Here is a 56,112-nt window from a genome sequence, read left to right on the forward strand (position 1 = left end):
TGCGTTGATCCTGATGAACATGATCCCGGTGCTGATCGTAGCCGTGCTGGTGGCGCTGGGACTGAAATTCATCCCGGAAAAAATGATCAACGGCTTCCAGATCTTCGCCAAGTTCCTGGTAGCGCTGATCACCCTCGGTCTGGCTGCGGCAGTCATCAAGTTCCTGCTCGGCTGGGAGCTGATCCCAGGTCTTGATCCTATTTTCATGGCGCCAGGCGACAAGCCGGGTGAAGTGATGCGCGCCATCGAAGTTATCGGTTCTATCTCCTGTGTGCTGCTGGGTGCCTACCCGATGGTGCTGCTGCTGACCCGCTGGTTTGAAAAACCGCTGATGAGCGTCGGCAACCTGTTAAAAGTCAATAACATTGCGGCTGCGGGTATGGTGGCAACGCTTGCCAATAACATCCCAATGTTCGGCATGATGAAAAACATGGATACCCGCGGCAAAGTGATCAACTGCGCCTTTGCGGTTTCCGCGGCCTTCGCTCTGGGTGACCACTTAGGTTTCGCCGCTGCCAACATGAACGCCATGATCTTCCCGATGATTGTCGGCAAGCTGATCGGCGGCGTGACGGCGATTGGCGTGGCTATGCTGTTAGTACCGAAAGACGAAGATGTTCCGGCACCAGCAGAAACCAATCCGGAGGCGCAATCGTGAATACTCGCCAGCTACTCAGCGTCGGTATCGATATCGGCACCACCACCACTCAGGTGATCTTCTCGCGCCTTGAGCTGGTTAACCGTGCGGCAGTGTCGCAGGTGCCGCGCTACGAATTCATCAAACGCGAAATTAGCTGGCAAAGCCCGGTGTTCTTTACCCCCGTTGATAAGCAGGGCGGGTTGAAAGAGGCCGAACTGAAAGCACTGATCCTCGCCCAGTATCAGGCGGCGGGCATTGCGCCGGAAACGGTTGATTCCGGCGCGATCATCATTACCGGGGAAAGTGCCAAAACGCGCAACGCGCGCCCGGCGGTGATGGCGCTCTCCCAGTCGCTGGGGGATTTCGTGGTTGCCAGCGCCGGTCCGCATCTGGAATCGGTGATTGCTGGTCACGGTGCGGGGGCACAAACCCTGTCCGAGCAGAAGTTGTGCCGCGTACTGAATATCGACATCGGCGGCGGTACGTCGAACTACGTTCTGTTCGATGCCGGAAAAGTCAGCGGATCGGCCTGTCTGAACGTCGGCGGACGGCTACTGGAAACGGACGGTCAGGGGCGCGTGGTGCATGCGCATCAGCCGGGACAAATGATTGTGGATGACGTATTTGGTCCAGGCACTGATGCCCGAACCCTCAATGCGGCGCAGCTTGTTCAGGTGGCCCGACGGATGGCGGCGCTGATTGTGGAGGTGATTGACGGCACGTTATCACCGCTGGCACAGGCGCTGATGCAAACCGCTCTGTTACCGGCGGGCGTGAAGCCGGAAGTGATTACGTTGTCCGGCGGGGTGGGCGAGTGCTACCGCAACCAACCTGCCGATCCGTTCTGTTTTTCCGACATTGGGCCGCTGTTAGCGACGGCGCTGCATGAACATCCGCGCCTGCGTGAGATGAACGTGCAGTTCCCGGCGCAAACCGTGCGCGCCACAGTGATTGGCGCCGGTGCGCATACGCTGTCGCTTTCGGGCAGCACTATCTGGCTGGAAGGTGTGGCGCTTCCGCTGCGCAATCTGCCGGTGGCGATTCCGGTTGATGAGGCTGATCTGGTGGCCGCCTGGCAACAGGCACTAATGCAGCTCGATCTGGACCCGCAAACGGACGCCTACGTGTTGGCGCTGCCCGCTTCTCTGCCGGTGCGCTACGCCGCGCTGTTAACGGTGATTGATGCGTTGCTGGCCTTTGTCGCGCGCTATCCGAATCCGCATCCCCTGCTGGTGGTAGCCGAGCAGGATTTTGGTAAAGCCCTGGGCATGCTGTTACGCCCACAGTTACAGCAACACCCGCTGGCGGTCATCGATGAGGTGGTTGTCCGGGCGGGGGACTATATCGACATTGGTACGCCTCTTTTTGGCGGATCGGTTGTGCCGGTGACGGTGAAATCACTCGCATTTCCTTCCTGAGGGAACGACTTATGAAACTAAAGACCACATTGTTCGGCAATGTTTATCAGTTTAAGGATGTTAAAGAGGTGCTGGCAAAAGCCAACGAACTGCGTTCGGGGGATGTGCTGGCAGGTGTCGCTGCAACCAGTTCGCAAGAGCGCGTGGCGGCTAAGCAGGTATTGTCGGAAATGACGGTAGCGGATATCCGTAATAACCCGGTGATTTCCTATGAAGAGGACTGCGTGACGCGTCTGATTCAGGATGACGTCAACGAAACGGCCTATAACCGCATCAAAAACTGGAGTATCAGCGAGCTGCGCGAGTACGTGCTGAGCGATGAAACCTCTGTTGATGACATTGCGTTTACGCGTAAAGGGTTAACGTCGGAAGTGGTCGCTGCGGTAGCAAAAATCTGCTCTAACGCGGACCTGATCTATGGCGGTAAGAAAATGCCGGTGATCAAAAAGGCTAACACCACCATAGGTCTACCGGGCACCTTTAGCTGCCGTTTGCAGCCGAACGATACCCGTGACGATGTACAGAGTATTGCGGCGCAAATCTATGAAGGACTGTCTTTCGGTGCGGGCGATGCGGTGATCGGTGTCAACCCGGTCACGGATGACGTGGAAAACTTAAGCCGTGTGCTCGATACCGTGTATGGCGTTATCGACAAGTTCAATATTCCGACCCAGGGCTGCGTACTGGCGCACGTCACCACCCAGATTGAAGCGATTCGTCGCGGTGCGCCGGGCGGGCTGATTTTCCAGAGTATCTGCGGTAGCGAAAAAGGCTTAAAAGAGTTTGGCGTTGAGCTGGCCATGCTGGATGAAGCGCGTGCAGTGGGTGCTGAATTCAACCGTATCGCCGGGGAAAACTGCCTGTACTTTGAAACCGGGCAAGGGTCTGCGCTCTCCGCTGGCGCTAACTTTGGTGCCGATCAGGTGACGATGGAAGCGCGTAACTACGGGCTGGCGCGTCACTACGATCCGTTCCTGGTGAACACCGTGGTGGGCTTTATCGGGCCGGAATATCTCTACAACGACCGTCAGATTATTCGCGCTGGCTTAGAAGATCACTTCATGGGCAAACTGAGCGGCATCTCAATGGGCTGCGACTGCTGTTACACCAACCATGCTGATGCTGACCAGAACCTCAATGAAAACCTGATGATTCTGCTCGCCACCGCTGGCTGCAACTACATCATGGGCATGCCGCTCGGTGACGACATCATGCTCAACTACCAGACCACCGCCTTCCACGACACCGCGACCGTGCGCCAGTTGCTGAACCTGCGCCCGTCGCCGGAGTTTGAACGCTGGCTGGAAACCATGGGCATTATGGCAAACGGTCGCCTGACCAAACGGGCGGGCGATCCGTCACTGTTCTTCTGATGACGCGGGGATGACACACGATGGATCAAAAACAGATTGAAGAAATTGTACGCAGCGTAATGGCGTCAATGGGAGAGCCGCAGGTTCAAGCGCCATCAGCGGAAGTGAAATGCAGCACTACGCAGTGCGCTGCGCCGACCGGTGAAAGCTGTGCGATGGACTTAGGTTCAGCCGAAGCGAAAGCGTGGATTGGCGTTGAGAATCCGCATCGCGCAGAGGTATTGACCGAACTGCGCCGTAGCACCGCTGCGCGTGTATGTACCGGCCGTGCCGGTCCACGTCCGCGTACCCAGGCGCTGCTGCGCTTCCTGGCTGACCACTCGCGTTCGAAAGATACGGTATTGAAAGAAGTGCCGGAAGAGTGGGTAAAAGCCCAGGGACTACTGGAAGTGCGCTCGGAAATCAGCGACAAAAACTTGTATCTGACGCGCCCGGACATGGGACGTCGTCTGAGTGCGGAAGCCATTGAAGCACTGAAATCACAGTGTGTAATGAATCCGGATGTGCAGGTGATTATTTCTGATGGTCTGTCTACTGACGCCATCACCGCCAACTACGAAGAGATCCTGCCGCCGTTGTTGTCGGGCTTAAAACAGGCCGGATTGAAGGTCGGGACGCCGTTCTTTGTTCGCTATGGGCGCGTGAAAATTGAAGATCAGATCGGCGAACTGCTGGGTGCAAAAGCGGTGATCCTGCTGGTTGGTGAGCGTCCGGGCCTCGGCCAGTCGGAAAGTCTTTCTTGCTACGCCGTCTATTCGCCGCGTGTGGCAACCACCGTTGAGGCTGACCGTACCTGCATCTCGAACATTCACCAGGGCGGTACGCCACCGGTTGAAGCGGCGGCGGTGATTGTGGATTTGGCCAAGCGCATGCTGGAGCAAAAAGCATCCGGCATCAATATGACCCGTTAAGGAGGCATCATGCCAGCATTAGATTTGATTAGACCTTCAGTCACCGCGATGCGTGTGATTGCCTCGGTAAATGACGGTTTTGCCCGCGAACTTAAATTGCCGCCACATATACGTAGCCTCGGACTCATCACAGCAGACTCTGATGACGTGGCGTATATTGCCGCAGATGAAGCGACAAAACAGGCGATGGTGGAAGTGGTTTATGGCCGCTCGCTGTATGCCGGTGCGGCGCACAGTCCCTCTCCAACCTCGGGCGAAGTGCTGATTATGCTCGGTGGACCAAACCCGGCCGAAGTTCGCGCGGGTCTGGACGCGATGGTCGCCAATATTGAAAGCGGTGCGGCATTCCAGTGGGCGAATGACGCAGAAGATACCGCCTTCCTGGCGCATGTGGTTTCGCGTACCGGTTCGTATCTTTCCGCGACCGCGGGATGCCGACTGGGCGATCCGATGGCGTATCTGGTAGCACCGCCGCTGGAAGCGACATTTGGTATTGATGCCGCGCTGAAATCTGCCGATGTACAACTGGTAACCTATGTACCACCGCCGTCAGAAACCAACTATTCAGCAGCGTTTTTGACCGGTAGCCAGGCCGCTTGTAAAGCCGCATGTAACGCCTTTGCCGATGCCGTTCTGGATATTGCCCGTAATCCAATCCAGCGCGCGTAAGAGAGGTAGTGATGATCAATGCACTGGGATTACTGGAAGTGGATGGCATGGTGGCTGCCGTGGACGCGGCCGATGCCATGCTGAAAGCCGCGAATGTGCGCCTGCTTAGCCACGAAGTGCTCGATCCTGGTCGGCTGACGCTGGTGGTGGAAGGCGATCTGGCGGCATGCCGAGCAGCGCTGGATGCTGGCAGTGCAGCTGCAGCGCGTACAGGCCGTGTTATCAGCCGTAAGGAAATAGGCCGGCCGGACGATGACACCCAGTGGCTGATCGGCGGTTTTAAGCGCCAGCCGAAGAAACCAGAACCGAAGAAACCAGAGCAGAAGCCTGAAGTGAAGTCAGATGTGGCCCCAGAGAAGACACAGGAAGCACCTGTGTCATCTGAATCCTCTGATGAATTGCTGGCGCTGTTAACATCGGCCCGTCAAGGAATGACGGCAGGGGAAGTGGCTGCCCACTTTGGCTGGTCACTTGATGAAGCCAGAAATGCGCTGGAACAGCTCTTTTCTGACGGAGCGTTGCGTAAACGCAGTAGTCGCTATCGCTTAAAAAATTAACCTGTCGGAGGGCCGGGGGCTTCGTTGAAGCTTCCGGCTTAAAAGATCATGAAAAAGAACCGTACTGCAAACTTGCACCATCTTTATCATGAAGTATTACCCGAAGACGTTAAATTGACGCCGAAAGTGGAAGTGGACAACGTTCATCAACGGCGAACAACGGATGTGTATGAGCACGCGCTGACGATTACAGCCTGGCAGCAGATCTACGACCAGCTGCATCCGGGAAAATTTCATGGCGAGTTCACGGAAATCCTGCTCGATGATATTCAGGTGTTCCGTGAATACACCGGACTGGCGCTGCGTCAGTCATGCCTTGTCTGGCCAAACTCATTTTGGTTTGGCATTCCGGCCACGCGCGGCGAGCAGGGATTTATTGGTACCCAGTGTTTGGGTAACGCTGAAATTGCCACCCGCCCAGGCGGGACGGAGTTTGAACTAAGTACGCCGGATGACTACACCATTTTGGGGGTCGTCATTTCTGAAGAGGCCATTGCCCGTCAGGCCAACTTCCTGCATAACCCGGAAAGGGTGTTGCATATGCTGCGCAACCAGTCGGCGCTGGAAGTGAAAGAACAACACAAAGCCGCGCTATGGGGCTTTGTGCAGCAGGCGCTGGCGACGTTTAGCGAAAACCCGGAAAACCTTCGCCAACCTGCGGTACGCAAAGTGTTGGGCGATAACCTGCTGCTGGCGATGGGGACTATGCTGGAAGAAGCGCAGCCGATTATGACTGCGGAGAGCATCAGCCATCAGAGCTATCGTCGCTTGCTGTCGCGTGCGCGCGAATATGTGCTGGAAAATATGTCAGAGCCGCTGACCGTGCTCGATTTATGCAATCAACTGCACGTTAGCCGCCGGACGTTGCAAAATGCCTTTCACGCCATCCTCGGTATTGGCCCGAATGCCTGGTTGAAACGTATTCGCCTGAACGCCGTGCGCCGTGAGTTGATAAGCCCGTGGTCGCAGAGTGCGACGGTGAAAGACGCCGCCATGCAGTGGGGATTCTGGCATTTAGGGCAGTTTGCTACCGACTACCAGCAACTGTTTGCGGAGAAACCGTCGTTGACGCTGCATCAGCGTATGCGCCAGTGGGCGTGATGGTATAGCTTGAGTAGGCCTGATAAGGCGTTAGCCGCCATCAGGCAATTGTGCTTGCTGCGCTGCCGGATGGCGACGCCTTGCGTCTTATCCGGCCTACGAATTGTGTCGCTATCAGGCCATTACACCCAGTCGCGGACCTGAATAAACTCGCTAAGAGCGGCTTCCGGGCTGTTCGCTTCTGGCTGCCAGTCATACTCCCAGCGTACCAGCGGCGGCATCGACATCAGAATCGATTCCGTGCGCCCGCCGGTTTGCAAACCAAATAATGTGCCGCGATCCCACACCAGGTTAAATTCCACATAGCGTCCGCGACGATAAAGCTGAAAATTGCGTTCACGCTCGCCCCAGCTCATTGCTTTGCGGCGCTCGACGATGGGCAAATACGCCTCGGTATAACCCTTTCCAACAGCCTGCATAAAGGCGAAGCAGTGCTCGAAATCTGGCGTATTCAAATCATCGAAGAACAGCCCGCCAATGCCGCGCTGCTCGTTGCGGTGCTTGAGGAAGAAGTAGTCATCGCACCACTTTTTGTAACGGGGATAAACATCTTCGCCGAACGGCTGGCATAGATCCCGCGCCGTGCGGTGCCAGTGAACTGCATCCTCATCAAAGCCGTAGTAGGGCGTTAAGTCAAAGCCGCCGCCAAACCACCACACCGGGTCGGCGCCCGGTTTCTCCGCGATAAAAAAACGTACGTTGGCATGGCTGGTCGGAATGTAAGGATTCTGCGGATGCACCACCAACGAGACGCCCATCGCTTCAAAGCTACGCCCGGCAAGCTCCGGGCGATGTGCAGTAGCCGAGGCCGGCATTGCATCGCCATGGACATGAGAGAAGTTGACGCCTGCTTGCTCGAAAATACCGCCGTTACGCAACACTCGACTGCGCCCGCCGCCGCCCGCTTCGCGTTGCCAGTTATCCTCAACAAATTCGGTGCCGTCTATGGTGGATAACTGCTGACAAATCTCATCCTGCAGGTTGAGCAGGAACTGTTTTACGCGTTGTACATCGGGCTTCATGGTTAACGTTTCTTCGAGTGTGCTTTCTGGTTATCAAACCAGTGGAAATAGCTGATGATGCCATTGGCGATAGCGGTGGCGATTTTCTGACGAAACGCAGCCGTCCCCAGTAATCGTTCTTCTTCCGGGTTGGTGATGAACGAGGTTTCGACCAGGACCGACGGAATCGAAGGTGATTTTAGCACCACGAAGGCGGCTTGTTCCGTGCTGCGACTGTGCAGACGGTGTACCGGCTTGATCTTCTTAAGAATATGCGAGCCTAACGTCAGGCTGTTTTTAATGGTGTCAGTTTGCACCAGATCGAACAGCACCTGCTGCAACAAATGATCTTTGTCGGTGGCCTTCTTCCCGGCGACTTCATCGGCCCGGTTTTCACGATCGGACAGATATTTCGCCATGGCGCTACTGGCACCGCGATTGGATAAGGCAAAGACCGAAGCACCCGCAGCGCTCGGATTGGTAAAACCGTCGGCGTGGATCGACATGAAAAGATCTGCGCCATGTTTGTGGGCGATCTCGACGCGATCGTAGAGCGGAATAAACGTATCGCCGGAGCGGGTCAGGCGTGCATCAATCCCCTGGTTGCGTAGGATTGAGCGCACGTTTTTGGCAATCGCCAGCACCACGTGCTTTTCTTTCGATCCGTTGCGACCAATTGCGCCGGTATCAATCCCGCCGTGCCCCGGATCAAGAACAACAACACGCTTAGCGCCTGATTTTTTCGCTTTCGGTTTGCTGTGTCCATTACTGGTCTTTAGCGCTTCTTCTTTAGCGATGGCTTGCGACATGCCTGACAGCGTCAGGGCGGCCAGCCCGGCTTTCAGCACCTGGCGGCGCGATGTGAGTGTTTTTAGTGGTTTAAAAGTGCTCATACGGCCTGAGTTGTAAAAAAAAGGTTCTAAACGTTATATCGTATCGCGTAGTCCGTTGCGACGGATCGAGATAAGAATTGTTTTACTTTTCATTTCAATACGTGACAATTCCGTATTATGCCATTTTTTCCGCCGCTTCGCGTCAGATATTGGCTAAATCAGCCGTTCGCGCCATAATCGCTTTTTAACGTCCTGAAAAGGTAACCAATACCATGGAAATACGCGTTTTTCGCCAGGAAGATTTCGAAGAGGTGATCACCCTCTGGGAGCGTTGTGATTTGCTGCGTCCATGGAACGACCCTGAAATGGACATCGAACGTAAAGTCAATCATGACGTCAGCTTGTTCCTCGTCGCTGAAGTGAACGGTGAGGTGGTCGGTACGGTGATGGGCGGATACGACGGGCATCGTGGTTCCGCCTATTACCTGGGCGTGCATCCTGAGTTTCGCGGTCGCGGTATCGCCAATGCGCTACTCAACCGGTTGGAGAAAAAGCTCATTGCCCGCGGTTGCCCGAAGATTCAAATCATGGTGCGTGACGATAACGATGTTGTTCAGGGCATGTATGAACGTCTGGGTTATGAACATGCGGATGTACTCAATCTGGGCAAGCGTTTGATTGAAGATGAAGAGTACTGAGTTTCATCCGGCCGACTATGACGGTCATGGGCGTCTGCGTCTGCCTTTTCTCTTCTGGTGCGTACTGTTGTTACAGGCACGCACCTGGGTTTTGTTTGTGATAGCCGGTTCTTCTCGTGAGCAGGGCAACACGTTGCTGAATCTGTTTTATCCCGATCATGACGCATTTTGGCTGGGTTTGCTCCCCGGCGTTCCTGCCGTGTTGGCGTTTTTACTCAGCGGGCGACGCTTTGCGTTTCCGGTAATCTGGCGCTGGCTGCGCGGATTATTGATTCTCGCTCAACTGGTGCTGCTGTGCTGGCAGCCGGTGATGTGGCTGGCAGGCGATCCGCTCAACGGTGTCGGGCTGGCGCTGCTGGTGGCGGATATCGTCGCACTGATCTGGCTGTTAACCAATCAACGTCTGCGCGCCTGTTTTTCCCTTGAGAAAGAATAACGGCACTTTTTGGGGAAACCGGACTCCAAGCAACGTTGATAAATAAGGAAGGAAGTGAAATGAAATCACTGCGTTTGACTTTATGCGCGATGCCGCTGCTACTGGCCGGGTGTTCAACGTTGTCCTCGGTGAACTGGTCTGCCGCTAATCCGTGGAACTGGTTTGGTTCTTCAACGCAGGTCACAGAGCAGGGCGTCGGAGCGTTAACGGGCGCGACACCGCTGGATGAAAAAGCCATTGCTGATGCGCTGGACGGTGATTACCGCCTGCGTAGCGGGATGAAGACTGATAACGGAAATGTGGTGCGCTTCTATGAAGCGATGAAAGACGACAAGCTGGCGATAGTCATCAATGGCAGCCAGGGAACCATTAGTCGTATTGATGTGTTAGACCACGATATTTCGTCAGTCGCGGGTGTCGAAATCGGTACACCGTTTAGCGACCTTTACACTAAAGCTTTCGGTAATTGCCAAAAGGCAACCGGCGATGACAGCGCGGGCGTTGAGTGTAAAGCTGAAGGAAGTCAACATATTAGCTATATTTTTTCCGGTGAATGGAGCGGGCCTGAGGATATAATGCCGTCTGACGACACGCTGAAAGCGTGGAAAGTAAGCAAAATTATCTGGCGGCGTTAATTTGCGTCTGAACAAATCGGCTTGTTAAAAAAACAGGTAGAATAGCGCCAATCAATGCCACGATGTCGTGGCATCTTTTTTTCAGGAGGAACAATGTCTCAGGTTCAGAGTGGCATTTTGCCAGAACATTGCCGTGCGGCGATTTGGATTGAAGCCAATGTTAAAGGCGACGTTGAGGCCCTGCGTGCGGCCAGCAAAACCTTCGCCGATAAGCTGGCGACCTTTGAAGCTAAGTTCCCGGATGCGCATCTGGGCGCGGTTGTCGCTTTTGGCAACAACACCTGGCGTGCATTGAGCGGCGGCGTCGGTGCGGAAGAGTTAAAAGACTTTATCCCTTACGGTAAAGGTCTGGCACCTGCAACCCAATATGACGTGTTGATCCATATTCTCTCTTTGCGTCATGACGTGAATTTCTCCGTTGCGCAGGCGGCAATGGAAGCATTTGGCGACTGTATTGAAGTCAAAGAAGAAATCCACGGTTTCCGTTGGGTCGAAGAGCGCGATCTCAGCGGCTTTGTTGACGGTACGGAAAACCCGGCAGGCGAAGAAACGCGCCGTGAAGTCGCCGTTATCAAAGATGGTGTGGATGCCGGTGGCAGCTATGTGTTTGTGCAGCGTTGGGAACATAACCTGAAGCAGCTTAATCGCATGAGCATCCATGACCAGGAAATGATGATTGGTCGCACCAAGGAAGCCAACGAAGAGATCGACGGTGATGACCGTCCGGTCACCTCTCACCTGAGCCGAGTTGACCTCAAAGAAGACGGTAAAGGGCTGAAAATTGTGCGCCAGAGCCTGCCATACGGCACTGCCAGCGGCACGCATGGTCTCTATTTCTGCGCCTACTGCGCCCGTCTGCACAACATTGAACAACAGTTGCTGAGCATGTTTGGTGACACCGACGGTAAGCGTGATGCAATGCTGCGCTTCACCAAACCGGTAACCGGCGGCTATTACTTTGCACCGTCGCTGGACCGTTTAATGGCGCTGTAATGGCGACCTGATCCTGTTATCGGCCACGAAATAGACATCCCCGCATCGTCGGGGATTTTTTTTACCTGAGATTAACCTGATTTAGTGAGCTATTCCTCAGCACTAATTTGTTATTGCTGTATCTTCTGCGTGAATGAAGCGAAGGCTTCATATTCAAAAGGAGAATATTGAAATGGGAAAACTCACGGGCAAAACAGCATTGATTACGGGCGCATCTCAGGGTATTGGCGAGGGTATCGCCAGAACGTTTGCCCGCCATGGTGCGAACTTAATTCTGCTGGATATCTCCGATGAGATTGAAAAACTGGCGGATGAGTTGGCTGGGCGAGGGCACCGTTGCACAGCCGTTCACGCTGACGTCAGAGATTTTGCGTCGGTCAAGGAAGCGGTGATGCGCGCGAAGCAGATTGAAGGCAAAATCGATATTCTGGTGAACAATGCCGGCGTATGCCGCCTCGGCAACTTCCTTGATATGAGCGATGAAGATCGCGATTTCCACATTGATATCAACATTAAAGGCGTCTGGAATGTGACGAAAGCCGTTCTGCCGGAGATGATTGCGCGCAAAGACGGGCGCATCGTGATGATGTCATCGGTGACCGGCGATATGGTTGCCGACCCGGGCGAAACGGCCTACGCACTGTCGAAAGCCGCAATCATCGGTTTGACCAAATCCCTGGCGGTAGAATATGCGCAGTCAGGCATTCGCGTTAATGCCATTTGCCCAGGCTACGTTCGTACGCCGATGGCGGAAAGCATTGCGCGTCAATCTAACCCGGAAGATCCTGAATCCGTTTTAGTCGAAATGGCGAAAGCGATCCCGATGCGTCGTCTGGCCTGTCCGCTTGAGGTCGGTGAACTGGCGGCGTTCCTGGCCTCGGATGAGTCCAGTTACTTAACTGGCACGCAAAACGTGATTGATGGCGGTAGCACCCTGCCTGAAAGCGTTAGCGTCGGCGTCTGATTGATGCCGGTCTCCTCCTCACTCGGTGTGGGGAGGGATTCTCTTATTCTCTTTTCAACTTTCAAATCATCAAACGGTATATAAAACCGTTACTCCTTTAGCACTGGTTATAAATATGATGACCATAAGAAAGTCATTAAATTTATAAGGGTGCGCAATGGCCGTTAACTTACTGAAAAAAAGAACACTGACGCTGGCAGCCATGCTGTTGCTGGTGGGGCAGGCGCAGGCAACGGAACTGCTGAACAGTTCATACGATGTTTCCCGTGAGCTTTTTGCCGCCCTTAATCCACCGTTTGAACAGCAATGGGCGAAGGATAACGGCGGTGACAAACTGACGATTAAACAATCTCATGCCGGGTCATCAAAACAGGCTCTGGCGATTCTGCAGGGGCTGAAAGCCGATGTGGTGACCTATAACCAGGTCACCGACGTGCAGATCCTGCATGACAAAGGCAAACTGATCCCCGCCGACTGGCAAAGCCGCCTGCCGAATAACAGCTCGCCGTTCTATTCCACCATGGGTTTCCTGGTGCGTAAGGGGAACCCGAAAAACATTCATGACTGGAATGACCTTGTGCGTTCTGATGTGAAACTGATTTTCCCGAACCCAAAAACCTCCGGTAACGCGCGCTATACCTATCTGGCGGCGTGGGGTGCTGCGGATAAAGCCGACGGTGGTGATAAAACCAAAACCGAACAGTTCATGACCCAGTTTCTGAAAAACGTCGAAGTGTTTGATACCGGCGGTCGCGGTGCTACCACCACCTTTGCAGAGCGCGGTCTGGGCGATGTGCTGATCAGCTTCGAATCAGAAGTGAACAACATTCGTAAACAGTATGAAGCGCAGGGTTTTGAAGTGGTTATCCCGAAAACCAATATCCTCGCCGAATTCCCGGTGGCCTGGGTAGATAAAAATGTGCAAGCCAACGGTACTGAAAAAGCAGCTAAAGCGTACCTGACCTGGCTGTACAGCCCGCAGGCGCAAACCATTATTACCGATTTCTACTACCGCGTGAATAACCCGCAGGTGATGGACAAACAGCAAGATAAATTCCCGCAGACCGAATTGTTCCGTGTGGAAGATAAGTTTGGTTCGTGGCCTGAAGTGATGAAAACACACTTTGTCAGCGGTGGAGAGCTGGACAAACTGCTGGCGGCGGGGCGTAAGTAAATGTTTGCTGTTTCTTCCCGACGCGTGCTGCCCGGCTTCACTTTGAGCCTGGGTACAAGCTTACTGTTTGTCTGCCTGATATTGCTGCTGCCGCTGAGCGCGCTGGTGATGCAACTGGCGCAAATGAGCTGGGCGCAATACTGGGATGTGATTACCAATCCGCAGGTGGTGGCGGCTTATAAAGTGACGCTTCTGTCGGCGTTTGTGGCGTCGATTTTTAACGGCGTGTTCGGTTTGCTGATGGCGTGGATCTTAACCCGCTATCGCTTTCCGGGCCGTACGCTGTTGGATGCACTGATGGATCTGCCGTTTGCGCTGCCTACGGCGGTGGCGGGTCTGACGCTGGCGTCGCTGTTTTCGGTTAATGGCTTCTACGGCGAGTGGCTGGCGAAGCTGGATATCAAGGTGACCTACACCTGGCTTGGTATCGCGGTGGCGATGGCGTTTACCAGCATTCCGTTTGTGGTGCGTACCGTCCAGCCGGTGCTGGAAGAATTAGGTCCCGAATATGAAGAAGCGGCGGAAACGCTCGGTGCTACGCGCTGGCAGAGTTTCCGTAAAGTGGTGCTGCCGGAGCTGTCCCCCGCGCTGGTGGCGGGCGTTGCGCTTTCGTTTACCCGCAGCCTCGGTGAGTTTGGCGCGGTTATCTTTATCGCTGGGAACATCGCATGGAAAACGGAAGTGACCTCACTGATGATTTTTGTTCGCTTGCAGGAGTTTGACTACCCGGCCGCCAGCGCGATTGCTTCTGTGATCCTCGGGGCTTCGTTGTTGCTGCTGTTTTCAATTAACACCCTGCAAAGTCGCTTTGGTCGACGTGTGGTAGGTCACTGATGGCAGACATTACCCAATTAAAACGCTATGGCGCGCCCCGCATCAACTGGGGGAAATGGTTTCTGATCGGCACGGGCATGCTGGTCTCCGCGTTTATTTTGCTGGTGCCGATGATTTACATCTTCGTGCAGGCGTTCAGCAAGGGATTAATGCCGGTATTACAGAACCTGGCGGATCCGGACATGCTGCATGCCATCTGGCTGACGGTGCTGATTGCGCTGATTGCGGTGCCGGTGAACCTGGTGTTTGGTGTGTTGCTGGCCTGGCTGGTGACCCGTTTTAACTTCCCAGGACGCCAGTTGTTGCTGACCTTACTGGATATTCCGTTTGCCGTCTCGCCGGTGGTTGCCGGCCTGGTGTATCTGCTGTTTTACGGCTCTAACGGTCCGCTGGGTGGATGGCTGGATGAGCATAACCTGCAAATTATGTTTGCCTGGCCGGGGATGGTGCTGGTGACGGTATTCGTGACCTGTCCGTTTGTGGTGCGAGAGTTGGTGCCGGTGATGTTAAGCCAGGGCAGCAATGAAGATGAAGCGGCTGTGTTGCTGGGCGCGTCCGGCTGGCAGATGTTCCGCCGCGTTACGCTGCCAAATATCCGTTGGGCGCTGCTGTACGGCGTGGTGTTGACCAACGCCCGTGCGATTGGCGAGTTTGGCGCGGTGTCGGTGGTTTCCGGCTCGATTCGCGGCGAAACCCTATCGCTACCGCTACAAATTGAATTACTGGAGCAGGACTACAACACGGTCGGCTCTTTTACCGCCGCGGCGCTATTAACGCTGATGGCGATTATTACCCTGTTTTTGAAGAGCATGTTGCAATGGCGTCTGGAGAACCAGGAGAAACGCGCGCAGCAGGAGGAAAATCATGAGCATTGAGATTGCCAATATTAAGAAGTCTTTTGGTCGCACCCAGGTGCTGAACGATATCTCGCTGGATATTCCTTCAGGTCAGATGGTCGCGCTGTTGGGGCCATCCGGCTCGGGCAAAACCACGCTGCTGCGCATTATTGCCGGGCTGGAGCATCAGTCCAGCGGGCATATCCGTTTTCACGGCACCGACGTCAGTCGTTTGCATGCTCGCGACCGTAAAGTGGGATTCGTATTCCAGCACTATGCGCTGTTTCGTCATATGACCGTTTTCGACAATATCGCGTTTGGTCTGACGGTCCTGCCACGGCGTGAGCGCCCGAATGCGGCGGCCATCAAAGTAAAAGTCACCAAACTGCTGGAGATGGTTCAATTGGCTCATCTGGCGGACCGCTTCCCAGCGCAGCTTTCTGGTGGGCAAAAGCAGCGTGTGGCGTTGGCGCGTGCGCTGGCGGTAGAGCCGCAGATCCTGCTGCTCGACGAGCCGTTTGGCGCGCTCGATGCGCAGGTACGTAAAGAACTGCGTCGTTGGCTGCGTCAGCTGCATGAAGAGCTGAAGTTCACCAGCGTGTTTGTTACCCACGACCAGGAAGAAGCGACGGAAGTTGCCGATCGCGTGGTAGTGATGAGTCAGGGTCATATCGAGCAGGCCGATGCGCCCGATCAGGTATGGCGCGAACCAGCTACCCGTTTTGTCCTGGAATTTATGGGCGAGGTTAACCGCCTGCAAGGAACGATTCGCGGTGGACAATTCCACGTGGGCGCACACCGCTGGCCGCTGGGTTATACGCCTAGTTATCAGGGACCGGTGGATCTGTTTCTGCGTCCGTGGGAAGTGGACGTCAGCCGTCGTACCAGCCTGGATTCGCCGTTGCCGGTACAGGTACTGGAAGCCAGCCCGAAAGGACACTACACCCAATTAGTTGTGCAACCGCTGGGGTGGTATAACGAACCGCTGACGGTCATCATGCAGGGCGATGATTCCCCAAGCCGCGGCGAGCGGCTGTTTGTCGGGCTGCAAAATGCGCGTCTGTATAACGGCGACCAGCGCATTGAAACGCGTGAAGAGGAACTTGCTCTGGCGCAAAGTGCCTGATAGGTTAAAAAGTATGTTTATCGCCCGGTAAGCGCTGCGCCCCCGGGCTTTTTTACGAGCTCAAAACGTGAACACATTAGAACAAACAATTGGCAATACGCCTCTGGTGAAACTACAACGTCTGGCGCCGGATAACGGCAGTGAAATTTGGGTCAAGCTGGAAGGCAATAATCCCGCGGGTTCGGTGAAAGACCGGGCTGCGCTGTCGATGATTGTCGAAGCGGAAAAACGTGGAGAAATTAAGCCTGGTGATGTGCTGATCGAGGCTACCAGCGGTAATACCGGAATTGCTCTGGCAATGATCGCCGCGCTGAAGGGCTACCGCATGAAGCTGCTGATGCCAGACAACATGAGCCAGGAGCGCCGAGCGGCGATGCGTGCTTACGGGGCTGAACTGGTTCTGGTGACCAAAGAGCAGGGGATGGAAGGCGCGCGTGACTTAGCTCTTGAAATGGCGCAGCGCGGAGAAGGTAAACTTCTCGACCAATTTAATAATCCGGATAACCCGTACGCGCATTACACCACCACCGGACCGGAAATCTGGCAGCAGACGTCAGGTCGTATTACCCACTTTGTCTCCAGTATGGGAACAACAGGCACCATTACCGGTGTGTCGCGTTTTCTACGTGAGCAAGAAAAAGCGGTTACCATCGTGGGCCTGCAGCCGGAAGAGGGCAGTAGTATTCCGGGAATTCGCCGCTGGCCTGCGGAATATATGCCGGGCATTTTTAACGCCTCGCTGGTGGATGAGGTATTGGATATTCATCAGAACGATGCGGAAAACACCATGCGCGCGCTGGCGGTGAAAGAGGGTGTATTCTGCGGCGTTAGTTCCGGCGGCGCAGTAGCCGGAGCGATTCGCGTGGCCGAACAAAATCCGGGAGCGGTGGTGGTGGCGATCATCTGCGATCGCGGCGATCGCTACCTTTCAACCGGCGTGTTTGGCGAAGAGCACTTTAACCAGGGATCAGGGATTTAGTTTGTAGGCCTGATAAGCATAGCGCCATCAGGCAAACGTACGAAACGATCGCCGGATGACGACGTAAAGCGTCTTATCCGGCCAGCCATAATCAATCGTTACGTTTTTCCACAAGCTTATCAAGGAATTGCCACAGCTTCTCATTCATCTGCTGATAATCCCATGCGCGCATCTCTTCAACGGAGCGGATGAAGCGCTTGCCTTTAGCTTCCGCCAGTTCTTGTTCGGAGTGTTGAATAAGCCCTTCTATAGCATCAGCCGTAAATTCCATATGGCACTGAAAACCATAGACGAAATTACCGTATTGTACGATTTGTCGCGGGCAGCCCTCGCTTGTGGCGAGAATTGTCGTCTGGTCGGTTAATCCAGGCATATCGTTGTGCCAGTGACCGACGGTAAGCGGTGAACCAAAATGGCTGAACAACGGATGCTGTTGGCCTGCTTCGGTCAGGGTGATCGGGTAGTGACCAATCTCTTTTTCCGGACTCTGGCACACCTTCGCACCCAGCGCTTCGCCGATTAACTGTGAACCCAGGCAGATCCCCACCACAATTTTACGTGCCGCAATCGCCTGATTGATCAGATGCTGCTCGGCCTGAGAATCAAAGTACGGACACTCTGCCAGCGTGGTTCGTGGTGACTGCGGACCGCCAAACACCACCAACATATCGAAGCCATCCGCGTTCGCAGGGACCGCTTCCCCGGCGTAAACGTGCGACCAGGTGATGGTATAGCCGCGTGATTCAGCCCACGGCAGATACGCGCCAGCAGATTCAAAAGACTCATGAATAACAAAATGAACTCGCGCTTTTTCTCTCCTGTTAGCGCTTTAGCGCCTGATGGATATCAGTCGCCAGCTTATCAATGTCGCTGTCTGATAATGTTGACAGCGTAATGCGCAGGCCGTGGGCAGGCGTATTGACGCCAAACACTTCGCCTTCGCGTACCAGCCAGCCGGACTTTGCCAGCGCAAAAGCGATCGCCTGGCTGTTATCTTCCAGCGGTAGCCATATATTCAGACCGTCACCAACGGGCAACTCAATGCCATGTCGCCGCAGAGCTGCCGTCAACTTTTGCTGCTGGGCGGCGTAAAATTGCTGAGTTTGCGCCAGCGTGTGTTGGTAAGTCTCGTCATTCAGGCAGGCGCAGGCCAAATCCTGCAGCAGATGGCTGACCCACTGACTGCCGGAGTTAAGCCTTAAACGTAGCTTCCCTGAAGTGAGCGGATCGCTGGCCACAATGGCCAGGCGTAAATCTGGTCCTAACGTTTTTGACATCGAGCGGACAACCGCCCAGTGCGTGGTTTCCTTCGCAATCACCGGATACCAGTGGCAAGCAGATAGCAGCGCAAAGTGGTCGTCGACAATCACCAGCGTCTGCGGATAGCGGGCCAGAATTTCCTGCAATTGCGCCGCGCGTGAGGCGCTCAGGCTGCATCCTGTCGGGTTATGCGCGCGCGGTGTCAGAATTACTGCCCGCGCGCCTTTCTGTAGCGCGAGTTCCAGCTGGTCCGGCAGCATGCCTTCGCGGTCAACGCTGGCCGGGTTTGCTGAGAATCCGGCATAGCGCAGCATGTTGATGCTGCTTAAAAAGCATGGATCTTCTACGACAACGCTATCACCAGGCAGCAAATGGGCGCACAGTAGCCGTTCGATAGCATCAATGGCACCGCTGGTAATATCAATTTCCCCTTTGCCGGGGATTGCATTTTGCATCCATTGTGATGCCCACACCTTAAGTCCAGGTGACACAGCGGCATCGCCGTACAAGCGCGGACTCTTATTTATCTTCGCAAAATAATTACTCAGCTCAGGAAGTCGCGAGGGCGCTGGATTACCGCCGGAAAGATCGATAAGCGGGGTATCCGGATTACCACCTTCCAGTGCTACGGGGGCAGTAATCCCCTTAATCACCGTACCGTTGCGTCCCAGGCTCTGTGCCAACCCGGAGGAGACCAGGCGTTTGTAAGCCGCCGCGACAGTATTGCGGTTCACGTTTAATTCCGTTGCCAGTTCCCGCACTGGCGGTAACGTTTCTCCCACTGCCAGCGTGCCTGTAGTGACATGTTGACGGATACTGTCAAAAATTTCGTTAGCGGTTTTTCCGTCGATCATTATTGACCTATGACAAAATGAATTTTAGCATATGACGATAATAGTGAGGCGTAGACCCGCTGTCCAGCGAGAGGAGAAATTTATGGAGCAGGAGAGTGATATCCAGTCAGTGCTCTTCGACGACACGCATCGGGCGTTACAGACCGATATCGTCGCCGTTCAGTCACAGGTGGTTTATGGCAGCGTAGGTAACAGCATCGCCGTCCCGGCCATTAAAGCGCAGGGGTTACGCGTGACAGCAGTACCTACGGTGCTGTTCAGTAATACCCCGCATTATGAAACCTTCTACGGCGGCGTTATTCCAGCAGACTGGTTTAGCGGTTATCTCCGCGCCTTAAACGAGCGTGATGCCTTGCGCGAGCTAAAGGCGGTGACGACAGGGTACATGGGCAGCGCGGAACAAATCGCCTTGCTGGCACAGTGGCTGAAAACTGTTCTGACCACGCATCCGGACCTGTGCATTTTGGTCGACCCCGTGATTGGCGATACGGATAGCGGTATGTATGTTAAAGCCGAAATTCCGGAGGCTTATCGTCAGCACCTGCTACCGCTGGCTCAGGGGCTGACTCCAAATGTGTTCGAGCTGCAAATGCTGAGCGGAAAGCCGTGTCGTACGCTTGATGAAGCCATTACGGCGGCACAATCACTGCTCACCGACACCCTGAAATGGGTGGTGATCACCAGTGCGCCGGGGGATACGGAAGAGATTATTCATGTTGCGGTGGTGACGGCTGAAACGGTTGAGGTGTTAGCTCATCCGCGAGTGAAAACGGATCTGAAGGGGACTGGCGATCTGTTCTGTGCCGAGCTGGTGAGCGGCCTTGTGATGGGGAAAGCGCTGACGACCGCGACGCACGATGCTGCACAGCGGGTGCTGGACGTGATGACGTGGACGCACCAGTGCGGTTGTGATGAATTAATTCTGCCACCGGCAGGGGAGGCGCGATGAAGAGTTACCGGCTGGTAGTTCGCCAGAATGGGCGTATGGTTGGACACTTTGATACCTGCGGGACAGCGGCACTGGAAGATATCTGCGTGGCGCGGGCTATGTTCGGCATTGCGGGTGGTTACGACTGTGAGTTGTTAGTGGCGGATTCGGAACGACGGATGCTGGAGAGCGGGCCGGAGGGCATGAAAATCCTGATGCGCGAGGCGTGTTATCGCCCGGTGACTGCACACATTTAATGGCGGATGAAGTGTATAAAAAAATGGCGCCAATCGGCGCCATTTTTCTCTGCGGCAAGAATTACTTCTTGATGCGGATAACCGGGGTTTCACCCACGGTCACGCTACCGGACAGTTTGATCAGTTCTTTGATTTCGTCCATGTTGGAGATAACAACCGGAGTCAGGGTAGACTTGGCTTTTTCTTCCAGCAGCGGCAGATCGAATTCAATAACCGGGTCGCCCACTTTCACGCGCTGACCTTCTTCAGCGATGCGTTTGAAGCCTTCGCCTTTCAGTTCAACGGTATCAATACCGAAGTGAACAAACAGCTCAATGCCGCTGTCGGATTCGATAGAGAAAGCGTGGTTGGTTTCAAAGATTTTGCCGATGGTGCCGTCAACAGGAGCAACCATTTTGTTACCGGTTGGTTTGATAGCGATGCCATCACCAACGATTTTTTCAGCAAAAACTACATCCGGCACGTCTTCGATGTTGACGATCTCGCCAGAGAGCGGAGCAACAATCTCAATAGTTCCGGTGTCTTTCTTATCATCAGAAACCAGAGATTTTAGTTTATCGAACAAACCCATGATCTTCTCCTAAGCAGTAAATTGGGCCGCATCTCGTGGATTAGCAGATTGTTTTTTCTTCAATGAACTTGTTAACCAGCGTCATTAACTCGTCCGTTGTCGGTTGAGCAAGAGCCTGCTCTGCTAACACCTTCGCATCTTCGAAGTTCGTGTTACGGATAATCTTCTTAATGCGCGGGATAGAAATGGCGCTCATAGAGAATTCGTCCAGACCCATCCCCAGCAACAGAAGTGTAGCACGTTCGTCGCCTGCAAGCTCACCACACATGCCAGTCCATTTGCCTTCAGCATGAGAAGCATCAATAACTTGCTTGATCAGCGTCAGCACAGATGGCGACATCGGTTGGTAAAGGTGTGAAATCATATCATTACCACGGTCAACTGCCAGGGTGTACTGCGTTAAATCATTGGTGCCGATACTAAAGAAATCAACTTCTTTGGCTAAATGACGCGCAATTGTTGCCGCAGCCGGTGTTTCCACCATCACGCCAATCTCAATGCTCTCGTCAAATGCTTTACCTTCGTCGCGCAGTTCCTGTTTGTAGATTTCAATCTCTTTGCGCAGTGCACGCACTTCTTCAACAGAGATGATCATTGGGAACATAATGCGCAGTTTACCGAAAGCAGAGGCGCGCAGAATCGCGCGAACCTGGTCACGCAGGATCTCTTTACGATCCATGGCGATACGCACGGCACGCCAGCCCAGGAACGGGTTCTCTTCTTTCGGGAAATTCATGTACGGCAGTTCTTTATCGCCGCCGATGTCCATGGTGCGAACGATGACCGCCTGAGAGCCACAGGCTTCAGCAACGGCTTTATACGCAGCAAACTGTTCTTCTTCAGTTGGCAGCGATTCACGGTCCATGAACAGGAATTCGGTGCGGTACAGACCCACACCTTCAGCGCCGTTACGTTCAGCGCCTTCAACGTCACGAACGGTACCGATATTAGCGCAAACTTCAACCTGATGTCCGTCCAGCGTGATAGCCGGCAGATCTTTCAGCTTAGCGAGTTCCGCTTTCTCGGTTGCAACCTGCTCCTGAACGGCACGCAGTTGCTCGATAACGTCGTTGGTCGGATTGACGTAAACCTGATTGTTTACGGCATCCAGAATCAGATAGTCGTCGTTTTTAACCTGAGAGGTGACGCTACCCGTACCGACGATGGCAGGCAGTTCCAGAGAACGCGCCATGATAGAGGTATGGGAAGTACGTCCGCCCGCGTCAGTAATGAAACCCAGCACCTTGTTCAGGTTCAGCTGTGCGGTTTCTGATGGGGTCAGGTCTGCGGCTACCAGGATAACTTCTTCCTGAATAGCGCTCAGGTCGATAATTGCCAGACCCATGATGTTACGCAGCAGGCGTTTACCGATGTCACGTACGTCAGCCGCACGTTCTTTCAGGTATTCATCATCCAGCTCTTCCAGGGCTGTGGCCTGACCTTCGATAACTTCATGCGCGGCTGCATCAGCCGTCATGTGCTTATCTTTAATCAGGGCTATGATTTCCTGCTCCAGCTCCTCATCTTCGAGCAGCATGATATGCCCTTCAAAGATGGCTTCTTTTTCTTCACCGAACGTTTCACCAGCTTTGGTTTTGATCGCTTCCAGTTGCGCAGATGCCTTGGCACGACCGCTCAGAAAACGTTCAACTTCCTGATCAACCTTGTCGGCAGAAATTTTTTTCCGGTCAATGACGATTTCGTCTTCTTTCAGTAGCAATGCTTTACCGAAAGCGATACCCGGGGATGCTAAAATGCCTGAAATCATAACCCTACCTTACTTGTGACTGATATTTAAAAGAACTCGTTGAACTTACTCGAGTTCAGCCATCAGTTTAACCAGATGCTCAACTGCTTTCTGCTCGTCTTCACCTTCTGCGGACAGGGTAACAACGGTACCCTGAGTCAGGCCCAGAGTCTGCAGTTTAAACAGGCTTTTGGCGCTAGCGCTTTTGCCGTTGGAAGTCACAGTAATATCAGAAGTAAAGCCTTTTGCTTCTTTAACAAACTGAGCAGCAGGGCGAGTATGCAGACCGTTCGGAGCGGTAATGGTAACTTCTTGCTGGAACATTATATTTCCCCAACTTATAGGTTTAGTGTTGTGGAACTAAAGTCTAGCCTGGCGGTTCAACTTTAGCCTGTATTGTTAGCATCGGCGTAAACTGGACGCGACACAAAAGGAGTTCGGTGCAATCCGTTGCTGGCAACTTCTTGCCGCTGACGTTTCGTTCGTCATTAAACATTATGCCGCGAAAGGAAGAGTTGAACCAAATCATAAAATCGATTCAGCTAGCGCTTTTCCTGTAACGATTAATTTCGCGCATCAAAATAATTAGCTTGGTTAAATACCAGTTCTGGTGGGTTGAATCAATGCCAGGCGAGTTGAAACTTTGAAGCAGGCCACAAAAAAGCACCCAAATGGGTGCTTTTTTACGCGTTTTTAACATGCTGGCATTACTGTTGCAGTTCTTTCTCTGTGAAGAGATCGGCAAACAGTGCAGTGCTCAGATAACGCTCACCCGATGACGGTAGAATAACCACTATATTCTTATTGGTAAAGGTTTCATCTTCCTGCAGCTTAAGCGCGGCAGCAACAGCAGCGCCGGAAGAAATACCCGCCAGAATACCTTCTTCTTCCATCAGGCGACGCGCAGTAGAGATCGCTTCATCATTGGTGATGGCGACGACTTTATCGATAAGTTTCAGATCAAGGTTGCCTGGAATGAAACCCGCGCCAATCCCCTGAATTTTATGTGGGCCCGGTTTAAGTTCTTCACCCGCCAGCGCCTGGGCGATAACCGGGGAGTCGGTAGGTTCAACCGCGACGGTGATCAGATCGGTTTTGCCTTTAGTGCCTTTGATATAACGGGTCACACCAGTCAATGTACCGCCGGTACCTACGCCGGAAATAAAGACATCAACCTGGCCATCGGTATCTTCCCAGATTTCCGGGCCGGTGGTTTTTTCGTGAATTTCCGGGTTCGCCGGGTTGCTGAACTGCTGCAGCAGCAGGAACTTCTCCGGATCGCTGGCGACAATTTCTTCCGCTTTCTGGATTGCACCCTTCATCCCTTTTGCGCCTTCGGTCAGCACCAGGTTCGCACCCAGAGCTTTCAACAGCTTGCGGCGCTCAATGCTCATCGTTTCCGGCATGGTCAGAGTCAGTTTGTAACCGCGGGCTGCGGCAACGTAGGCTAGCGCAATCCCCGTGTTGCCGCTGGTCGGTTCTACCAGCTCAACACCAGGTTTCAGTACACCACGTTTTTCGGCATCCCAAATCATATTGGCACCGATACGGCATTTGACGCTAAAGCTCGGGTTACGAGATTCCACCTTCGCCAGAATGCGTCCGTTACCGATACGGTTCAGTCGAACCAGCGGCGTATGACCGATAGTCAGCGAGTTGTCTTCAAAAATCTTACTCATGGCCTGTCCTTAACTGTATGAAATTGGGATACCGCTTCAGCATACCTGTTGAGAAAGTATGGGGAAGTAAGGAAATCGCATATCTATATGCTGATGGGAAATAATGCCTTGCAGTATGGAATAAGAGCGGGCATAAGCCAGCCCGCTTTTACACATTTTTGCATTACTTCCATAACGCGTGCTTAGCACGATAGCAGTCTACCCACATCGCCGTGGCACCACAAACCGCGACCGGCATGATGAACAGATTGAGCACCGGAATCATGGTGAACAAACTGGTTAATGCGCCAAATTGCATATTGGTGACCTTGCGTGTACGCAGCGCGACGCGCATCTCCTTAAAAGGCACCTTATGGTTATCAAACGGATAATCGCAGTACTGAATGGCCAGCATCCATGCGCTGAACAGGAACCACAGCACCGGGGCGACGGTCTGCCCAATACCCGGAATGAAATAGAGGATCAGCAACACGATGGCGCGCGGGAGATACCACGCCAGCTTTTGCCATTCACGTTTCATAATACGGGGAACATCTTTCATGATGCCGAGAACGCCGGTGTCAGGCGGTGTTGCGCCCGTTAAGCGCGCTTCCAGTTGTTCAGCCAGCAGACCGTTAAACGGCGCGGCAATCCAGTTGGCTATGGTGGAAAACAGGTAGCCGAACACCAGTAGTACGGAGATAGTGACAATCGGCCACAGCAAGTAGCTGAGCCACTGAAGCCAGTCAGGGACGTGACTCATCAGCGAGGGGATCCAGCTATCGAGTTGTGTGAATAGCCACCAGAATGCGCCGCCCATCAGCAGGATATTCACCAGCAAAGGCAGGATGACAAAGCGACGAATGCCCGGTTGGGTGATGAGCTTCCATCCCTGTGAAAAGTAATAAAGGCCGCTGCGAGGTACGACTGCAGATGATGAAACCATGGTCAGGACATACTCCTTGTTATATAAGCTCTGGTAAACTTTGCGTATCTTACCGGGTTGTTGAGCGTTAAGCTGTTCAGAAATGTTCGAAAAAACAGCAAAAAGCACAATTTTGTTCATCTTTATGCCGTGAAAGCCAAGAGTGCACTTGCACTTGGCGTAATCGACAAATACTCTTAGTGAGTAAATGTTTGCCGTGGTGGCAAGGTGTTAGAACAACAGAGAATATAATGATGCAGGATTTGCGTCTGATATTAATCATTGTTGGCGCGATCGCCATAATCGCTTTACTGGTACATGGTTTTTGGACTAGCCGTAAAGAGCGGTCTTCTATATTCCGCGATCGCCCACTGAAACGCATGAAGTCTAAACGTGAAGACGAGGATTCGTTCGACGACAACGTCGAGGAAGATGAAGGCGTGGGCGAAGTTCGCGTTCATCGTGTGAATCATGCTCCCGGTAACGCGCAGGAACATGGTGTTCCTCCTCAGTCGCCGCAACACCAGTACCAGCCGCCTTATGCGTCGGCTCAGCCGCGTCAACCCGCGCAGCAGCCTGCACAAGCGCCGGTACCGCCGCCGCATGCTCAGCCGCAGCCTGTACAACCGCAGCAGCCGGTGCAACATCAGCCTGTTCAGCAACAACCTGTACAGCAGCCGATGCAGCATCAGCCCGTTGCTCCGCAGGTTCAGCAGCCCGTGCAGCAAGCACCGCAACCTGCGCCGCAGACTTTCCAGCCCGCAGAGCCTGCCGTTGAACATCAACCGCAGCCTGAGCCGGTAGTTGAAGAAGCGCCTGCTGCTGAAAAACCGCAGCGTAAAGAAGCGGTCATTATTATGAACGTTGCGGCGCATCACGGTAGCGAGCTCAACGGTGAAGTGCTGCTCAATAGCATTCAGCAAGCCGGTTTTAAATTTGGCGATATGAATATTTTCCATCGTCATTTGAGCCCGGATGGCAGCGGTCCGTCGCTGTTCAGCCTTGCCAATATGGTTAACCCAGGAACGTTTGATCCCGAAATGACGGGTGATTTCAGCACCCCTGGCGTAACTATTTTTATGCAGGTTCCGTCCTATGGGGACGAGCTGCAAAACTTTAAGCTGATGCTGCAGTCCGCACAGCACATCGCCGATGAAGTGGGTGGTGTGGTGCTCGACGATCAACGTCGCATGATGACGCCGCAGAAACTGCGCGAGTATCAGGACCGCATCCGCGAAGTTAAAGAATCTCGCGCCTGATTCTCCTCTGGCGTGACATCTCCTTGCTAAACCCCCGCCTGTCGGGGGTTTTTTATCATTGATGGTGCGATATGGAATCAATCGAACAACAACTGACAGAACTGCGAACCACGCTTCGCCATCATGAGTATCTCTACCATGTGATGGACGCGCCGGAAATTCCCGATGCGGAATACGATCGTCTGCTGCGCGAACTCCGCGAGCTGGAAGCGCAGCATCCGGACCTTATTACCCCTGACTCGCCAACCCAACGCGTTGGCGCCGCCCCGCTAACGGCGTTCAGTCAGATTCGCCATGAAGTGCCGATGCTGTCGCTGGATAACGTGTTTGATGAAGAGAGTTTTCTCGCCTTTAACAAGCGCGTACAGGACCGGCTGAAGAGTACGGACAAACTAACCTGGTGCTGTGAGCTGAAGCTTGACGGGCTGGCGGTGAGTATTCTCTATGAAAACGGCGTGCTGGTTAGCGCCGCAACGCGCGGCGATGGCACCACCGGGGAAGACATTACCTCGAACGTGCGCACCATTCGTGCGATCCCGTTAAAACTGCGCGGCGATAACATTCCGACGCGTCTGGAAGTGCGCGGCGAGGTGTTCCTGCCGCAGGCCGGGTTTGAAAAAATCAACGAAGAGGCCCGCCGTACTGGCAACAAAGTGTTTGCTAACCCGCGTAATGCGGCGGCTGGGTCATTACGCCAGCTCGATCCGCGTATCACTGCGAAGCGACCGCTTACTTTCTTCTGCTATGGCGTTGGTGTGCTGGAAGGTGGTGTGTTGCCCGATACCCATCTGGGCCGTCTGCTGCAATTTAAAGAGTGGGGATTGCCGGTGAGCGACAGAGTGGCGCTTTGCGACTCTCCGGAGGAAGTACTTGCTTACTATCATAAGGTTGAAGAAGACCGACCGACGCTGGGATTCGATATCGATGGTGTGGTGATCAAAGTCAACTCTATGGCCTTGCAGGAACAACTGGGTTTTGTTGCCCGCGCGCCGCGTTGGGCGGTGGCCTTTAAGTTCCCGGCGCAGGAGCAGATGACCTTTGTCCGCGATGTTGAGTTTCAGGTTGGACGTACAGGGGCGATTACGCCTGTCGCCCGCCTTGAGCCAGTTCAGGTTGCCGGGGTGTTGGTCAGTAACGCCACCTTGCACAATGCGGATGAAATTGAGCGTCTTGGTTTGCGTATTGGCGATAAAGTCGTCATTCGCCGTGCGGGCGATGTCATCCCGCAGGTAGTGAACGTCGTGCTTTCCGAGCGCCCGGACAATACCCGCGAAATCGAGTTTCCCACCCACTGTCCGGTATGCAACTCTGACGTTGAGCGTGTGGAAGGCGAAGCGGTTACTCGTTGTACCGGAGGTTTAATCTGCGGGGCACAGCGGAAGGAATCATTGAAACACTTCGTTTCCCGCCGTGCGCTGGACGTCGACGGCATGGGCGACAAAATTATCGATCAACTGGTCGAGAAAGAGTATGTCCATACGCCAGCGGATCTCTTCACGCTGACCGCAGGTAAGCTGACCGGTCTTGATCGCATGGGGCCGAAGTCGGCGCAAAACGTAGTGAATGCGCTGGAAAAAGCGAAAGAGACCACGTTTGCCCGTTTCCTCTATGCGCTGGGTATTCGTGAAGTCGGCGAAGCGACGGCTGCAGGTCTGGCGGCATATTTCGGCACGCTCGAGGCGCTGGAAGCCGCCTCTGTTGAAGAGCTGCAAAAAGTGCCGGATGTCGGCATCGTGGTGGCGACCCACGTGTTTAATTTCTTTGCCGAAGAGAGTAACCGCGAGGTGATCGTCCAGCTTTTGGAGCAGGGGATTCACTGGCCAGCGCCGGTGGTTATCAACGCTGAAGAAATCGACAGCCCCTTCGCGGGTAAGACGGTGGTGCTGACCGGGAGCCTGAGCCTGATGTCGCGTGATGATGCCAAAGCACGACTGACCGAGCTGGGGGCAAAAGTGGCCGGTAGCGTGTCGAAGAAAACCGATCTAGTGATTGCGGGGGAAGCAGCGGGCTCTAAACTGGCAAAAGCGCAGGAGCTGGGCATTGAAGTGATCGACGAAGCTGAAATGATTCGCTTACTGGGTGCCTGAGATGGAAAAAGAGCAGCTGGTTGAAATCGCCAATACCGTGATGCCCTTTGGCAAATATAAAGGGCGTCGGCTGATTGATGTACCGGAAGAGTATCTGCTGTGGTTTGCCCGTAAGGATGAATTCCCGCCGGGCAAGCTCGGCGAACTGATGCAAATCACGCTGCTGATTAAAACTGAAGGGCTGACGCAACTGGTGCAGCCCCTGAAACGCCCGCTTTAAGCCTTTGCGGCGCGGCTTTTCTGCTGCGCCTGCAATGCGTCCGTCTGTTGCTTGTAGCGACGTGCCAGCACCGCACAAACCATCAGTTGAATTTGATGGAAGATCATCAGCGGCAGCACCATCATTCCTATCACGGACGTCGGGAACAGAATATTTGCCATTGGGATCCCATTCGCCAGGCTCTTTTTCGATCCGCAAAAGACAATGGTGATCTCATCGGCTTTGTTGAAGCCGCATTTACGCGCAACAAAGACGTTGATGCCAATCACGATTGCCAGCAATACGATGCTGACCACCACGATAAACAGCAGTGAGCCAATCCCCACTTTGTGCCAGATCCCGTTAACCACGGCTTCACTGAAGGCGGAGTAAACCACCAGTAAAATGGATGATTGATCCGTTTTTGCAATCCATTTTTTATGTCGGGACACCCAGTTACCAATCCACGGACGCGAAAGATGTCCCAGTACGAACGGCAGCAGCAGCTGCAGCATGATTTTCCCCACCTGCTCCAGGCTGCCTTCTGCGCCATGCATATTCATGACCAGGCCAACCAGCAACGGCGAGAGAAAAATACCCAGCAGGCTGGAGGCCGAAGCGGAACACACGGCGGCGGCAACATTACCCCCCGCCAGCGACGTAAAGGCGATTGCCGACTGCACCGTGGCTGGCAAAATACACAGGTACAGAAAACCGGTGTACAGCATCGGGTCAACATTAACTGGTGCCCACCAGGCGAACAGAACGCCCAGCACCGGGAAAACAACAAACGTGCTGCACATCACCCACAGATGCAAACGCCAGTGACTACCGCCGGCAATAATTGCCTCACGAGAGAGCTTGGCCCCGTGCATAAAAAACAGCAGGGCAATGGCGGCGGTGGTTAAGCCTTCAAAGAAAGGCACAAAGCCACCTTCGGCTGGGAAAAAGGACGCCAGTAATACGACCGTAATCAACGTAATCGTGAACGGATCAAGGATACGAAAAAGTTTCATAAAAGCTCCTGAAATTCAGTAGCAACATTTTGCGTTTTTCCATTTGAGAAATAAAATTGATTTATTGCATCCATATATGAATCGAATAGATGAATTACTCTCTGCGTCAGTTGCGTATCTTTGTTACCGTCGCCCAGGCCAAAAGTTTTAGCCGGGCGGGGGATATCATTGGCTTAAGCCAGTCTGCGGTCAGCCACAGCGTTAAAGAGCTTGAAGGGCAGACGGGTGTGCGGTTGTTAGATAGAACAACGCGGGAAGTGGTGCTGACGGAAGCGGGGCACCAGTTGGCGGCGCGCCTGGAACGTATTCTGGATGAACTGCACAGCACGCTGCGTGAAGCAGGCCAGGTGGGGACACAGTTAACCGGAACGGTGCGTGTTGCCGCCAGCCAGACAATCTCTGCTCACCTTATTCCACAGTGTATTGCCCAGAGTAATGAGCTTTATCCTGCGATCGATTTTGTGCTGCACGACAGGCCCCAGCAGTGGGTGCTGGAAAGTATTCGCCAGGGAGAAGTCGATTTTGGCATTGTGATAGATCCTGGTGCCGTGACCGATCTGCAGTGTGAAGCCGTACTGTCCGAACCGTTCCTGCTGCTGTGTCGCCAGGATCATCCGTTAGCCCAACGTGAGTGGGTGAACTGGCAGGATTTGTATCACGAACGTTTGGTGTTACAGGATTACGCTTCCGGTAGTCGACCGCTGATCGATGCGGCGTTGGCCCATTTTTCCATTGATGCCAACATCGTTCAGGAGATTGGTCATCCCGCCACGCTGTTCCCGATGGTGGAGGCGGGGATTGGCATCAGCGTACTGCCCGCACTGGCGCTCCCCTTACCGCAGGGCAGTCACTTGCAGGTTAAGCGCCTGACGCCGGTAGTTGAACGGCAACTGATGCTGGCTCGACGTAAAAACCGCTCTTTATCAACCGCGGCTCAGGCGCTGTGGGACGTGGTGCGTATGCAGGCCAGTGAATTAACCGCTGGTCGTGCCCGCGATCCGTTGTATCAGATATAAATATCGACTTGATGTTGGTCGGAAGCCGTGTTGATGCCCTCAGCTTTTCTCTGATCGGCGCTTTGCTTTTGCTGTGACTCCTCGGCCTGGCGTCGCAACAGTTGAGCCAGCTGTGCTTGTAACATCTTGATTTGTGTCTGAATAAGCTCCTGCTGTTCGCGCTTCTGCTCAACGCTGCCACTACTGTTGGGAATATCTTTGAGCTGCTGAGTTAGCTTGGTTATCTTTTGGGTGACTTGTGCAATCTGAGCGGAGATGTCATTCCCGGCTGGGGCTTTTCCACCACCACTACTGCTTTGAACAGTTGGGGTGGAAACGTTAATCGTTGTCATACGGATTCCTCACGCCATAAAACATGAGTATCGGCATTAGTGAACAGAACTTCAGTTACAATATGGTGGAGCAGAGTTTAATAATAAAAGTTCCAAATCTTCATGTATCTCTATTCCTGTGCCATTTCTGGCCCGAAAAAAATGTGATTTCAGGCTGGTTTAGGGCGACTCATCGATACCGATTTACTATCGGTTGTCGGGATAAACGGTATTGGTAATCGATTGCGTAGTCTCGCTATAACAGTGCGGTACGCGACATTATTTTCGACTACTCAGTATTAAGGATATCTCATGAGTCACTCTCTTTTCTCGCAAAATCCCTGGTATAGCGCCGACATCATTCGTAGTTACAAACCCGATTTCACCCCGCGCGTAGCCTTTATTCTTGGCTCTGGCCTCGGTGCTCTGGCGGATCAAATCGAGGATGCAGTGGCCATCTCTTACGAAAAATTGCCGGGATTCCCTGTCAGTACTGTACATGGTCATGCCGGTGAGCTGGTGCTGGGAAATCTGGCGGGTATTCCGGTGGCTTGTATGAAAGGGCGTGGGCATTTTTATGAAGGTCGCGGCATGACGGTGATGACCGACGCCATTCGCACCCTGAAGCTGCTGGGCTGCGAACTGTTATTTTGTACTAATGCCGCAGGTTCTTTGCGCCCCGAAGTCGGACCAGGTAGTCTCGTTGCGCTTAGCGATCACATTAATACGATGCCAGGTACACCAATGGTCGGACTAAACGATGAGCGTTTTGGTGAGCGATTCTTTTCGCTGGCGAATGCCTATGATGCTGACTATCGTGCGATCCTGCAAACCGTCGCCGCAGAAGAAGGGTTTCCGCTGAGCGAAGGGGTGTTTGTTTCTTATCCGGGACCGAACTTTGAAACGGCGGCAGAAATCCGCATGATGCAAATTATTGGCGGCGACGTGGTGGGGATGTCGGTGGTGCCTGAAGTTATCTCTGCGCGCCACTGCGGTCTGAAAGTGGTTGCGGTGGCTGCCATCACCAACCTGGCGGAAGGTTTGGGGGATGTGAAGTTATCTCACGCACAGACGTTGGCTGCAGCGGAACTCTCCCGGCAGAACTTCATCAATCTGATCTGTGGCTTCTTGCGCAAACTGGCCTGAATAATTAAAACATGACCCCGCTTGCGGGGTCTTACTTTATGGCAAGGAACGGAAAAATGGGTATCGCATCTCGCTTAAAGCTCATGTCGTTTTTGCAATATTTCATCTGGGGAAGCTGGCTGGTAACCCTGGGTTCTTACATGATTAATACCCTGGATTTTACCGGCGCGAATGTGGGTATGGTCTACAGCTCGAAAGGGCTGGCAGCGATTATTATGCCGGGCATTATGGGGATCATCGCCGATAAGTGGCTGCGTGCCGAGCGCGCTTATATGCTGTGCCATCTGGTGTGTGCTGGCGTGTTGCTGTACGCCACAACCGTTACCGATCCACAGACCATGTTCTGGGTAATGTTGGTTAACGCGATGGCGTATATGCCGACGATTGCGTTATCGAACAGCGTCTCATATTCATGCCTTGCACAATCGGGTCAGGATCCGGCCACCGCGTTCCCGCCAATTCGTGTATTTGGCACGATAGGTTTTATTGTGGCGATGTGGACGGTCAGCTTAATGGGACTGGAACTGAGCAGCGCACAGCTTTATATCGCTTCAGGCGCATCGCTGCTGCTGGCTCTGTATGCGCTGACGTTACCAAAAATACCGGTTGCAGAGAAAAAAGAGTCCGCCACGCTGGCCAGTAAACTGGGGCTGGATGCGTTTGTTTTGTTTAAAAATCCGCGTATGGCAATTTTCTTTTTGTTTGCCATGATGCTGGGGGCGGTGCTGCAAATCACCAACGTTTTTGGCAATCCGTTCCTGCATGATTTTGCCCGTAACCCTGAGTTTGCCAACAGCTTTGTGGTGAAATATCCCTCCATTTTGCTGTCAGTTTCGCAGATGGCGGAAGTGGGTTTTATCCTCACTATTCCATTCTTCCTTAAACGCTTTGGCATTAAAACAGTGATGCTGATGAGTATGCTGGCGTGGACGCTGCGCTTTGGCTTCTTTGCCTTTGGCGATCCATCTCCGTTTGGCTTTGTGCTACTGCTGATGTCGATGATCGTTTACGGCTGCGCGTTTGATTTCTTCAACATCTCCGGATCGGTATTTGTCGAGCAGGAAGTTGACTCAAGCATTCGCGCCAGCGCCCAAGGGTTGTTTATGACGATGGTAAATGGCATTGGCGCGTGGGTGGGTTCAATCCTGAGCGGGATGGCGGTGGACTATTTTTCTGTCGATGGCGTCAAGGATTGGCAAACTATCTGGCTGGTGTTTGCCGCTTACGCGCTGGTCCTGGCGGTTATCTTTGCATTGTTCTTTAAATATAAGCATGAGCCTGAACGACTGGCGCAGAAATCACTGGCACATTAATGCTCCTTTAGCGGCGGGTTCTGATACCCGCCGTTTCATTTTCTGCGATGCAATGTGGTAACTTTGCGCATTAATCTTCACTCAGGAGCGCATTATCCATGGAACGCACGCACCGCATCGATCTGAAGTTACTGCGTTATTTTCTTGCCGTCGCAGAAGAACTGCATTTTGGACGCGCTGCTGCTCGCCTGAATATGTCGCAACCGCCCCTCAGTACGCATATTAAAGAGCTGGAACAACAGCTCGGCACGTTGCTATTTATCCGTCATTCCCGCAGCGTGGCGTTAACCCACGCCGGAAAAATTTTGATGGAAGAATCGCGCAGACTGTTATCCAGTGCTAATCAGGCGCTGGCACGAGTGGAACAGATTGGTCGCGGTGAGGCAGGGCGAATTGAGCTAGGCGTCATTGGTACCGCAATGTGGGGAAAAATGCGTCCGGTGATGCGACGTTTTCTGAAGGAAAATCCCAACGTTGAGGTGCAGTTTCGCGAGAACATGCCCGCAATGCAGATGACGATGCTGGAAAGACGTGAACTGGATGCGGGGATTTGGCGCATGGCTACTGAACCCTCTCCCGGATTTACCAGCCTGCGCTTACATGAGTCCTCATTTTTGGTGGCCATACCGGAAGAACATGCTCTTACCGCTTGTGAATCCGTACCGCTGGAAGCGTTGAGAAATGAATATTTTGTCACGATGCCCTCCATTCATACCGACTGGGCATTTTTGCAGCGAGTTTGCCTGAGCGCTGGATTTTCCCCGATGATTATCCGTGAGGTGAGGGAGCCGCAAACGGTGCTGGCGATGATCAGCATGGGGATTGGTATTACGTTAATTGCTGACAGTTATGCGCAGATGAGTTGGCCAGGCGTGGTATTCCGACCGTTAGAGGAACGTATTCCGGCGGATTTATATATTGTGTATGACCAACAGCAGGCGACACCTGCGCTGGAGAAACTGGTCGCGGCATTGACGATGTGATATCTGTGCCGGATGGCGACTAACGTCTTATCCGGCCTACGAGGGGAGTATTGTCGGTAGGCCTGATAAGCGTAGCGCATCAGGCAGTTGTATAAATCGCAGATAGCAAAAAGGCGCCTTTAGGGCGCCTTTTTACATTGGTGGGTCGTGCAGGATTCGAACCTGCGACCAATTGATTAAAAGTCAACTGCTCTACCAACTGAGCTAACGACCCGAAGTGGTGGGTGATGACGGGATCGAACCGCCGACCCCCTCCTTGTAAGGGAGGTGCTCTCCCAGCTGAGCTAATCACCCACTTCGGTACTTCAATTTTATTGTAAGAAATCCAGCTGGCGAGAAAGTGGTGGGTGATGACGGGATCGAACCGCCGACCCCCTCCTTGTAAGGGAGGTGCTCTCCCAGCTGAGCTAATCACCCACTTCTCAATTTCTTACTCTACACGGCGGAGACTACATAAAGTAGTTGGTGGGTGATGACGGGTTCGAACCGCCGACCCCCTCCTTGTAAGGGAGGTGCTCTCCCAGCTGAGCTAATCACCCCCGCTGTGTGGAGTCGCATTATAGGGAGAGTTGAAAATGAGTCAACGCATTTTCTAAAGAATTTGTTCGTTCGTCGTAAATTTAAACAAAACGATCGCAAATCAATCCATACAGCATGATTTGTATACGAAAATGGCAAAGCGTGATGTTCCAACCTGAACAACATTGAGGAATCAGACCACAGTGATAGAATACGAGCCTGATAATCTTCCCAGGATTTGCCGGTTGTCGGCATCTTTATAAACGTAAGGCCATTTCATGAAAATCAAAACTCGCTTCGCGCCAAGCCCGACAGGTTACCTGCACGTCGGTGGTGCGCGTACTGCTCTATATTCCTGGCTTTTTGCACGTAACCATGACGGTGAGTTTGTGCTGCGTATTGAAGACACCGATCTCGAACGCTCCACTCCGGAAGCTATTGAAGCCATTATGGATGGCATGAACTGGCTGAATCTGGAATGGGATGAAGGCCCGTACTTCCAGACCAAACGTTTTGATCGCTACAACGCCGTGATTGATGAGATGCTGGAAGCCGGTACCGCGTATAAATGCTACTGCTCCAAAGAGCGTCTGGACGCGCTGCGTGAAGAGCAGATGGCAAACGGTGAGAAACCTCGTTACGACGGTCGCTGCCGCCACGGTCATGAACATCATGCTGCTGATGAACCATGTGTGGTGCGTTTTGCCAACCCGCAGGATGGATCCGTTATTTTTGATGACCAGATCCGTGGGCCGATCGAATTCAGCAACCAGGAGTTGGACGATCTGATCATCCGCCGTACCGACGGTTCACCGACCTACAACTTCTGTGTGGTGGTCGACGACTGGGATATGGAAATCACTCACGTTATTCGTGGTGAAGACCATATCAACAACACTCCGCGTCAGATAAACATCCTGAAAGCGCTGAATGCGCCGGTACCGGTTTATGCACACGTGTCGATGATCAACGGCGACGATGGTAAAAAACTTTCTAAACGTCACGGTGCGGTCAGCGTTATGCAGTATCGCGACGACGGTTACCTTCCGGAAGCGCTGCTGAACTATCTGGTGCGTCTGGGCTGGTCCAGCGGCGATCAGGAAATCTTCACCCGTGAAGAGATGATCAAATTGTTCTCCCTTGGTGCGGTGAGTAAGTCTGCCAGTGCGTTCAACACCGAAAAACTGCAGTGGCTTAACCATCACTACATTAATGCGCTGGCACCGGAATATGTGGCAACGCATCTGCAATGGCACATTGAGCAGGAAAATATCGATACTCGCGTCGGCCCGCAGCTGTCTGAGCTGGTTAAACTGCTGGGTGAGCGCTGCAAAACGCTGAAAGAGATGGCGCAGAGCTGCCGTTACTTCTACGAAGATTTTGCTGAGTTCGACGCGGACGCCGCAAAGAAACACCTGCGTCCGGTAGCACGTCAGCCGCTGGAAGTGGTTCGCGATAAACTGGCTGCTATCAGCGAGTGGACGGCAGAAAACGTGCACCACGCGATTCAGGCGACCGCTGATGAGCTGGAAGTGGGTATGGGTAAAGTTGGGATGCCGCTGCGCGTAGCCGTAACCGGTGCGGGTCAGTCTCCGGCGTTAGACGTCACAGTGCATGCGATTGGTAAATCCCGCAGCATTGAGCGTATTAATAAAGCGCTGGCGTTTATTGCTGAGCGTGAAAGCCAGCAGTAAGATCGGTTGAGCGATGAAACAACGGCAGGAGCGCATCCTGCCGTTTTTTTTGCCTGTTATTCAGACTCATCAATACCCAGACGGGTAAGGAAAGTGCGAATACCTTCGCGAGAAATATACATTGCCAGCTTTTCTTGTTCCGTTGGGGACATGTTGTCCAGTGCGCTAATTATCTGGCGACAGGCGTGGCTACGCACCACGTGGTTGTATTCTGCCAACGGTTCCTCTGCCTGATAAATTTCAGGTACTTTGCGAAAAGCCGGAATATTGAGCAGAAACGTGCGGACGCTGGAGTCGATATGAATCAGCCTTGCACGACCCCCTTTAACGCCGGGAAACTTTTCGGTGGTCCAGTTTTGTTCTCTGATCCAACGATTGACGGTTTGTTTGGCAACTCCGAGACAGTCCGCCAGTTCTTCGGTCGTCATTTTGCTGCGTAATTTTTTCATATTATTTGTTGTCGCGGATCCCTAAGCGTTGTAATAAACCCGTAATGCCTTCACGCAGGATCAGTGACGTAAACATTTTCTGTTCTGACGGAGTCATCTCTTTGGCGAGCCTAATCAGTAGAGCTTCGATAGAGGTATCGCCTGATAACGATAAATTATCTGATAAACCTTCGGCTGAACGCTCAGCACTGCGAATGTATTCACGAACTTGTTCGGTGACGTGAACCAGACGCGCTTTACCGCCCTGTACGCCTGGTTTTGGTGATGTAGCCCAACCCTCCTTGCGCACCCATTTATTGATGGTCTGTCGGCTGTATCCGGTCAGATTAGCAAGTTCTTCTGGCGTCATCCGTTCCTTGAACATAACGATTCCCTGAATAGTCGTGGGGTTAATTAGTGGCTCATTTTATAGCACCATTTTAGTAGAAACCGTGACGCGTTTAACTACTGAATGCGAGTTGTTACGCAATGTTCTTCATTTGACTGCTTTTTCAGCGATTGAATTCTATGAGTTAATTTTGCCGTTGACACACGCGAAGGGAATTCATATGATGCCGCCCGTCAACTCGACAAGCTTTACGTAATGGGGCTATAGCTCAGCTGGGAGAGCGCTTGCATGGCATGCAAGAGGTCAGCGGTTCGATCCCGCTTAGCTCCACCAAATTTTATCCCAACGAATTTGGTATATACGTAAAAGCATCGTGGGGCTATAGCTCAGCTGGGAGAGCGCTTGCATGGCATGCAAGAGGTCAGCGGTTCGATCCCGCTTAGCTCCACCAAAATTTAAACCCTCGCTGAAAAGCGGGGGTTTTTTGTTTCTGCATCCTGTCGATTCTTACCGATATCTCTCCGCTCTGCTGAATAGCAGGCATAAAAAAGCCGGGGAAATTCCCCGGCCTCATCACTACGATGTTGTCTTACGCTTACAGCACCAGTGCCGCGATAGATGCAGACAGTACGCTCACCAGCGTAGAGCCGTACACCAGCTTCAGACCAAAGCGGGAAACTACGTTACCTTGCTCTTCGTTCAGACCTTTAATCGCACCGGCGATAATACCGATAGAAGAGAAGTTAGCGAAGGAGACCAGGAACACAGAGATGATGCCTTCAGCGCGCGGAGAGAGCGTAGAGGCGATTTTCTGCAGGTCCATCATCGCAACGAATTCGTTGGAAACCAGTTTTGTCGCCATGATACTGCCCACCTGCAGCGCTTCGCTGGACGGTACACCCATTACCCATGCAACCGGGTAGAAGATGTAACCCAGGATGCCCTGGAAGGAGATACTGTAGCCAAACCAGCCGGTCACGGTAGCAAACAGGGCGTTCAGGGCGGCTATTAACGCGATGAAACCAATCAGCATCGCCGCAACGATAATTGCCACTTTGAAACCCGCCAGGATGTATTCACCCAGCATTTCGAAGAAGCTCTGACCTTCATGCAGGTTAGACATCTGGATATTTTCTTCGCTGGCATCAACGCGGTAAGGGTTGATCAGCGACAGCACGATAAAGGTGCTGAACATGTTCAGTACCAGCGCCGCAACAACGTACTTCGGCTCCAGCATGGTCATGTACGCGCCGACGATAGACATGGAAACGGTAGACATCGCCGTTGCAGCCATGGTGTACATACGGTTGCGAGACATTTTGCCGAGAATATCTTTATAGGCGATAAAGTTCTCGGACTGACCCAGGATCAGAGAGCTGACGGCGTTGAAGGATTCCAGCTTGCCCATACCGTTCACTTTGGAAAGCAGGTAACCAATTGCGCGGATGATAACCGGCAGCACACGGATATGCTGAAGGATACCGATCAGGGCGGAGATAAAGACGATAGGGCACAGCACTTTCAGGAAGAAAAATGCCAGGCCTTGATCATTCATGCTGCCGAAGACGAAGTTTGTCCCCTCGTTGGCAAAACCGAGCAGTTTTTCGAACATTTCGGAGAAGCCTTTTACGAAGCCCAGGCCGACGTTGGAGTTCAGGAAGAACCACGCCAGTAACACTTCAATAACAAGCAGTTGAATAACATAACGAATGCGAATCTTTTTACGGTCACTGCTTACCAGCAGCGCAAGGATCGCAACAACGGCCAATGCCAATACAAAATGAAGGACGCGGTCCATATTTGCTCCAAATATGAGGCAGGTTTAGTTTTCGTGCACATTCTATGTAACAACCATAAAGAAAACGAGATCAAACACACACTATAATAAGGACCTGTGACGAGATTCAAAATTAGTGATCGGTGATACACTTCCGTTATGCTTTGTATCGAAGTGAAAAGTTATGTCATTGTGCTAATCTATAACAATAATTAAACATTTTACCGTTTTTCCCAGAATCCTTATCGATCCATAGACAAACACTATCAGAGAAATCAACTTCACCCATCAAAATGAATTTGATAATCATTCTCAATAGGCGTAGCTTGAAACATAGCAAAGGCTATGTTTCTGAGGCACTAAAATGACTAACGATCGCGTTGAGAGTAGCAGTGGACGGGCAGCGCGCAAGTTGAAGCTCGCATTAATGGGACCTGCGTTCATCGCGGCGATCGGCTATATCGATCCGGGCAACTTCGCCACCAACATCCAGGCAGGGGCCAGCTTTGGCTATAAACTGTTGTGGGTGGTGGTCTGGGCAAACCTGATGGCGATGCTGATCCAGGTGCTATCGGCAAAGCTTGGCATTGCCACGGGTAAAAACCTGGCGGAGCAAATTCGCGATCACTATCCTCGTCCGGTGGTGTGGTTCTACTGGGTGCAGGCCGAAATTATCGCCATGGCGACAGACCTTGCTGAATTCATTGGTGCCGCGATTGGCTTTAAGTTGATCCTCGGCGTGTCGTTATTGCAGGGTGCCGTGCTCACCGGTATCGCGACTTTTTTGATTCTGATGTTGCAGCGCCGCGGGCAAAAACCGCTGGAAAAAGTGATTGGCGGCTTGCTGCTGTTTGTGGCTGCGGCTTACATTGTGGAATTGATCTTTTCCCAGCCGAACTTCGCGCAACTTAGCAAGGGGATGGTTATCCCGAGCCTACCTAATTCCGAAGCGGTGTTCCTCGCCGCTGGCGTGCTCGGTGCGACTATCATGCCGCATGTCATTTATCTGCACTCTTCCTTAACCCAGCATCTGCACGGCGGAACACGTCAACAGCGCTATGCGGCCACGAAATGGGATGTGGCTATCGCCATGACGATTGCCGGATTTGTCAATCTGGCGATGATGGCGACGGCTGCCGCTGCATTTCATTTTAGCGGGCATACCGGTATTGCCGATCTCGATCAAGCGTATCTGACACTTGAACCGCTGTTGAGTCACGCTGCGGCGACAGTGTTCGGTTTAAGCCTGGTGGCTGCGGGACTTTCCTCTACCGTGGTCGGTACGCTGGCGGGGCAGGTGGTGATGCAAGGGTTTATCCGTTTTCACATTCCGCTTTGGGTTCGCCGTACGGTCACCATGATGCCATCCTTTATTGTGATTCTGATGGGATTAGATCCAACGCGTATTCTGGTGATGAGCCAGGTGTTGCTCAGTTTTGGTATTGCACTGGCGCTGGTGCCGCTGTTGATTTTCACCAGCAACAGTCAGCTGATGGGCGATTTGGTGAATACCCGATGGGTAAAACAGGTAGGCTGGGTGATTGTTGTGCTGGTGGTGACGCTCAATATCTGGCTGTTGGTAGGAACTGCACTCGGTTTGTAAAAACAAAAGGGCCCACAGGCCCTTTTGTTACATTAATGGTGGTGTCCGTGACCACGCCCGCGACCGCGGTGGTCGTCACGGTCATTCCAGCCTTCACGGTAGCCGCGCTCATAAGCTTTGCGTTTATCCCAGCCCCGATGATAGCCATTGTCATGACGCCACCAGCGATTTTTACGCCACTCATAGTTATTGTGCCAGTAATCCCGGTCGCGCCAGCGGCCGCCATCCCAGTAGTTACCGTAGTTATCGCGATCGCCAATTTGCAATTTTATTGATGGCAGCAGGGTGATTTCACCAGCGTTCGCGGCCAGCGGTGTAAAAGCCAATAAGACTGCCGCCAGAATCAGTGACCTGAACATGTTTTCTCTCCTTCACGATCGAGCCGTAGCCGGCCTGTTAACGTAATATTACGGGGCAGTAAAGCCCCGTTTCATCGCCTTAACTCTTAAATCGTAAGTGAGAGCACTTTTTGTTAATAAATGTGTCTTTATTTCAATCAACTCAGGATAGCATCAATCTCCGCGCACTCTTCAGACGTAAAGTGACGGTTTGCCAGCATGCCGACAGCGTCTTTAATCTGCGCCGTTTTACTCGCGCCAATCAGCACTGACGTGACTTTGTCATCCCGTAACACCCATGCCAGCGCCATCTGGGAAAGCTTTTGCCCGCGTCGTTCTGCCAGCGCATTCAGCGCCCGCACCTTCTCCAGTTTCTCTGGCGTAATTTGATCCGGGTTCAGGAAACGGCTGCCGCTTGCCGCACGAGAATCCGCAGGAATGCCGTTCAGGTAGCGGTCGGTTAACTGTCCGCCAGCCAGCGGTGAGAAGGCGATGCTGCCGACACCTTTTTCCTGTAACAACGACAGCAGACCGCCTTCGACCCAACGTTCAAACATGGAATATTTGGGCTGGTGAATAAGGCATGGCGTACCTAAATCGTCGAGTATTTCAATCGCCTGCCTGGCAAGATCTGCCGGATAGTTAGACAACCCGACGTACAGGGCTTTGCCCTGACGGACGATGTGATCCAGTGCGCGCATGGTTTCTTTGAGCGGTGTTTCAGGGTCGGGGCGATGGTGGTAGAAAATATCGACATACTCCAGTCCCAGGCGCTTCAGGCTTTGATCGAGACTGGCAATCAGATATTTGCGTGAACCCCAGTCACCGTAGGGACCTTCCCACATGGTGTAGCCCGCTTTAGTGGAGATAATAAGCTCATCTCGCCACGGTAAAAAATCTTCCTGCAGGATCCAACCAAAATTCCGTTCTGCCGAACCCGGCGGTGGACCATAGTTATTTGCCAGATCAAAATGGTTGATCCCCAGATCGAATGCGCGCTGTAATAATGCCCGACTGTTTTCGACCTGTGTGGTATCGCCAAAATTGTGCCACAAACCCAGCGAGACAATCGGCAGTTTAAGGCCGCTCTGACCGCAGCGGCGGTACTCCATTGTCTGATAACGATTTTCATCTGCGTGATAAACCATGTCACCCCCTTCCACAATGCGTGTGTCTTTCAGTGTATACGGTTACACCGTCTATTCTTCAATGAATTTTTACCGCCAAAACTGTAAATCCTGCTTTCCACCCCTTCACAGCGACTTTCCTGGACAGTCATCACAGTTCTTCGATACTCAACATGAGGTTACCGTCAGAAGGATAGCTGTCATGCAAACCCCGTATTCCGTTGCTGATTATCTGCTGGACAGGCTGGCAGGCTGTGGCGTCGGCCATCTCTTTGGTGTGCCAGGCGATTATAATTTGCAGTTTCTTGACCACGTGATTGAACATCCCAACGTATGTTGGGTCGGGTGTGCGAACGAGTTGAATGCGGCTTATGCGGCAGATGGCTATGCACGGGTCTCTGGGGTAGGGGCGCTGCTCACCACGTTTGGTGTGGGCGAGTTAAGTGCGATTAACGGTATCGCAGGAAGTTATGCGGAATATGTTCCTGTTTTGCATATTGTTGGCGCGCCCTGTCGCGGTGCACAGCGTCGTGGGGAGTTGATGCATCACACGCTGGGTGATGGTGACTTTCAACATTTTTACCGTATGCAGCAGGCGGTGACGACGGCGAGCGCGGTACTGGATGAACAAAACGCCTGTTATGAAATTGACCGCGTGTTGCGAGCAATGCTCATCGAACGCAGACCGGGCTATCTGATGTTACCTGCTGATGTGGCAAAACAGCCCGCCACACCACCGAATGACATCCTGATTGTTCCTCTGAGCGAGCCGGAGAGCAGTGTGGCAGAAGCGTTTCGCTACCATGCCCGTGAACGATTGCTGGACAGCCCGCGCGTCGCGCTGCTCGCGGACTTTCTCGCGCTACGTTTTGGTCTGCAGCCGGTTTTACAGCGCTGGATGGCGGAAACGCCGATGGCCCACGCTACGTTGTTGATGGGCAAAGGGCTGTTCGATGAACGTCATCCGGCGTTTGTTGGCACGTACAGTGCCGGAGCCAGTAGCGATTATGTTCGTCTGGCTATCGAAGATGCTGACACGATATTTTGTGTCGGCACACAATTTGTCGACACCCTGACCGCCGGGTTTACGCAACAGCTACCGCAGGAGCGCACCATTGATGTTCAGCCACATGCCTCACGGATTGGAACCAGCTGGTTTAACATCCCGATGGAGCAGGCGGTCACCACATTGCGGGAGCTGTGTCTGGAAATGTCGTTTTCACTGCCGCCAGAACGTCCGCCAGTTGCGCGCATTCAGGTTGAGAAGGGGCCTCTGACGCAGGAAAACTTCTGGCATACGGTGCAGCAGTATCTGGCGCCTAATGACATTATCCTCGTCGATCAGGGAACCGCCGCCTTTGGCGCGGCTGCGCTCTCATTACCTTGCGGGGCGGAAGTACTGGTCCAACCGTTGTGGGGATCTATTGGCTACGCGCTACCGGCGGCATTCGGCGCGCAAACGGCCTGTCCGGACCGTCGGGTGATCCTGATTATTGGCGATGGCGCGGCGCAGCTCACCATTCAGGAGCTGGGCTCCATGCTCAGAGACGGGCAATCACCCGTTATTTTACTCCTCAACAATGACGGCTATACCGTGGAGCGGGCCATACACGGGGCAAATCAGCGCTATAACGATATCGCCGCCTGGAGCTGGACGTTGGTGCCGCAGGCGTTTAGTCGTGAATGCCAGGCGGAATGCTGGCGGGTGAGGCAGGCGGTACAGCTGGAGGAAGTTTTGGCCAGGCTGTCCCATCCGCAACGATTGTCGTTAATTGAGGTAGTGCTACCGAAAGCCGATCTTCCTGAATTATTGCGCACGGTGACCCGTGCGCTGGAATCTCGCAACGGCGGATAGCTATTTATCAGGGCGTTCAGCGACCATCAACGGCTTGCCTGCCAGCAGCAGCCAGGCGGGCAGCATGACGATGCACAGCAGCGGCAGCAGGGTGGTATCTGGTACCACCACTGCTGCCATAAACAGGCTCAGCCAGGCGTCGCGGGTGACGACCAGCACCAGCCCGAGGATAGAGCAAGAAACCGTGATGGCAGCCGGCACCGCTTCAACATGGGCGTGCAGCATCAGACCCAAGGCGACACCAACGAATACCGCCGGGAATATTCGCCCTCCGCGAAAACCACTCGCTGCCGCAACTACTAACGCCGCCAGCTTAATTACGGCGAGCATGAAATAATCCGATGTCCCCAGCGTTTGGCTAAACGCCATCTGCTGCATTTCGTCCAGTCCCTTAAACAAGGTAAGCGGCCCGCCGATAACACCCAAAATTCCAAGGATAAAACCGCCTGCCCCGAGGATCAGTACCGGGTGTTTTAATCGATGCATTAAATGGTGCAAACGTGGCAGACACCAGACGGCTACCATTCCGGCAGCAATAGCGATTGCGGCAACAACCGCGCCGCTGAGGATATCGATCAAGTGCATCTGCGTGTAGTGCGCGATGGGCAGTGAAAAATGGGGGTGAAAAAACAGGCTGGTGGTTAGCGAACCCGCGGCCGCGGCCATTAACGGCGCGAACAGGCGATCCCACAAGGGCACATCGTTTGAGCTATTCAGCGTTTGCGAAAATATCAGCGCAGCGGCAACGGGGGTGCCAAATAGCGCGCCGATGGTGCCGGCAGAGGCGAGAATGGTCCAGTCCAGTTTCGCAATGCGGGGAAACATGCGGCTACCAAGTGCCACTGCCAGAGCGATATTTACGGTCATGATGGGGTGTTCCGGACCCAGACTGACGCCACCCGCGAGGCCAAGGATTAGCGCTGCCAGCAGGCCCGGTAGTGCTGACGTTGGCACCGGCATACCAATTAACGGTTCACAGGCCGGATCCGGACCTGCGTGACCATGGCTGTAACGGATAACTAACCCGACCATGATCCCCGTGAGCGTCAGCATACCGATAATCCAGACCGGAGAGTCCTGGGCTATACCGATGCTAACAGGCAGACGTTCCCACAAAAACTGCTGTAAAACGGAAGCCACTTTCATCACAACGATCAACACCAGGCTGGACGCTATGCCAATGATTAGCGCTGGGGTTGATAGCAAGAGCATCGTTCTGGCTCGCGGATGGAGCATTTTCTATTCCTTAAAACAGAGTCATAGACATAGTTTGCACAGCCTGCCTGACGGCATCGCTGCAAATGGTGCTGAAACGATAAAGTAATTGTGTGATCTGGATCGATTTTCCACGGGCATCAGCTTTCAGACCGTTGTTGTTATGTCCCCATGAATTTACAGTGTGGCAAAGATTTAATCTGACTTTAGCGGAGCAGTGGAAGAATGACAAAATATGCTTTAGTAGGGGATGTTGGCGGCACCAACGCGCGTCTTGCTCTGTGCGATATTGCCAGCGGCGAGATTTCGCAGGCAAAAACCTATTCCGGGCTTGATTACCCCAGTCTGGAAGCCGTGGTGCGCGTGTACCTGGATGAGCATAGCGTCAGCGTCGAAGATGGCTGCATTGCCATTGCCTGTCCGATTACTGGCGACTGGGTGGCAATGACCAACCATACCTGGGCATTCTCTATTGCTGAGATGAAAAAAAATCTGGGCTTTAGCCATCTGGAAATCATCAATGATTTCACCGCCGTGTCGATGGCGATCCCGATGCTGAAAAAAGAGCATTTGATCCAGTTTGGTGGCGCGGAACCTGTTGAAGGTAAACCGATAGCCGTCTATGGCGCAGGAACCGGGCTCGGCGTGGCGCATCTGGTGCACGTGGACAAACGCTGGGTAAGCCTGCCCGGTGAAGGCGGTCATGTAGATTTTGCGCCTAACAGCGAAGAAGAAGGAATTATCCTTGAAGTCCTGCGCGCCGAAATTGGTCATGTTTCCGCAGAACGTGTGCTGTCTGGTCCGGGGCTGGTGAATCTGTATCGCGCCATCGTCAAATCAGACGGGCGGTTGCCGGAAAATCTGCAGCCGAAGGATATCACCGCACGGGCGCTGGAAGATTCCTGCATTGACTGTCGTCGGGCGCTGTCGCTGTTCTGCGTCATTATGGGGCGTTTTGGTGGCGATCTGGCGTTAACCCTTGGGACGTTTGGCGGTGTGTACATCGCCGGTGGTATCGTACCGCGCTTCCTCGACTTCTTTAAGGCTTCAGGCTTCCGCGGTGGTTTTGAAGATAAAGGCCGTTTTAAAGCCTACGTGCAGGATATTCCGGTGTACCTGATTGTGCACGATAATCCTGGACTACTTGGCGCAGGTGCGCATTTGCGTCAGACGCTGGGCCATATTCTTTAATTCTTCAATCAGAAATCTGCAAAACCGCGTAAATCACGCGGTTTTTTTATGCCTGCCGCCCACCTTTCCGACCTTCGTCACACTTCCTGATTGCTGGATTATTTGTCCAGTAAAAGCATTATTTGTCTGATAACGGTTGTTACTTTCCTCGGACCATAATTTCACTCGTTAACTATTACGAGGAAATGATTATGAGTAAAAAATTAATTGCCGTCTGCGCGTGCCCAATGGGGCTGGCCCACACCTTTATGGCAGCTCAGGCGCTGGAAGAAGCCGCGGTTGAAGCCGGTTATGAAGTGAAAATCGAAACCCAGGGTGCTGACGGAATACAAAATCGCCTGACGGCGCAGGATATTGCTGAGGCGATGTTAATCATCCATTCAGTTGCCGTAACTCCAGAAGATAACGAGCGTTTTGAGTCGCGTGATGTCTACGAAATTACGCTACAGGACGCGATAAAAAATGCTGCCGGCATCATTAAAGAGATCGAAGAGATGGTTGCCGCTGAACAACAATAATCATCGACAGGGAATTACATATGGCCATTAAAAAACGCAGTGCAACCGTTGTGCCTGGCGCATCTGGTGCGGCAGCGGCAATAAAAAATCCACCGGCCTCCCGCAATAGCTTCTGGGGCGAACTTCCGCAACATGTGATGTCGGGTATTTCACGCATGGTGCCGACGTTAATTATGGGCGGGGTGATTCTCGCCTTCTCGCAACTGATCGCCTATAGCTGGCTCGATATTCCTGCTGACACTGGCATCATGGATGCGCTGAACAGCGGAAAATTTACCGGTTTTAATCTCTCATTACTGAAGTTTGCCTGGCTGTCGCAATCTTTTGGCGGCGTGCTGTTTGGTTTTGCTATTCCGATGTTTGCCGCGTTTGTCGCCAACTCCATCGGCGGCAAGCTGGCGTTTCCGGCGGGGTTCATTGGCGGGCTGATGTCTACTCAGCCGACACAAATACTGAATTTTGACCCATCAACGCTGCAATGGGTAACCAGTGCTCCGGTTCCGTCAACCTTTATTGGTGCGCTGATTATCTCGATTGTCGCCGGGTATCTGGTGAAGTGGATGAACCAAAAAATCCAGCTGCCTGATTTCCTGCTGGCATTCAAAACCACCTTTTTACTGCCCATTCTCTCCGCCATTTTCGTCATGCTGGCGATGTATTACGTGATAACGCCGTTTGGCGGCTGGATTAACGGCGGGATCCGTACTTTGCTGACGGCGGCTGGCGAGAAAGGCACGCTGATGTACGCGATGGGGATTTCCGCGGCAACGGCGATTGACCTCGGCGGCCCGATTAATAAAGCCGCAGGTTTTGTCGCCTTCAGCTTTACTACCGATCACGTTCTGCCGGTCACCGCGCGCTCTATTGCGATTGTCATTCCGCCGATTGGCCTCGGACTGGCCACGCTTATTGACCGTCGCTTAACCGGCAAACGCCTGTTCAGCGCACAGCTTTACCCGCAGGGGAAAACGGCAATGTTCCTCGCATTTATGGGAATCAGCGAAGGGGCGATCCCGTTTGCACTGGAAAGCCCCATCACCGCAATTCCTTCTTATATGGTTGGCGCCATTGTTGGGTCGACGGCTGCCGTCTGGCTGGGGGCCGTGCAGTGGTTCCCGGAATCCGCTATCTGGGCGTGGCCGCTGGTGACTAACCTCGGCGTCTATATGGCGGGGATCCTGTTAGGTGCGGTGATTACGGCGCTGATGGTGGTGTTCCTTCGCCATCTGATGTATCGCAAAGGCAAGTTGCTGATTGAAAGCCTCTGATTAAAAGGATTGTAACTATGAGCTTACTTGCTTCACTGCGCGACTGGTTAACGGCGCAACAACTCGACGCGATGCTGTTGTCATCACGGCAGAACAAACAGCCGCATATGGGGATCTCCAGCAGTTCAGGGTTTGTGTTTATCAGCCATGAAAGTGCGCATATCCTGGTTGATGCCCATTACTACACCGATATTGCCACGCGTACTCAGGGCTATCAGATCCATCGGCTCGATGGAGCGCAGACGCTATTTTCGCAGGTGAATCACATTATTGCGCACGAAAAGCTGCAGACGGTGGGATTCGAAGGTGAGCAAGTAAGCTGGGAAACGGCGAACGCGTGGTCGGACAAACTGCGCGCCCGACTGGTGAGCGCCGTACCGGATGTGCTCCGGCAGGTGAAAACGGCGCAGGAAATAGCCTGCATCCGCGAAGCCTGCCGGATAGCTGACCTCAGCGCGGAACATATACGACGCTTTATTCAACCCGGTCTCAGTGAGCGCGAAATTGCCGCTGAACTGGAGTGGTTTATGCGCACGCTCGGCGCAGATAAAGCTTCTTTTGACACCATTGTCGCCAGCGGCTGGCGCGGTGCGCTGCCACACGGCAAAGCCAGCGACAAACGTGTTGAGGCGGGTGAGTTCATCACGCTGGATTTTGGCGCGCTGTATCAGGGTTATTGCTCGGATATGACGCGAACCTTTCGCATCCCCGATGCGAACCAGCCAGCGGAAGAAAGCGCGTTGTTTGCCGTGTACCAGATTGTCCTTGCGGCGCAGCGTGCCGCGGTGGCGGCAATTCGACCAGGTGCGCGATGCAATGAGGTAGACGCCGCAGCCAGGCGGGTCATTACCCAGGCGGGCTATGGCGATGCATTTGGTCACAACACCGGACATGCTATCGGCATTGAAGTGCATGAAAACCCACGTTTTTCCTCCGACGACACAACACCTCTGGTCGCTGGCATGCTGCTCACCGTTGAGCCGGGTATTTATCTGCCGGGGCAGGGGGGTGTGCGTATTGAAGATGTTGTGCTGGTTACGCCTGACGGCGGCGAGGTGCTCTATACCATGGCGAAAACATTGCTACACACGGGAGAGGCGTAATGGATTTATCGTTACTAAAGGCGCTGAGCGAGGCGGACGCGATCGCCTCGTCAGAACAGGAAGTGCGGCAGATCCTGCTTGAGGAGGCGGATCGTCTTAATAAAGAGGTGCGCTTCGATGGTCTGGGATCGGTGCTGATCCGTCTCAATGAATCAACCGGTCCGAAGGTGATGATCTGCGCGCATATGGATGAAGTGGGATTTATCGTGCGTAGTATTTCCAGCGAAGGGGCGATCGATGTATTGCCGGTGGGAAATGTGCGTATGGCGGCCAGACAACTGCAGCCGGTGCGGATCACCACCCGTGAAGAGAGCAAAATTCCCGGTCTGCTCGACGGAGAGCGCTGCGGTAATGAGGTCAATACGCTGCGGGTAGATATTGGCGCGCGATCTTATGATGAGGTACTCCAGGCCGGCGTACGCCCCGGCGATCGCGTCACATTCGACACAACCTTTCAGGTCTTGCCGCACCAGCGAATCATGGGCAAAGCCTTTGATGACCGTCTTGGATGTTATTTGCTGGTGGCGCTACTGCGTGAATGGCATAACGCCATACTTCCTTGCGAGGTCTGGCTGGTGGCCAGTTCCAGTGAAGAAGTGGGACTGCGCGGAGGACAAACGGCTGCACGCGTTGTCGCACCGGATGTGGCATTTGTGCTGGATACTGCCTGCTGGGCCAAAAACTTTGATTACAGTGCGGCCAATCACCGACAGCTCGGTAAAGGCCCGATGCTGGTGTTAAGCGATAAATCGCTGATTGCACCACCAAAGCTGACGGCGTGGGTTGAAAGCGTGGCCGCTGACGCGGGTATTTCCCTGCAGCTCGATATGTTCAGTAACGGTGGCACCGACGGCGGGGCGGTGCACGTAAGCGGTACAGGGATCCCAACGGTTGTCATGGGACCCGCCACACGGTATGGACATTGCGCGGCGTCGATTGCCGACTGCCGGGACATCATCCAGACGCAGCAGCTGTTGTCGGCTCTTATTTCACATCTTACGTGCGAAACCGTGGCTCATCTGACGGATTTCAGGTGCTGATTTCGCGCTAATCAGGAGTTGTTATGCTAACGATTCAATTTCTTTGCCCGTTACCCAATGGTCTGCATGCGCGTCCGGCGTGGGAGCTGAAAGAACAGTGCAGCCAGTGGCAAAGTGAGGTGGTATTTATTAATCATCGCCAGAATGCGCGGGCGGATGCGAAAAGCTCGCTGGCGCTGATAGGTACCGGAACGCTTTTTAACGACAGTTGCAGCCTGTCCATTACTGGTCGCGATGAAGAACAGGCCCGGCGAGCGCTGGAGGAGTACCTGCAGCACCGGTTTATTGACAGCGATAGCGTTCAGCCGACCCCGGCGGAACTGGCGGCGCACCCGTTGCCGCGTTCGCTGATTCGCCTCAACCCGGACCTGCTGTACGGCAGCGTGCTGGCAGGGGGCGTGGGAGCAGGTACGCTCACGCTTTGGCAGAGTGATAACCTGGAAAGTTATCGTGCGATTGCGGCGAGTGCGGAAGACAATACCCGGCTGGAGCATAGTCTGGCGACGCTTGCCGAACAGCTCAATCAGCAGCTGCGCGAGCGCGACGGCGAGAGTAAAACCATCCTTAGCGCGCATCTGTCTCTGATTCAGGATGACGAGTTTGCCGGGAATATTCGCCGCTTAATGCTGGAGCAACATCTGGGGCTAGGGGCGGCAATTGTTGCCAATATGGAGCTGGTGTGCGACAAGCTGTCGGCCTCCGGTAGTGATTACCTGCGCGAACGCGTCAGTGATATCCGTGATATCAGCGAACAGTTGCTGCACATCACCTGGCCTGAAAGACGACCGCGTAATGCGCTGGTGCTGAATAAACCGACGATTCTGGTTGCTGAGGATTTGACGCCCAGCCAGTTTTTAAGCCTCGATTTGCAGCATCTGTCTGGCATGATCCTGGAGAAAACGGGGCGCACTTCGCATACCTTGATCCTTGCCCGTGCGTCAGCTATTCCGGTACTTAGCGGCTTGCCGCTGGCGGCCATTAACCGGTATTCCGGGCAGCATGCGGTACTGGATGCCCGATGTGGGGTATTAGCCATCAATCCAGACGATGCCGTTCGCGGCTATTACGCGATTGCGCAGAAGCTGGCCGATGAATGCCAGCGGCGGCAGGCGCTTGATGCCGCCCAGCCTGCGTTGACCAAAGATCATCAGCGTATTGACGTTGCAGCGAATATCGGTACCGCGCTGGAAGCGCCGGGAGCGTTTGCCAATGGTGCGGAAGGGATTGGGCTGTTTCGTACTGAAATGCTGTTTATGGATCGCGACAGCGCACCTGATGAGCAGGAACAGTTTGAAGCCTACCAGCAGGTCTTACTGGCCGCGGGCGACAAGCCGGTTATCTTTCGCACCATGGATATCGGCGGCGATAAGAACATCCGCTATCTTAATATTCCGCAGGAAGAGAATCCGTTCCTGGGCTATCGCGCGGTGCGGATTTATCCGGAGTTTGCCGGGCTTTTTCGCACTCAATTGCGCGCGATTTTACGGGCGGCGACCTTCGGCAATGCGCAACTGATGATCCCGATGGTGCACAGCCTCGACCAGATTTTATGGGTAAAAAGCGAACTGCAAAACGCGTTGGTGGCGCTGAAAGCGGACGGCTTACGTCATGCTCCGACAATCTCATTGGGGATTATGGTTGAAGTCCCTTCGGTGTGTTACATCATCGACCATTTCTGTGATGAGGTGGATTTCTTCAGTATTGGCTCAAATGACATGACCCAGTATTTGTACGCCGTTGATCGCAATAACCCGCGCGTTTCGCCGCTGTACAACCCGATTACGCCGTCGTTCCTGCGCATGTTGCAGCAGATTGTTCGCGTGGCGCACGAACGCGGTAAATGGGTGGGTATTTGCGGCGAACTGGGCGGTGAAGGACGTTATTTACCGCTGCTTCTGGGCCTCGGGCTGGACGAGCTGAGCATGAGCAGCCCACGTATTCCGGCGGTAAAAAGCCAGCTTCGTCAACTGGACGGTCGGGCATGTCGTGAGCTCGCCATGCAGGCCTGCGAATGCCGTAGCGCTCAGGAGATAGAAGATCTGCTAAACCAGTTTGCACCGCAGAAAGATGTGCGTCCGCTGCTGGCGCTGGGGAACATCTTTGTCGGCGAATCTCTGAGTAACAAAGAGCAGGTGATCCAGTTCCTGTGCGGCAATCTTGGCGTTAATGGACGGACTGAACATCCGTTTGAACTGGAAGAGGATGTCTGGCAGCGCGAAGAGATCGTCACCACCGCCGTCGGCTTCGGTGTGGCTATTCCGCACACGAAATCCCAGTGGATCCGCCATTCCAGCATCAGCATTGCCCGGCTTCTGCAGCCCGTTGACTGGCAGTCTGAGATGGGTGATGTGGAACTGGTGATCATGCTGACGCTGGGTGCTGATGAAGGCATAAACCACGTGAAGGTCTTCTCGCAGCTGGCGCGCAAGCTGGTGAACAAGCAGTTCCGCCAGTCGTTGTTTGCCGCTGAAAATGCTGAGAGCATTCTTGCGCTGCTGGAGGCAGAACTGACGTTTTAAGTTTGACAGCAAGAGTGGATAAGAGGGTCAGAAAGGGAAATTATCAATCAGAGAACGGTAGTTTCCCGGCCCTCAACAACGTCATCTCTTGTTTACAGAGCAGAACTACCGCCTGGCGACCTTTAACACGGCGGGAGGTCAGGGCTCTTTTCACGGTCCGACGATCCGCACCTGATTCCAGCATCTGAAAACACATCAGGGAGAGTGCACGTCTGTTCTTCATCGTATATTCACTTTATTGAGTAAGCCTGCAGGGTTTAGCTAAAGGCCGTTATTTTACAACGATCCTGGCTGAGATTACGAATCGTACAATAAATGACCGCTGCTGATATAATTTAAGAGCGGCCATGCGCGTAATCAACCTAAGGAGGTGCGCAATGGACAAAGCAGAAGTGAAGTCATTTGGTCTTCCAGACGAAGTTCGTGAATTCCCTCACGGGCGACTGGAGCTTCTCGATGTGGGAGGTGCAATTGTCGGCCGTGCGGTCCTGGAACCAGGCTGGCGGTGGTCTACGTCAGTTCAACCTATCGCTGGAACGAAGAGTTGCGAAGCCCCTCATTTTCAGTACCACGTTTCCGGTGTGCTGCGGATAAAAATGGATGATGGCAGCGAATTTGATTGTAAGCCCGGTGAGCTGTCGCGCATTCCTCCAGGCCATGATGCCTGGGTGGTTGGCGATGAATCCGTGGTGATTGTTGATTTCCAGGGAATGGTCAATTGGGCTAAACACACAGACATCGGCTGTAACGACTCACCATAAAGCAAAGATGCGGCGGCCTTGGCAGGTGTTGACATAATCAACGCGCTGACTGAAAACGCGCGCCGTACTCTCCCGGCGTCAGGCCAAACTGACGCCGGAACAGGCGGCAGAAATAATCACTGTCATGGTATCCACACCGCTGTGCGACTTCGCTAATCGACAGATGGTATTTCTGCAAGATAATGCGCGCCTTCGCCATTCTTACCCACCGCAGATACTCGACGAACCCCATAGTGCCGTGCTGGGCAAAAACTTTTGACAGGTGATTGGGTGTGATATTAAAAAACTGCGCCACGCTTTCGCGAGTCAGCGGCTGGGCATAGTTATCTTGTATCCAATTACACATACTATGATAGAGAAATTCAGCGCGTGGGCGCTCTGTGTCTGGGCGGGTATTCACCACGCTACGACACAGATGCAGCAGACTAAGCACCAACGGCTGAATGATATCCTGGGCCTGAGGAGAGCGGCTTAAATGCGTTAATGCGGTGAGCATCGCCTCGCCTTCGCCGCGCTGTGGATGGGGTAACTCAATACGGCGTACCGGACGAAGCAGCGATGCGGTTCGATTATCGTAAAAAGAGAGTCCCAGCCATGCCGGAGAAAAAACCAGGCTCAGCAGCATCACGGGTTTGTCGCCGCCGGGCAGATTGGCCGCTTTCGCCGGGATAAACAGCATGTCGCCTTCTGCCAGGTTATGCTGCTGTTTTTGCAGTTGGTTGCTGTATTCCCCACGTAGCACGATATCAAGGCGCGGAAGATCAATACATAAACTGCCGGTCGGTAACGTGGCGGGCTGGGTTGCGAACCACACGTGCCCCAGACGCTGTGGGTTTAACACCAGGCCACTGAACAGATCGGCGAAAAACTGTTGGTCTGCGGGAAGGCCTGGCTCTTTCATCGCTCTTTCTCTGCGCTATAAGTGCATTAACTGTCTGAACTCTTTCACTTTACTCCGACTAACCGGGATTTCAAATTCCAGATCTTTTAAGCGCAAAATATAGGTATTGTTAAACCAGGGTTCGATCTCGCGGATTTTATTCAGATTCACGCAGAACGAGCGGTGGCAGCGGAAGAAATGCGAAGCCGGCAGTTTGCTGCAAAATTCGGTGATGTTCATCGGCATCACGTACGATTCGCGCCGGGTGTAGACAAACGTCATCTTTTCATGGGCTTCTGCGTAGTAGATGTCGTTGATCGGGGTCACGATGATCCGCTCATCTTTGATCAGGTTGATCGTATCGTTTTCGCGGGCCACCGGACTGGCGGGCGAAGTTCCAGTTTGCTGCTGTTGCCAGGCGGCTTCCAGCTTTTGCAGCATGCTGACAATGCGTGATTCCTGGTACGGCTTCAGAATGTAGTCAAAAGCTTCCAGTTCGAAGGCTTCAACGGCGTGCTCTTTCCACGCGGTAATAAACACAATAAAAGGTTTATGCGCGAACTGGCTGATATTTTGTGCCAGCAATACGCCGTCCAGCGAGGGAATATTAATATCCAGAAAAATGGCGTCAACGCGGTTGTGCTGGAGATATTTCAGCACGTCCAGACCATCGTCAAACGTGCCGACAATCTCCATCTGGCTGTGCTCTTTTATCAGCCAGCTCAGTTCCTGTTGGGCCAGGAATTCATCTTCAACAATGATGACTTTCACGACTTCACTCCTGGTTAAAGCAACAATGTGGCCGGTGCGGCTGCGGGCGAATGCTGATTCGGTACATAAAAGGCAATCTCAGTGCCGGGCTCCAGACGGCGGATATGTAATCCCTCACCGTAGAGCAGCTTAACGCGATGGTGCACATTCAATAGACCAATTTTATTGCCCGGCATTTCATTGGATTCGACCCGTTCAATCACTTTTGGATCGATACCGTGGCCCGTATCCCGCACGGCTATCCGTACCCGGTTACCACACTCCGCCACGCTGATGGTGACCACACCTTTCCCTTTGCAGGGCTGAATCCCATGGACGATAGCGTTTTCTACCAGCGGCTGAATCAGCAGGCTGGGAATATAACAGCTTACCTCTTCATCGATATCATAAATAACCGTTAGTTTGTCGCCAAAACGCGCCTGTTCGATGGCGATGTAATCCTTGATTT

At 53.3% G+C, this 56,112-nt stretch carries 57 protein-coding genes, 6 tRNA genes and 1 pseudogene (2 of these 64 running past the window's edge); 39 read left to right on the forward strand and 25 right to left on the reverse strand.

The features are described 5' to 3' along the window. The 7 genes in view from eutH to eutR are tightly spaced (at most 48 nt apart) and all read left to right on the forward strand, a layout consistent with a single transcriptional unit that may run on beyond the window. Positions 1–658: the 3' portion of an ethanolamine utilization protein EutH gene (gene eutH, locus OGV85_RS13615; RefSeq protein ID WP_003038023.1), read on the forward strand. 575 nt of this gene lie to the left of the window's left edge; 658 of the gene's 1,233 nt are visible here — the last part of the coding sequence; its start codon lies off the left edge, out of view; its stop codon occupies positions 656–658. Next, on the forward strand, positions 655–2,058 hold the full coding sequence (gene eutA / locus OGV85_RS13620; RefSeq protein ID WP_003038026.1) for an ethanolamine ammonia-lyase reactivating factor EutA: 1,404 nt from the start codon (positions 655–657) through the stop codon (positions 2,056–2,058). The genes eutH and eutA overlap by 4 nt, the downstream gene beginning before the upstream one ends. Before the next feature lie 11 nt (positions 2,059–2,069). After that, the gene (eutB, locus tag OGV85_RS13625) at positions 2,070–3,431 is read left to right on the forward strand and encodes an ethanolamine ammonia-lyase subunit alpha (RefSeq protein ID WP_003038029.1); all 1,362 of its coding nucleotides are present in this window, start codon (positions 2,070–2,072) and stop codon (positions 3,429–3,431) included. Between the two features lie 20 nt (positions 3,432–3,451). Next, positions 3,452–4,342 (forward strand): ethanolamine ammonia-lyase subunit EutC, encoded by an 891-nt coding sequence (eutC, locus tag OGV85_RS13630; RefSeq protein WP_003038033.1) that lies wholly within the window; start codon positions 3,452–3,454, stop codon positions 4,340–4,342. A gap of 9 nt (positions 4,343–4,351) precedes the next feature. Further along, on the forward strand, positions 4,352–5,011 hold the full coding sequence (gene eutL, locus OGV85_RS13635) for an ethanolamine utilization microcompartment protein EutL (RefSeq protein ID WP_003838537.1): 660 nt from the start codon (positions 4,352–4,354) through the stop codon (positions 5,009–5,011). Positions 5,012–5,022: 11 nt separating this feature from the next. Then, positions 5,023–5,568 (forward strand): ethanolamine utilization microcompartment protein EutK, encoded by a 546-nt coding sequence (locus OGV85_RS13640; protein WP_061547545.1) that lies wholly within the window; start codon positions 5,023–5,025, stop codon positions 5,566–5,568. A 48-nt stretch (positions 5,569–5,616) separates the two neighbouring features. Next, positions 5,617–6,669 carry an HTH-type transcriptional regulator EutR gene (gene eutR, locus OGV85_RS13645; protein ID WP_003038041.1) on the forward strand — a complete coding sequence of 351 codons (1,053 nt, stop codon included), beginning with the start codon at positions 5,617–5,619 and terminating at the stop codon, positions 6,667–6,669. A gap of 122 nt (positions 6,670–6,791) precedes the next feature. Here eutR and hemF read toward each other — a convergent pair whose 3' ends face one another. Both hemF and amiA read right to left on the reverse strand, forming a co-directional pair. Then, positions 6,792–7,691 (reverse strand): oxygen-dependent coproporphyrinogen oxidase, encoded by a 900-nt coding sequence (gene hemF / locus OGV85_RS13650; protein ID WP_016150736.1) that lies wholly within the window; start codon positions 7,689–7,691, stop codon positions 6,792–6,794. Between the two features lie 2 nt (positions 7,692–7,693). After that, positions 7,694–8,563: an N-acetylmuramoyl-L-alanine amidase AmiA gene (amiA, locus tag OGV85_RS13655; protein WP_003038046.1), complete on the reverse strand. Its 870-nt coding sequence runs from the start codon at positions 8,561–8,563 to the stop codon at positions 7,694–7,696. 212 nt (positions 8,564–8,775) lie between these two features. Between amiA and OGV85_RS13660 the strand changes: the two genes are divergently transcribed. The 10 genes from OGV85_RS13660 (at position 8,776) to cysM (ending at position 17,178) form a co-directional block, all read left to right on the forward strand. Beyond that, on the forward strand, positions 8,776–9,201 hold the full coding sequence (locus tag OGV85_RS13660) for a GNAT family acetyltransferase (RefSeq protein ID WP_003038048.1): 426 nt from the start codon (positions 8,776–8,778) through the stop codon (positions 9,199–9,201). Beyond that, positions 9,188–9,637: a DUF2919 domain-containing protein gene (locus tag OGV85_RS13665; RefSeq protein ID WP_003835027.1), complete on the forward strand. Its 450-nt coding sequence runs from the start codon at positions 9,188–9,190 to the stop codon at positions 9,635–9,637. Before OGV85_RS13660 ends, OGV85_RS13665 begins: the two co-directional genes overlap by 14 nt. A gap of 59 nt (positions 9,638–9,696) precedes the next feature. Beyond that, positions 9,697–10,272, forward strand: a complete 576-nt coding sequence (locus OGV85_RS13670) for an RpoE-regulated lipoprotein (protein WP_016150735.1) — start codon at positions 9,697–9,699, stop codon at positions 10,270–10,272. A 93-nt stretch (positions 10,273–10,365) separates the two neighbouring features. Further along, the gene (gene yfeX, locus OGV85_RS13675) at positions 10,366–11,265 is read left to right on the forward strand and encodes a porphyrinogen peroxidase (RefSeq protein WP_003838547.1); all 900 of its coding nucleotides are present in this window, start codon (positions 10,366–10,368) and stop codon (positions 11,263–11,265) included. A gap of 172 nt (positions 11,266–11,437) precedes the next feature. Then, positions 11,438–12,229: an SDR family oxidoreductase UcpA gene (gene ucpA / locus OGV85_RS13680; protein ID WP_003038057.1), complete on the forward strand. Its 792-nt coding sequence runs from the start codon at positions 11,438–11,440 to the stop codon at positions 12,227–12,229. A gap of 157 nt (positions 12,230–12,386) precedes the next feature. Further along, positions 12,387–13,403: a thiosulfate/sulfate ABC transporter substrate-binding protein CysP gene (gene cysP, locus OGV85_RS13685; RefSeq protein WP_003038059.1), complete on the forward strand. Its 1,017-nt coding sequence runs from the start codon at positions 12,387–12,389 to the stop codon at positions 13,401–13,403. Then, positions 13,404–14,237 carry a sulfate/thiosulfate ABC transporter permease CysT gene (gene cysT / locus OGV85_RS13690; RefSeq protein ID WP_003038061.1) on the forward strand — a complete coding sequence of 278 codons (834 nt, stop codon included), beginning with the start codon at positions 13,404–13,406 and terminating at the stop codon, positions 14,235–14,237. After that, the gene (cysW, locus tag OGV85_RS13695; RefSeq protein WP_003038064.1) at positions 14,237–15,112 is read left to right on the forward strand and encodes a sulfate/thiosulfate ABC transporter permease CysW; all 876 of its coding nucleotides are present in this window, start codon (positions 14,237–14,239) and stop codon (positions 15,110–15,112) included. Before cysT ends, cysW begins: the two co-directional genes overlap by 1 nt. After that, positions 15,102–16,199, forward strand: a complete 1,098-nt coding sequence (gene cysA / locus OGV85_RS13700) for a sulfate/thiosulfate ABC transporter ATP-binding protein CysA (RefSeq protein ID WP_286553660.1) — start codon at positions 15,102–15,104, stop codon at positions 16,197–16,199. The genes cysW and cysA overlap by 11 nt, the downstream gene beginning before the upstream one ends. Before the next feature lie 67 nt (positions 16,200–16,266). After that, positions 16,267–17,178, forward strand: coding sequence for a cysteine synthase CysM (cysM, locus tag OGV85_RS13705; protein WP_003838552.1), 912 nt, complete (start codon positions 16,267–16,269; stop codon positions 17,176–17,178). Between the two features lie 91 nt (positions 17,179–17,269). Here cysM and OGV85_RS13710 read toward each other — a convergent pair. Together OGV85_RS13710 and ptsJ are read right to left on the reverse strand one after the other, a co-directional pair. Then, a pseudogene (locus tag OGV85_RS13710) lies at positions 17,270–17,983 on the reverse strand (type 1 glutamine amidotransferase); the annotation flags it as partial. Between the two features lie 16 nt (positions 17,984–17,999). Continuing rightward, on the reverse strand, positions 18,000–19,292 hold the full coding sequence (gene ptsJ, locus OGV85_RS13715) for a MocR-like B6 salvage transcription factor PtsJ (protein WP_032949741.1): 1,293 nt from the start codon (positions 19,290–19,292) through the stop codon (positions 18,000–18,002). A gap of 82 nt (positions 19,293–19,374) precedes the next feature. Here ptsJ and pdxK point away from each other — a divergent pair, with 82 nt between their 5' ends. Together pdxK and OGV85_RS13725 are read left to right on the forward strand one after the other, a co-directional pair. After that, positions 19,375–20,241, forward strand: coding sequence for a pyridoxine/pyridoxal/pyridoxamine kinase (gene pdxK, locus OGV85_RS13720; RefSeq protein WP_003838557.1), 867 nt, complete (start codon positions 19,375–19,377; stop codon positions 20,239–20,241). Continuing rightward, entirely contained in the window at positions 20,238–20,477 is a 240-nt protein-coding gene (locus tag OGV85_RS13725; RefSeq protein WP_003038077.1) for a hypothetical protein, read from the forward strand. Before pdxK ends, OGV85_RS13725 begins: the two co-directional genes overlap by 4 nt. 61 nt (positions 20,478–20,538) lie before the next feature. Here OGV85_RS13725 and crr read toward each other — a convergent pair whose 3' ends face one another. From crr to cysZ, 5 genes are all read right to left on the reverse strand, one after another. Then, positions 20,539–21,048, reverse strand: coding sequence for a PTS glucose transporter subunit IIA (gene crr / locus OGV85_RS13730; protein ID WP_000522253.1), 510 nt, complete (start codon positions 21,046–21,048; stop codon positions 20,539–20,541). Positions 21,049–21,088: 40 nt separating this feature from the next. Beyond that, a complete protein-coding gene (gene ptsI / locus OGV85_RS13735; RefSeq protein WP_061547541.1) occupies positions 21,089–22,816 on the reverse strand; it encodes a phosphoenolpyruvate-protein phosphotransferase PtsI in 1,728 nt (575 codons plus the stop codon). A gap of 45 nt (positions 22,817–22,861) precedes the next feature. Further along, positions 22,862–23,119 (reverse strand): phosphocarrier protein Hpr, encoded by a 258-nt coding sequence (gene ptsH, locus OGV85_RS13740; protein WP_003038086.1) that lies wholly within the window; start codon positions 23,117–23,119, stop codon positions 22,862–22,864. A gap of 383 nt (positions 23,120–23,502) precedes the next feature. Next, positions 23,503–24,474, reverse strand: a complete 972-nt coding sequence (gene cysK / locus OGV85_RS13745) for a cysteine synthase A (protein ID WP_003038091.1) — start codon at positions 24,472–24,474, stop codon at positions 23,503–23,505. A gap of 163 nt (positions 24,475–24,637) precedes the next feature. After that, entirely contained in the window at positions 24,638–25,399 is a 762-nt protein-coding gene (cysZ, locus tag OGV85_RS13750) for a sulfate transporter CysZ (RefSeq protein WP_003038094.1), read from the reverse strand. 230 nt (positions 25,400–25,629) lie between these two features. Here cysZ and zipA point away from each other — a divergent pair, with 230 nt between their 5' ends. The 3 genes from zipA to OGV85_RS13765 all read left to right on the forward strand — a co-directional run bounded on the left by zipA (position 25,630) and on the right by OGV85_RS13765 (position 28,944). Continuing rightward, positions 25,630–26,637: a cell division protein ZipA gene (zipA, locus tag OGV85_RS13755; RefSeq protein WP_003038097.1), complete on the forward strand. Its 1,008-nt coding sequence runs from the start codon at positions 25,630–25,632 to the stop codon at positions 26,635–26,637. A gap of 71 nt (positions 26,638–26,708) precedes the next feature. Continuing rightward, positions 26,709–28,724: an NAD-dependent DNA ligase LigA gene (gene ligA / locus OGV85_RS13760; RefSeq protein WP_003038099.1), complete on the forward strand. Its 2,016-nt coding sequence runs from the start codon at positions 26,709–26,711 to the stop codon at positions 28,722–28,724. Between the two features lies 1 nt (position 28,725). After that, entirely contained in the window at positions 28,726–28,944 is a 219-nt protein-coding gene (locus OGV85_RS13765; RefSeq protein ID WP_003038102.1) for a DUF3820 family protein, read from the forward strand. Here OGV85_RS13765 and OGV85_RS13770 read toward each other — a convergent pair. Then, the gene (locus OGV85_RS13770; RefSeq protein WP_003038103.1) at positions 28,941–29,939 is read right to left on the reverse strand and encodes a bile acid:sodium symporter family protein; all 999 of its coding nucleotides are present in this window, start codon (positions 29,937–29,939) and stop codon (positions 28,941–28,943) included. The genes OGV85_RS13765 and OGV85_RS13770 overlap by 4 nt on opposite strands. Before the next feature lie 89 nt (positions 29,940–30,028). Between OGV85_RS13770 and OGV85_RS13775 the strand changes: the two genes are divergently transcribed. After that, positions 30,029–30,955, forward strand: coding sequence for a LysR family transcriptional regulator (locus tag OGV85_RS13775; RefSeq protein WP_003038106.1), 927 nt, complete (start codon positions 30,029–30,031; stop codon positions 30,953–30,955). On the opposite strand, the gene OGV85_RS13780 is transcribed toward OGV85_RS13775, so the two are convergent. After that, positions 30,946–31,287: a FlxA-like family protein gene (locus OGV85_RS13780; protein WP_003038109.1), complete on the reverse strand. Its 342-nt coding sequence runs from the start codon at positions 31,285–31,287 to the stop codon at positions 30,946–30,948. The genes OGV85_RS13775 and OGV85_RS13780 overlap by 10 nt on opposite strands. A gap of 291 nt (positions 31,288–31,578) precedes the next feature. Between OGV85_RS13780 and xapA the strand changes: the two genes are divergently transcribed. The 3 genes from xapA to OGV85_RS13795 all read left to right on the forward strand — a co-directional run bounded on the left by xapA (position 31,579) and on the right by OGV85_RS13795 (position 34,708). Further along, on the forward strand, positions 31,579–32,412 hold the full coding sequence (gene xapA, locus OGV85_RS13785; protein WP_003838576.1) for a xanthosine phosphorylase: 834 nt from the start codon (positions 31,579–31,581) through the stop codon (positions 32,410–32,412). 56 nt (positions 32,413–32,468) lie between these two features. Beyond that, entirely contained in the window at positions 32,469–33,725 is a 1,257-nt protein-coding gene (locus tag OGV85_RS13790) for a nucleoside permease (protein WP_003838577.1), read from the forward strand. A gap of 98 nt (positions 33,726–33,823) precedes the next feature. Further along, entirely contained in the window at positions 33,824–34,708 is an 885-nt protein-coding gene (locus OGV85_RS13795) for a LysR family transcriptional regulator (RefSeq protein WP_003838579.1), read from the forward strand. A gap of 138 nt (positions 34,709–34,846) precedes the next feature. On the opposite strand, the gene OGV85_RS13800 is transcribed toward OGV85_RS13795, so the two are convergent. The 4 genes from OGV85_RS13800 to OGV85_RS13815 form a co-directional block, all read right to left on the reverse strand. Beyond that, a tRNA-Lys gene (locus tag OGV85_RS13800) sits at positions 34,847–34,922 on the reverse strand. A 4-nt stretch (positions 34,923–34,926) separates the two neighbouring features. Then, positions 34,927–35,002 (reverse strand) — tRNA-Val (locus OGV85_RS13805). Between the two features lie 47 nt (positions 35,003–35,049). Then, positions 35,050–35,125 (reverse strand) — tRNA-Val (locus OGV85_RS13810). A 46-nt stretch (positions 35,126–35,171) separates the two neighbouring features. Further along, positions 35,172–35,247: transfer RNA gene (locus OGV85_RS13815), tRNA-Val, on the reverse strand. A 258-nt stretch (positions 35,248–35,505) separates the two neighbouring features. Here OGV85_RS13815 and gltX point away from each other — a divergent pair. Continuing rightward, positions 35,506–36,921 (forward strand): glutamate--tRNA ligase, encoded by a 1,416-nt coding sequence (gene gltX / locus OGV85_RS13820; RefSeq protein WP_003028281.1) that lies wholly within the window; start codon positions 35,506–35,508, stop codon positions 36,919–36,921. 56 nt (positions 36,922–36,977) lie between these two features. Here gltX and OGV85_RS13825 read toward each other — a convergent pair whose 3' ends face one another. Beyond that, entirely contained in the window at positions 36,978–37,370 is a 393-nt protein-coding gene (locus tag OGV85_RS13825) for a MerR family transcriptional regulator (RefSeq protein ID WP_003028279.1), read from the reverse strand. Position 37,371: 1 nt separating this feature from the next. Then, the gene (locus tag OGV85_RS13830; RefSeq protein ID WP_003028277.1) at positions 37,372–37,734 is read right to left on the reverse strand and encodes a YfeC-like transcriptional regulator; all 363 of its coding nucleotides are present in this window, start codon (positions 37,732–37,734) and stop codon (positions 37,372–37,374) included. 221 nt (positions 37,735–37,955) lie between these two features. On the opposite strand from OGV85_RS13830, the gene OGV85_RS13835 reads away from it, so the two are divergent. Both OGV85_RS13835 and OGV85_RS13840 read left to right on the forward strand, forming a co-directional pair. After that, a tRNA-Ala gene (locus OGV85_RS13835) sits at positions 37,956–38,031 on the forward strand. 42 nt (positions 38,032–38,073) lie between these two features. Further along, positions 38,074–38,149 (forward strand) — tRNA-Ala (locus tag OGV85_RS13840). Between the two features lie 144 nt (positions 38,150–38,293). Here the strand turns inward: OGV85_RS13840 and nupC are convergent. After that, positions 38,294–39,496 carry a nucleoside permease NupC gene (nupC, locus tag OGV85_RS13845; protein ID WP_003028275.1) on the reverse strand — a complete coding sequence of 401 codons (1,203 nt, stop codon included), beginning with the start codon at positions 39,494–39,496 and terminating at the stop codon, positions 38,294–38,296. A 272-nt stretch (positions 39,497–39,768) separates the two neighbouring features. Here nupC and OGV85_RS24560 point away from each other — a divergent pair, with 272 nt between their 5' ends. After that, positions 39,769–39,843, forward strand: a complete 75-nt coding sequence (locus OGV85_RS24560) for a hypothetical protein (protein ID WP_418219455.1) — start codon at positions 39,769–39,771, stop codon at positions 39,841–39,843. Next, entirely contained in the window at positions 39,840–41,078 is a 1,239-nt protein-coding gene (locus tag OGV85_RS13850; protein WP_003028272.1) for an Nramp family divalent metal transporter, read from the forward strand. Before OGV85_RS24560 ends, OGV85_RS13850 begins: the two co-directional genes overlap by 4 nt. A 32-nt stretch (positions 41,079–41,110) precedes the next feature. Here OGV85_RS13850 and ypeC read toward each other — a convergent pair whose 3' ends face one another. After that, the gene (gene ypeC / locus OGV85_RS13855) at positions 41,111–41,437 is read right to left on the reverse strand and encodes a DUF2502 domain-containing protein YpeC (RefSeq protein WP_003028268.1); all 327 of its coding nucleotides are present in this window, start codon (positions 41,435–41,437) and stop codon (positions 41,111–41,113) included. Between the two features lie 137 nt (positions 41,438–41,574). Further along, positions 41,575–42,564, reverse strand: a complete 990-nt coding sequence (gene mgrA, locus OGV85_RS13860; RefSeq protein WP_061547540.1) for an L-glyceraldehyde 3-phosphate reductase — start codon at positions 42,562–42,564, stop codon at positions 41,575–41,577. Between the two features lie 181 nt (positions 42,565–42,745). On the opposite strand from mgrA, the gene OGV85_RS13865 reads away from it, so the two are divergent. Continuing rightward, entirely contained in the window at positions 42,746–44,398 is a 1,653-nt protein-coding gene (locus OGV85_RS13865; protein ID WP_061547539.1) for an alpha-keto acid decarboxylase family protein, read from the forward strand. On the opposite strand, the gene OGV85_RS13870 is transcribed toward OGV85_RS13865, so the two are convergent. Next, positions 44,399–45,634: an ion channel protein gene (locus OGV85_RS13870; protein ID WP_016150726.1), complete on the reverse strand. Its 1,236-nt coding sequence runs from the start codon at positions 45,632–45,634 to the stop codon at positions 44,399–44,401. A gap of 204 nt (positions 45,635–45,838) precedes the next feature. Between OGV85_RS13870 and glk the strand changes: the two genes are divergently transcribed. The 6 genes from glk to ptsP all read left to right on the forward strand — a co-directional run bounded on the left by glk (position 45,839) and on the right by ptsP (position 53,252). Beyond that, positions 45,839–46,804, forward strand: coding sequence for a glucokinase (glk, locus tag OGV85_RS13875; RefSeq protein ID WP_003028256.1), 966 nt, complete (start codon positions 45,839–45,841; stop codon positions 46,802–46,804). 191 nt (positions 46,805–46,995) lie between these two features. Then, positions 46,996–47,322 (forward strand): PTS fructose transporter subunit IIB, encoded by a 327-nt coding sequence (locus OGV85_RS13880; protein ID WP_061547538.1) that lies wholly within the window; start codon positions 46,996–46,998, stop codon positions 47,320–47,322. Positions 47,323–47,342: 20 nt separating this feature from the next. Continuing rightward, a complete protein-coding gene (locus OGV85_RS13885) occupies positions 47,343–48,590 on the forward strand; it encodes a PTS fructose transporter subunit IIC (RefSeq protein WP_003028252.1) in 1,248 nt (415 codons plus the stop codon). 17 nt (positions 48,591–48,607) lie between these two features. Next, on the forward strand, positions 48,608–49,693 hold the full coding sequence (ypdF, locus tag OGV85_RS13890; protein ID WP_286553665.1) for an aminopeptidase: 1,086 nt from the start codon (positions 48,608–48,610) through the stop codon (positions 49,691–49,693). Then, complete coding sequence (gene ypdE / locus OGV85_RS13895; RefSeq protein WP_048232475.1) at positions 49,693–50,733, forward strand: aminopeptidase; 1,041 nt, start codon at positions 49,693–49,695, stop codon at positions 50,731–50,733. The genes ypdF and ypdE overlap by 1 nt, the downstream gene beginning before the upstream one ends. A gap of 23 nt (positions 50,734–50,756) precedes the next feature. Beyond that, positions 50,757–53,252 (forward strand): phosphoenolpyruvate--protein phosphotransferase, encoded by a 2,496-nt coding sequence (ptsP, locus tag OGV85_RS13900; RefSeq protein WP_061547537.1) that lies wholly within the window; start codon positions 50,757–50,759, stop codon positions 53,250–53,252. A gap of 43 nt (positions 53,253–53,295) precedes the next feature. On the opposite strand, the gene OGV85_RS13905 is transcribed toward ptsP, so the two are convergent. Continuing rightward, a complete protein-coding gene (locus OGV85_RS13905; RefSeq protein WP_071524306.1) occupies positions 53,296–53,475 on the reverse strand; it encodes a hypothetical protein in 180 nt (59 codons plus the stop codon). Positions 53,476–53,629: 154 nt separating this feature from the next. Between OGV85_RS13905 and OGV85_RS13910 the strand changes: the two genes are divergently transcribed. Beyond that, positions 53,630–54,013: a cupin domain-containing protein gene (locus OGV85_RS13910; protein ID WP_080953243.1), complete on the forward strand. Its 384-nt coding sequence runs from the start codon at positions 53,630–53,632 to the stop codon at positions 54,011–54,013. Positions 54,014–54,050: 37 nt separating this feature from the next. Here OGV85_RS13910 and OGV85_RS13915 read toward each other — a convergent pair whose 3' ends face one another. The 3 genes in view from OGV85_RS13915 to OGV85_RS13925 are tightly spaced (at most 15 nt apart) and all read right to left on the reverse strand, a layout consistent with a single transcriptional unit that may run on beyond the window. Next, a complete protein-coding gene (locus OGV85_RS13915) occupies positions 54,051–54,914 on the reverse strand; it encodes an AraC family transcriptional regulator (RefSeq protein ID WP_003845017.1) in 864 nt (287 codons plus the stop codon). Between the two features lie 15 nt (positions 54,915–54,929). After that, on the reverse strand, positions 54,930–55,664 hold the full coding sequence (gene ypdB / locus OGV85_RS13920) for a two-component system response regulator YpdB (RefSeq protein ID WP_032936528.1): 735 nt from the start codon (positions 55,662–55,664) through the stop codon (positions 54,930–54,932). 14 nt (positions 55,665–55,678) lie between these two features. Next, positions 55,679–56,112 carry the end of a sensor histidine kinase gene (locus OGV85_RS13925; RefSeq protein ID WP_003028239.1) on the reverse strand. The gene runs 1,264 nt beyond the window's last position, so the window shows 434 of its 1,698 coding nt (coding positions 1,265–1,698); its start codon lies off the right edge, out of view; it ends in the stop codon at positions 55,679–55,681.

The organism is Citrobacter sp. Cf132, from assembly GCF_030333885.1.
In the GTDB taxonomy this organism is placed as follows: Bacteria; Pseudomonadota; Gammaproteobacteria; order Enterobacterales; family Enterobacteriaceae; genus Citrobacter; species Citrobacter freundii.

Bases quoted from the DNA above. Each gene is read 5' to 3' on its own strand.
- eutB (WP_003038029.1), top strand. From the start codon at position 2,070: ATGAAACTAAAGACCACATTGTTCGGCAATGTTTATCAGTTTAAGGAT.
- eutC (WP_003038033.1), top strand. From the start codon at position 3,452: ATGGATCAAAAACAGATTGAAGAAATTGTACGCAGCGTAATGGCGTCA.
- eutL (WP_003838537.1), top strand. From the start codon at position 4,352: ATGCCAGCATTAGATTTGATTAGACCTTCAGTCACCGCGATGCGTGTG.
- OGV85_RS13640 (WP_061547545.1), top strand. From the start codon at position 5,023: ATGATCAATGCACTGGGATTACTGGAAGTGGATGGCATGGTGGCTGCC.
- eutR (WP_003038041.1), top strand. From the start codon at position 5,617: ATGAAAAAGAACCGTACTGCAAACTTGCACCATCTTTATCATGAAGTA.
- hemF (WP_016150736.1), bottom strand. From the start codon at position 7,691: ATGAAGCCCGATGTACAACGCGTAAAACAGTTCCTGCTCAACCTGCAG.
- amiA (WP_003038046.1), bottom strand. From the start codon at position 8,563: ATGAGCACTTTTAAACCACTAAAAACACTCACATCGCGCCGCCAGGTG.
- OGV85_RS13660 (WP_003038048.1), top strand. From the start codon at position 8,776: ATGGAAATACGCGTTTTTCGCCAGGAAGATTTCGAAGAGGTGATCACC.
- OGV85_RS13665 (WP_003835027.1), top strand. From the start codon at position 9,188: ATGAAGAGTACTGAGTTTCATCCGGCCGACTATGACGGTCATGGGCGT.
- OGV85_RS13670 (WP_016150735.1), top strand. From the start codon at position 9,697: ATGAAATCACTGCGTTTGACTTTATGCGCGATGCCGCTGCTACTGGCC.
- yfeX (WP_003838547.1), top strand. From the start codon at position 10,366: ATGTCTCAGGTTCAGAGTGGCATTTTGCCAGAACATTGCCGTGCGGCG.
- ucpA (WP_003038057.1), top strand. From the start codon at position 11,438: ATGGGAAAACTCACGGGCAAAACAGCATTGATTACGGGCGCATCTCAG.
- cysP (WP_003038059.1), top strand. From the start codon at position 12,387: ATGGCCGTTAACTTACTGAAAAAAAGAACACTGACGCTGGCAGCCATG.
- cysT (WP_003038061.1), top strand. From the start codon at position 13,404: ATGTTTGCTGTTTCTTCCCGACGCGTGCTGCCCGGCTTCACTTTGAGC.
- cysW (WP_003038064.1), top strand. From the start codon at position 14,237: ATGGCAGACATTACCCAATTAAAACGCTATGGCGCGCCCCGCATCAAC.
- cysA (WP_286553660.1), top strand. From the start codon at position 15,102: ATGAGCATTGAGATTGCCAATATTAAGAAGTCTTTTGGTCGCACCCAG.
- ptsJ (WP_032949741.1), bottom strand. From the start codon at position 19,292: ATGATCGACGGAAAAACCGCTAACGAAATTTTTGACAGTATCCGTCAA.
- pdxK (WP_003838557.1), top strand. From the start codon at position 19,375: ATGGAGCAGGAGAGTGATATCCAGTCAGTGCTCTTCGACGACACGCAT.
- OGV85_RS13725 (WP_003038077.1), top strand. From the start codon at position 20,238: ATGAAGAGTTACCGGCTGGTAGTTCGCCAGAATGGGCGTATGGTTGGA.
- crr (WP_000522253.1), bottom strand. From the start codon at position 21,048: ATGGGTTTGTTCGATAAACTAAAATCTCTGGTTTCTGATGATAAGAAA.
- ptsI (WP_061547541.1), bottom strand. From the start codon at position 22,816: ATGATTTCAGGCATTTTAGCATCCCCGGGTATCGCTTTCGGTAAAGCA.
- ptsH (WP_003038086.1), bottom strand. From the start codon at position 23,119: ATGTTCCAGCAAGAAGTTACCATTACCGCTCCGAACGGTCTGCATACT.
- cysK (WP_003038091.1), bottom strand. From the start codon at position 24,474: ATGAGTAAGATTTTTGAAGACAACTCGCTGACTATCGGTCATACGCCG.
- cysZ (WP_003038094.1), bottom strand. From the start codon at position 25,399: ATGGTTTCATCATCTGCAGTCGTACCTCGCAGCGGCCTTTATTACTTT.
- zipA (WP_003038097.1), top strand. From the start codon at position 25,630: ATGATGCAGGATTTGCGTCTGATATTAATCATTGTTGGCGCGATCGCC.
- ligA (WP_003038099.1), top strand. From the start codon at position 26,709: ATGGAATCAATCGAACAACAACTGACAGAACTGCGAACCACGCTTCGC.
- OGV85_RS13765 (WP_003038102.1), top strand. From the start codon at position 28,726: ATGGAAAAAGAGCAGCTGGTTGAAATCGCCAATACCGTGATGCCCTTT.
- OGV85_RS13770 (WP_003038103.1), bottom strand. From the start codon at position 29,939: ATGAAACTTTTTCGTATCCTTGATCCGTTCACGATTACGTTGATTACG.
- OGV85_RS13775 (WP_003038106.1), top strand. From the start codon at position 30,029: ATGAATTACTCTCTGCGTCAGTTGCGTATCTTTGTTACCGTCGCCCAG.
- OGV85_RS13780 (WP_003038109.1), bottom strand. From the start codon at position 31,287: ATGACAACGATTAACGTTTCCACCCCAACTGTTCAAAGCAGTAGTGGT.
- xapA (WP_003838576.1), top strand. From the start codon at position 31,579: ATGAGTCACTCTCTTTTCTCGCAAAATCCCTGGTATAGCGCCGACATC.
- OGV85_RS13790 (WP_003838577.1), top strand. From the start codon at position 32,469: ATGGGTATCGCATCTCGCTTAAAGCTCATGTCGTTTTTGCAATATTTC.
- OGV85_RS13795 (WP_003838579.1), top strand. From the start codon at position 33,824: ATGGAACGCACGCACCGCATCGATCTGAAGTTACTGCGTTATTTTCTT.
- gltX (WP_003028281.1), top strand. From the start codon at position 35,506: ATGAAAATCAAAACTCGCTTCGCGCCAAGCCCGACAGGTTACCTGCAC.
- OGV85_RS13825 (WP_003028279.1), bottom strand. From the start codon at position 37,370: ATGAAAAAATTACGCAGCAAAATGACGACCGAAGAACTGGCGGACTGT.
- OGV85_RS13830 (WP_003028277.1), bottom strand. From the start codon at position 37,734: ATGTTCAAGGAACGGATGACGCCAGAAGAACTTGCTAATCTGACCGGA.
- nupC (WP_003028275.1), bottom strand. From the start codon at position 39,496: ATGGACCGCGTCCTTCATTTTGTATTGGCATTGGCCGTTGTTGCGATC.
- OGV85_RS13850 (WP_003028272.1), top strand. From the start codon at position 39,840: ATGACTAACGATCGCGTTGAGAGTAGCAGTGGACGGGCAGCGCGCAAG.
- ypeC (WP_003028268.1), bottom strand. From the start codon at position 41,437: ATGTTCAGGTCACTGATTCTGGCGGCAGTCTTATTGGCTTTTACACCG.
- mgrA (WP_061547540.1), bottom strand. From the start codon at position 42,564: ATGGTTTATCACGCAGATGAAAATCGTTATCAGACAATGGAGTACCGC.
- OGV85_RS13865 (WP_061547539.1), top strand. From the start codon at position 42,746: ATGCAAACCCCGTATTCCGTTGCTGATTATCTGCTGGACAGGCTGGCA.
- OGV85_RS13870 (WP_016150726.1), bottom strand. From the start codon at position 45,634: ATGCTCCATCCGCGAGCCAGAACGATGCTCTTGCTATCAACCCCAGCG.
- glk (WP_003028256.1), top strand. From the start codon at position 45,839: ATGACAAAATATGCTTTAGTAGGGGATGTTGGCGGCACCAACGCGCGT.
- OGV85_RS13880 (WP_061547538.1), top strand. From the start codon at position 46,996: ATGAGTAAAAAATTAATTGCCGTCTGCGCGTGCCCAATGGGGCTGGCC.
- OGV85_RS13885 (WP_003028252.1), top strand. From the start codon at position 47,343: ATGGCCATTAAAAAACGCAGTGCAACCGTTGTGCCTGGCGCATCTGGT.
- ypdF (WP_286553665.1), top strand. From the start codon at position 48,608: ATGAGCTTACTTGCTTCACTGCGCGACTGGTTAACGGCGCAACAACTC.
- ypdE (WP_048232475.1), top strand. From the start codon at position 49,693: ATGGATTTATCGTTACTAAAGGCGCTGAGCGAGGCGGACGCGATCGCC.
- ptsP (WP_061547537.1), top strand. From the start codon at position 50,757: ATGCTAACGATTCAATTTCTTTGCCCGTTACCCAATGGTCTGCATGCG.
- OGV85_RS13905 (WP_071524306.1), bottom strand. From the start codon at position 53,475: ATGAAGAACAGACGTGCACTCTCCCTGATGTGTTTTCAGATGCTGGAA.
- OGV85_RS13910 (WP_080953243.1), top strand. From the start codon at position 53,630: ATGGACAAAGCAGAAGTGAAGTCATTTGGTCTTCCAGACGAAGTTCGT.
- OGV85_RS13915 (WP_003845017.1), bottom strand. From the start codon at position 54,914: ATGAAAGAGCCAGGCCTTCCCGCAGACCAACAGTTTTTCGCCGATCTG.